The organism is Ruoffia sp. FAM 20857 (assembly GCF_045528645.1).
In the GTDB taxonomy this organism is placed as follows: Bacteria; Bacillota; Bacilli; order Lactobacillales; family Aerococcaceae; genus Ruoffia; species Ruoffia halotolerans.
Window position 1 is genome coordinate 1 of record NZ_JBGQRB010000021.1, and the last position, 41,229, is coordinate 41,229.

The window sequence follows — 41,229 nt, forward strand, 5'->3', positions numbered from 1 at the left end:
ATGAGACTAAAAAGTTTTTCTTTAGCTTAGAAAATCGATTAAAATATTTTAATTTCGATAAAGTGATCCAAAATTGAAAAATAACGACTAGAATAACTCAATATTTAAAAGTATGAATTATTCAGGATAAAAAAACATTATAACAAACAAATTGGAATCATCTCATTTGATTATAATAAATGTTACAGGCGAATTTTGTACTACAACAGAATTTCCTTATTGAAACACATTTTCAATGAAAATATAACAACAAATAAAATTTTAAATTTCAATCGACATATTGTGAAGATTTTCTCAACAAGCTTAAAATCAGGTTTTGTAATCGTTTTATAATTTTTATAATACTTGCAATTATTTAATGAGCGTGATAAATTAGAAATAACTGAATAGTACAGTTTATTGTGCTTTGTATTATTCTATATTATTTTAAGAGAGGAATGTGTAATAGCATGGCAAATAAAAAAGTTCCTGCAAAAATGGAAGATCTGCTAAGAGCAGACAACTTTGATTTTAGCACAGTTCAAATATTAGATAATGACGGAAAGGTAGTTAATGAGGAATTAATGCCTGAACTTTCAGACGAAGAATTAGTAACATTTATGGAAGATATGGTTTTCTACCGCGAGTGGTATAACCGTACTCAAGCATTAAGTCGTCAAGGACGTTTAGGATTCGTAGCTCCAACAACTGGACAAGAAGCTTCTCAATTAGGAACAATTGCGGCAACAACTGAAGATGACATTATCTTCCCAGGATACCGCGATATACCTCAATTAATGCAACATGGATTACCTAGTTACAAAGCATACTTATGGTCTAAAGGACATGTAGAAGGAAGTACTTACCCTGAAGATTTCCGAGCTTATCCACCACAAATTATTATTGGTGCTCAGTATGTTCAAACTGCTGGTGCAGCTTTGGGTATCAAGAAAAATGGTCGTAAAGCCGTAGCAATGACTTGGACGGGTGACGGTGGTTCATCTCAAGGTGATGTGTATGAAGGAATGAACTTTGCCGGAGCTTATAAAGCACCAGCAATCTTCGTAATTCAAAACAACGGTTGGGCTATCTCAACTCCACGTGAATTCCAAACTGCAGCACCAACATTAGCTCAAAAAGCTGTAGCAGCTGGTATCCCAGGTGTTCAAGTTGATGGTATGGATATTTTAGCGGTTTATGCTGTAACGAAAGCTGCGCGTGAATATGCGATTGCAGGAAACGGACCAGTATTAATCGAAACATTATGTTACCGTTTCGGACCTCACTCACTATCAGGTGATGATCCAAAACGTTACCAACCAGAAGGTGCTCAAGACGAATGGCGTCAACGTGACCCATTAAACCGTTACCGTAAATTCTTAACTGAAAAAGGATTATGGACAGAAGAAAAAGAAAACGAAGTAGTTGAAAACACTAAAGAAGCTGCTAAAGAAGCAATTAAACAAGCAGAATCTACTCCTAAACAAAAAGTTTCGGACTTCTTGAAAAATATGTTTGAAACTCCTGACTATGTAACACAAGAACAAATTGAATACTACGAAGCAAAGGAGAATAAATAATCATGGCTCAAATGACATTGATTCAAGCGATCACAAACGCTTTAGAAATTGAATTAGGCAACGATGACCGTACTTTAGTCTTCGGTGAAGACGTAGGAGCTAACGGTGGGGTATTCCGTGCCACAGAAGGTTTACAAGAAAAATTCGGAGAGGACCGTGTATTTAATACACCTTTAGCAGAATCTGGTATCGGTGGTTTAGCCGTTGGTTTAACATTTGAAAACTTCCGTCCAATTATGGAAATCCAATTCTTCGGATTTGTTTTCGAAGTTATGGACTCAATTGTAGGACAAGCAGCGCGTACTCGTTACCGTACAGGTGGATCACGCACTATGCCAATTACAATCCGTTCACCATTTGGTGGGGGAGTTGCGACACCAGAAATGCACGCGGACTCATTAGAAGGTCTAATTGCACAATCTCCTGGTATTAAAGTAGTTATCCCATCTAACCCATATGATGCAAAAGGATTATTAATCTCTGCAATTCGTGATAATGACCCTGTTGTTTACTTAGAACATATGAAACTTTACCGTTCATTCCGTGAGGAAGTTCCAGAAGAAGAATATACAGTTCCTTTAGGAAAAGCAAACGTTGTTAAAGAAGGTACTGACGTATCTATCATTACTTATGGTGCAATGGTTCGTGAAGCTATCTCAGCAGCGGAAGCGCTTGAAAAAGACGGCGTTTCAGCTGAAATCGTTGACTTACGTACTGTTCATCCTTTAGATATCGAAACAATTGTTGCTTCAGCTGAAAAGACTGGACGTGTTGTCGTTGTTCAAGAAGCACAACGTCAAGCAGGTGTTGGTGAGAAAGTAATTTCTGAAATTTCACAACGCGCCATTCTTTCATTAAAAGCTCCAATTGGATTTGTAGCAGCTCCTAATACTGTCTTCTCATTCGGTATGGCAGAAAAAGACTGGTTACCAAATGCTGATGATATCGTAGCAAAAGTAAAAGAAGCTACTGATTTCTAATTATAAATACTTAGGGTAGTTCTGCTACCCTTTGGTTATTTGTTAAACATATCTGAAAACGAGAAAGGATGTAAACACCCAATGGCATTTAAATTTAAATTACCTGAATTAGGCGAAGGTATCGTTGAAGGTGAAGTTGTATCTTGGTTAGTTGCTGAAGGCGACCAAGTTCAAGAAGACGATATTTTAGTAGAAATTCAAAATGATAAAGCAGTAGAAGAATTACCTTCTCCAGTAAGTGGAACAGTTTCAAAAATCGTTGCACAAGAAGGTGAAGTAACAACAGTTGGTCAAGTACTACTAGAAATTGACGCACCTGGTTACGAAGATGAAGCTGAAGAAGTGGCTCCAGCGGCTCCAGCTCAAGAAGCACCAGCGGCTAAACCAGCAGCAGGTGGATCTAACTTCATGTTCCGTTTACCTGAATTAGGTGAAGGAATTATTGAAGGTGAAGTTGTATCTTGGTTAGTAGCTGAAGGCGATACAATTGAAGAAGATCAAATTCTAGTAGAAATCCAAAACGATAAAGCAGTAGAAGAACTACCTTCACCATATGCTGGTAAAGTGGTTAAAATCCATGCATCAGAAGGAACAGTTGCAGTCGTTGATGATATCTTAGTTGAAATTGATGCACCGGACTACGAAGGTTCAGGTGATGATACTCAATCAACACCCGCATCACCTACTGCTGAAGCAGGCGAAGATCCAGCACAACAACCTGCTGATTCTAACGCTCAACCAGCAGCATCTACAGGTACTGCAGGCGTAAACAGCGCAACAGGACGCGTTCTAGCAATGCCTTCTGTACGTAAATTAGCACGTGACAAAGGAATTGATATCACATCAGTAACACCATCTGGTAAAGGTGGACGTGTTACAGCTGATGACGTGAATAACTTTGATCCAAATCAAACAACAGCTCAAGCTCCAGTGGCAGTAGCAGCACAAACTGAAACAGCTTCTGAAGTGAAAGCAGCTCCAGCTAAAGAAGCACCAGCTAAAGCAGCAGAACCAGCTTCTGTACCAGTTTCAGAACGTCAAACTCGCGAACCTATGTCAGGTATGCGTAAAGCAATTGCTCGTGCAATGGTTAACTCTAAACATACAGCACCTCATGTTACATTACATGACGAAATTGAAGTTTCTAAATTATGGGATCACCGTAAGAAATTCAAAAATGTTGCTGCAGAACGCGATACTAAATTAACATTTTTACCATATGTTGTTAAAGCTTTAGTAGCAGCTGTTAAGAAATACCCAGTATTAAACGCATCGATTGATGACTCAACTAACGAAATAGTTTACAAAAACTACTTCAATATCGGAATTGCAACAGATACAGATCGTGGATTATACGTACCAAATATTAAAGATGCTAACGCATTAAGCATGTTTGATATTGCTGACGCAATCACTGATTTATCAGGTAAAGCTCACGAAGGTAAATTATCTGCTTCTGAAATGGGAGATGGAACTGTTACAATCTCAAATATCGGTTCTGCAGGTGGTAAATGGTTCACACCAGTTATCAATTATCCAGAAGTAGCTATCTTAGGTTTCGGTTCAATTGTACAACAACCTGTTGTTAATGACGAAGGTGAATTAGCAGTTGGACGTGTTGTTAAATTGTCATTAAGTTTTGACCACCGTATCGTTGACGGTGCTACAGCACAACACGCTATGAACGAAATCAAACGTTACTTAGCAGATCCAGAATTATTGTTAATGGAAGGATAAGGTGAATAAATAAATGGTAGTTGGAGATTTCGCAGTTGAATTAGATACAGTTGTTATCGGTTCAGGCCCTGGTGGATATGTTGCAGCGATTCGTGCAGCACAACTAGGCCAAAAAGTTGCCATCATTGAACGTGAACATATTGGTGGAGTTTGTTTAAACGTAGGATGTATTCCTTCTAAAGCACTTATTAGTGCTGGACATGCATACCACAATGCACAAAACAGTGAAGTATTTGGTGTAACAACTAACGAAGTTAAATTAGACTTCAAACGCACACAAGAATGGAAAGACAATGAAGTTGTTTCAAAATTAACTGGTGGCGTTGGAATGTTACTTAAAAAGAATAAAGTTGAAATCATTAAGGGAGAAGCTTTCTTCCAAGATGATCATCATTTACGTGTTATTCATGAAGATGGAGCAGAAAGTTATTCATACAAAAATGCAATCATCGCAACAGGTTCTCGCCCAATTGAAATCCCAGGATTCAAATTTGGTGGACGTGTTATCGATTCAACTGGTGCTTTAAACTTAACTGAAGTACCTAAAAAATTAGTTGTTATCGGTGGTGGAGTGATTGGTTCAGAATTAGGTATGGCTTATGCTAACTTAGGTTCTGAAGTAACTATCCTTGAAGGTTCACCTCAATTATTACCATCGTTTGAAAAAGACATGGTAAGAGTTGTTGAGAAAGAAATGAAAAACCGTAATATGACTGTTCATACAGGCGCAATGGCTAAAGAAGCAGTTGATAACGGAGATTCAGTTACTGTTAAATTTGAAGTTAACGGTAAAGAAGAAGAAGTAAATGCTGATTACGTATTAGTATCAGTAGGACGTCGTCCAAACACTGACGAAATGGGCTTAGATTTAGCAGGCGTTAAGATGACTGATCGTGGTTTAATCGAAGTTGATAACCAAGGTCGTACTAACTTACCTAACATCTATGCAATTGGTGATATCGTTGCTGGTGCGGCATTAGCACATAAAGCTTCATACGAAGGTAAAGTTGCAGCAGCTGCAATCAGCGGTGAAGCTGACACTGTAGACTACGTTGCAATGCCAGCAGTAGCATTTACAGATCCAGAATTAGCTTCTGTAGGTCATACTGCAAAAACAGCTAAAGATGCTGGATTATCAGTTAAAGCATCTAAATTCCCATTCGGTGGTAACGGTCGTGCAATTTCATTAGACCAAACTGAAGGATTCGTTCGTTTAGTTACAACAACAGAAGATAATATTCTAGTCGGTGCTCAAGTAGTAGGTCCGAACGCATCCGAGGTATTAACTGAATTAATCCTTGCTGTAGAAGGTGGCTTAAATGCAGAAGATTTAGCATTAACTATTCACTCTCACCCATCATTAGGTGAAGTTGTAATGGATACTGCCGAACTAGTATTAGGTCAACCAATCCACATTTAATTTAATTTTTGAGAGAGTAAGTAAAAACTTACTCTCTTTTTTTTGCATATTTTATAAACTATAACAACATGTGGGTGTATATAAAGTACAAAGGAACACTAAAAAAAACTTGAAATATTAAAAATAAATTGTTTTTATTATTTTTGTAAACATTTGATTTAATCAAGGTGGTAGCGTAATCATTATGAAATATATAAAAATAATAGCCCGGAAAAATTAAAATAAAAAATAAAATATTTTTTGTTAGTAAACTTAATACAAAAAAATAAATACTATAATGTAAAATATATTCAAGGTCAATATAGTACTACACAAAAAAACGCTGTGGTTACTGACTAGTAAGTGTTTGTGTTAATGTAATTTCCATGGTAAAATAAAAAATGTTGAATAAATATTTAATAGCTTTTTATTTGACGTGATATAAACTATAAAAAGTTTGTGCACAATATTTTTAAAGAAAGAGGGGTCGCTTTTGAGTGAGACAAAATTAGTTAATCTATTCGGTATTAATGTCGGGTTTAATACATTAGTTGCAATGATTGCTACTTTGATTATTGTATTTCTTCTATCTTTATTTTTCACACGTAAACTGAAGGTTGAGAATCCTGGAAAGACACAAACTGTCTTTGAGTATTTAATATCATTTATTAATGGGATAGTTGAGGAATCATTTGGTAGTCAAAGTCAACCTGTCTACGTCATGTTAGCTTTGACGCTATTTTTATTCGTTTTTGTATCAAATGTGCTTGGTTTACCATTTTTAGTAGAAGCTCATGAGATTTCGTATTGGAAAAGTCCGACAGCGGATCCAATCGTCTGTATTGCATTAGCTCTTACTATGAATTTCATTTCGCATATTCTAGGGATCAAAAAATTTGGTTTTGGTGGATATTTCAAAAAGAATTATGCTACACCTAATGTAGCCGTACTCCCGATTAAAGCTGCAGATGAAATTATTTCAATTGCTACTTTGTCATTACGTTTATTTGGGAATATCTTTGCAGGTGAGATACTACTCGCATTAATCGCTCAATTAGGTAACAGTTTCGGTTTAGTTACTTGGTTAGCTGGGATACCATTACAAATGGTATGGCAAGGATTTTCATTATTCATTGGGGCATTACAAGCATATATCTTTGTAACGTTATCCATGGTTTATTTATCACATAAAGTTGTTACTGAACATTAAAATTTTAAAATATAAAGGAGACATATAATTATGAACGGAATTGGTGCTGCAATAGCGATTGCTTTCGCTGCTTTAGGGTCTGCGATCGGGAACGGTTTGGTTATTTCAAAAGCAATTGAGTCGATGGCTCGACAACCAGAAATGGAAAGTAAAATTAGAGGGACAATGTTTATCGGTGTAGGTATGATTGAGGCTATCCCAATTATGGCTGCCGTTATTGCTTTTATGTTACTATTCATGTAAGAATTAACTACGGAAAATGGAGGGAATTAAATGCTTGAATCAATACTTCAAACAGGAGTAGGTCATTTCTTAATGACAATTATATCCTTCGCTATTCTTTTATTTATCGTTTCTAAATTTGCTTGGGATCCCATATCAAAGATTCTACAAGAACGTGAAGAAATAATTGATAGTAATATTAACGATGCTAAAGTAGCGAAAAAAAATGCTGAAGCAACGGAAGATGAAGCAAGAGAAATGCTAACTAACGCGAGAACTGAAGCCAATAAATTAGTACAAGATACAAAATGGCAAGTTTCAAAGATGAAAGCTGATCAAATTGAACGAGCAAAAGAAGAGATAGAAGAAATGCGCACACAAGCAGAACTATCTATTCAACGGGAACGTAGACAAATGCTGGAATCAATGGAAGATCAAATTGGTAAATTATCTATCGAAATTGCTGAACAAGTATTAAGACGTGAAGTAAATTCGGAAGACCACCAACAATTGATATCAGAATTAGTATTAGAAATGGATGCGAGTATAAATGAAAGTAGATAATATAAATAATTCACTTAATGAAGAACAATTACTACAACAACTTGCTTCATTTTCTATCAATAAAAAACGAATCAGAGAAGCAAGTGAGCAAGATGATTATCGTTCGAATGAAAAAGTGAGAATAACAAGTGCACAACAATTAACTGATGAAGAAAGAAAAAAAGTTATTGATGCGGTGAATCATGTCATTCCTTTCGACAATGATAAAGTCGATTTTCGTGTAGATCCATCCATGATAGCTGGAATCAGAGTACAAAGTACAACTTACTTTTACGATAACAGTTTAAAACGTAAATTAAATGATTTAAATGGTTATCTACACAAACAAATCAATATGAAATAGAGGTGAAATAATTGGAAACTGAAAAATTAACTACGCGGTTACGTCAACAGATCCAACAATTTGATGCATCGCATCACCTTGAAGAAATCGGAATCATTTCTTTCATTGGGGATGGTATTGCCCGAGTAAATGGTTTAGATAATGCCATGAACGGTGAGATGATTGAATTCGCTAATGGTACTATTGGCATGGTGCAAAACTTAGAAAAAGATGATATCGGTGTGATTATCCTTGGAGAATATGTTGATATTGACGAAGGAGATTTAGTTCGTCGGACGAATCGAGTGATGCAGGTTCCAGTAGGAGAAGCCCTATTAGGAAGAGTTGTCAATCCACTTGGAGAACCATTAGATGGGAATGGACAAATTATCAATAAGAAAAATCGTCCGATTGAAGCAGAAGCACCAGCAATTATGGATAGAGAAAGTGTTGCTGAGCCAATGCAAACAGGGATTAAATCCATTGATACATTAGTTCCAATTGGACGAGGACAACGTGAATTAATTATCGGAGACAGAAAGACTGGTAAGACAACTTTAGCCGTAGATACGATCATTAATCAAAAAGATGAAGATGTTATTTGTATTTATGTAGCAATTGGTCAAAAAGAATCTACTGTTAAAAACTTAGTGACAACATTGGAACATCACGGAGCAATGGATCATACGATTGTTGTTTCTGCGAGTGCATCATCAATGTCGAGTCTATTATATTTAGCTCCATATGCGGCTACAGCTATGGGTGAAGAATTTATGTATAACGGACGCCACGTATTAATTATTTATGATGATTTATCAAAACAAGCAGCAGCTTATCGTGAGATGAGTTTATTACTTAAAAGACCTCCTGGACGAGAAGCATATCCCGGTGACGTATTCTACTTACATTCACGCTTATTAGAACGTTCAGCTAAATTGAATAAAGAAATGGGTGGCGGTTCAATGACAGCTTTACCGATTGTAGAAACACTTGCTGGAGATATATCTGCATATATTCCGACAAACGTTATTTCGATTACAGATGGACAGATCTTCTTGGATCAAAATCTATTCTTCTCTGGAGTAAGACCTGCCATTGATGCTGGGTTATCAGTATCTCGTGTCGGGGGATCAGCACAATTGAAGGCAATGAAGAAAGTTGCCGGGACACTTCGCTTAAACTTAGCAAGTTACCGAGAACTCGAGGCATTCTCTCAATTCGGAGCAGACTTAGATGAGTCCACTCAAAGAAGATTAGATCAAGGTAAATTAACGGTTGAAGTATTAAAACAATCGTCTCATTCACCAATACCCGTAACGAATCAAGTAATTATGTTATTTGCTTTAACTCACGGGTATTTAGAAAATATCCCTGTTGATCAAGTGAAATACTATGAAGAGCAATTATACGATTATATCGAGACAACTCATTCAGATGTCTTGAAAGAAATTGTAGATACGGGTGATTTGCCGGATCAAGAAAGCTTAGACAATTTATTAAGTAACTTTGGAGAAATGTTCCGAACAATGCAAACAGTAGATTAATCGAGGTGAAATATATTGGCATTAGAAGAAATTAGAAGACAAATTGATTCAATCAATAAGACATCTCAAATTACTAAAGCAATGAGTTTAGTTTCTACGACAAAGTATAACCGAATTGTTAATATATCAAGTAATTATGAAATATATGCAACGAAAATTAAACAAACGGTTGCAAACTTAATGCGTCAAGTTGGTGATATAAGTAATGCTGGTTATGTAACGAATAGTGACTTAACGAGTATCGTCGATTTTCATGATTTACTAATTAATCGACCCGTTAAGAAATCAGGTTACTTAGTGATTACATCAGATAAAGGATTGGCTGGTGGTTACAACTCAACAATATTGAAAGAATTTAAAGCATTATTGGACGAAAGAAATCAAGGTGCAGAAGATATCGTTGTGATGGCCGTCGGTGAACCTATTATGAAATTATGTCGAAAAGAAAATTTTAATGTTGCACACGAGTTGCATCATTTATCTGACTTTCCGACATTTACACAAGTTCAAAGTTTAATCCAAAAATGTGTTGAGTTATTTAAAAACGAGACTTTCGATGAATTATATCTAGTTTATAATCATTCAATAAATGCTTTGCAAAATGAATTTCGTTGTGAGCAATTATTACCTCTGACAAATCTTCCAACTGAAGAAAAAACAGATGTTGATTATGCCATAGAACCTGATGTTCCAGATGTGTTAGATATACTGCTTTCTCAATATGCAGAAAGTATGATTTATGGAACAATCTTAGATGCAAAAACCGCAGAACAAGCAAGTCGCATGCAAGCAATGACTCAAGCAACTGATAATGCAACTGATTTAATTAAGAATTTACAATATGTCTATAATCAACAAAGACAAAAACGCGTAACGAATGAAATCATCGAGATTACGAGTGGTGCGAATGCACAAAATTAAAGGAAAGAAGGCAAGATAACATGAGAATTGGAAAAGTAGAACAAGTTATCGGCCCAGTCGTCGATGTTCGGTTTCCTAAAGACGATGGCGTCCCTCATATTCAGAATGCTTTAGTGATCATTCCAAATGAAACGGAAGAGACAGTTACTGAAGAGGATTTAAATCGTGATGATGTAACAGTCGTCGAAGTATCATTGGACTTAGGTGAAGGGACTGTTAGAACTATTGCTATGAATGCGACTGAAGGTTTAAGTCGTGATATGGTAGTGGTTGATACAGGTTCAACTATCCAAGTTCCTGTTGGAAAAGAAGTTTTAGGACGAGTATTTAATGTGCTCGGTCAGACAATCGATCGCCGTGGTCCATTAGAAACTGGCTATGAATTGAAAAGTATCTATAATGATGCTCCAAAGTATGAAGACTTAGAAAGTAACTTTGAAGTATTGGAAACTGGAATTAAAGTTATTGACCTATTGGCACCTTATTTAAGAGGTGGGAAAGTCGGGCTCTTCGGTGGTGCTGGAGTTGGTAAGACAGTACTCATTCAAGAATTAATCCACAATATCGCACAAGAACGGGATGGGATTTCCGTCTTTGCTGGTGTTGGAGAACGTTCTCGTGAAGGGAATGACTTAATTCAGGAGATGGCTGAGAGTGGTGTTGATAAGAATACTGCCTTGGTGTTTGGTCAAATGAACGAGCCACCTGGAGCGAGAATGAGAACTGTATTAACTGGTTTAACTATGGCAGAATATTTCAGAGATACAATGAAACAAGACGTACTACTATTCGTTGATAATATCTATCGTTTCACTCAAGCAGGATCTGAGGTATCAGCACTATTAGGACGTATGCCGTCTGCTGTTGGTTACCAACCGACATTAGCAAGTGAAATGGGCGCCATGCAAGAACGTATCGCTTCTACGGTTGATGGTGCGATTACTTCGATTCAAGCTGTATATGTTCCAGCAGATGACTATACTGACCCGGCGCCAGCGACAACGTTTGCCCATCTGGATTCAACAACAAACTTAGACCGTAAGTTAACGTCACAAGGTATTTATCCAGCAGTGAACCCGCTAGAATCAACATCGATTGCTTTATCTGAAGATATTGTTGGGAATAGACATTATCATATCGCCACACAAGTTCAACAAACATTGCAAAGATATAATGAATTGCAAGATATTATCGCAATTCTTGGTATTGAAGAATTAAGTGATGAAGAGAAAGTGACAGTGACACGTGCACGTCGTATTCAATTATTCTTATCACAAAACTTCCATGTAGCTGAACAGTTTACTGGCGTTCCAGGTTCGTTTGTAACCGTTGAAGAAACATTAGATGGCTTTGAAGGTATCTTAGAAGGTAAATACGACACTCTACCTGAAGAAGCGTTTAGAAACGTGGGTGCGATTGATCAAGTGATTGACAAAGCTGAAGAATTAGGTATTGATGTTTCCCAATATAAATAAATAATTCGATTCAGGAAGTGAGGTAAGTAACATTGGCTAAAAAACATGAACTATTACAAGTGAATATTTATGCTCCTGAAGGATTAATTTATACTCACTACTCACGAGGTGTTGTAGTGAAGACAACAGACGGAGAGATGACGATACTTCCCAATCATATTCCAGTGATCACCTCGTTAACGGTTGGTTCAATTAAAGTGAGCCGACGTGAGAAATCGATGGCGGATAACTATATTGCGATAAATGGTGGTATTCTCGAAATGCATGATAATGTTGTAGAAATTACTGCGACGTATGCGATTCGTTCAAGAGATATTGACGAAGGGAAAGCACTTATTGAGAAACAACAGGCTGAGGCAGAATTAGAAACCGCCTTATCAAATAATGATACGGTTGCTCACCGTCGTGCTCGTATTGCTTTGAATCGAGCAATTAATAAGATTAACGTTAGGGCAAAAAATATTTAAAAATATCCAGAACCTACTTACTAAAGTCAGGTCTGGATATTTTTTTATATTTATTTAATTAATTTGTAAAGAGGTTTATAAATCTGATTAAGTGTTTGATATAAATCAGAATCTTCTGTTTCCTTCGAAAGAATCCGTGAAAGATTTTGAATTGTCGTGATGTATTTTGAGGCTAAAGTAGAAATTGATGCTTTATCAGTGCCTTTAAGCTGTTGAGCTTCTTATATAATAACATTCTTTAAAAGCGATAAATTACGACGTGTTTCTGCTCTTTTCTTATCATCAAGTAAAGTCATGCCATCATCAGCTAAACGACTTAAATCGCGAATATGTTGCGTTAAATCCGTATCATTAGAGTCTTGGAGTAAAGCTTCTCTTGTCATTTCATTCATATCCATTGTATCTTGCTCCTTTTCTTCATTGATACATTCATTGTAACAAGATATACTAAAAAGAATGATGATTCTAACTTGAAAAGGAGTAAATTATGCAGAAAAAACAAACTTGGATTGATTATTATAATATGGAAGCCCATCCTGAGGGTGGCTATTTTCATCAAGTTTTAAAGTCAGACGAAACGTTTGAAAGAGAAAATCAATCTCCAACGGCACTTTATACGAGTATATACTTTCTGTTAACTGATTCAAATCCGTCCAGATTTCATCGTTTAACTTCTGATGAGATTTGGTACTATCATTATGGGAATCCATTAACAGTTCATATGATTACTCCTGAAGGGGAGTATCAAAAAGTTTATTTAGGGACGGACATCGAAAAAGGCCAAGTGCTTCAAGCGGTCGTACCTAAAAATACGATTTTTGGATCGACGGTTGAAGAGAAAGACGGTTATTCGCTTGTAGGTTGTATGGTGAGTCCTGGCTTTAAATTTGAAGACTTTGAATTATTTGAACGACAAGTACTGCTGGAACAATATCCCGAACATACAGAAATTATTACTCGCTTAACTACAGAAAAAAAATAATTAAAAAAATAAGCCACACTAGATTTAATTTTCTAGTGTGGCCTTTATCATGTGATTATTTTAAATCTTTTAAGCGAGCATTTTTAACGTCAGTGATTGTTTGTGTTCCTGCAAGTTGCATGACACGTTTTAAATCGTTTTCGAAGTATTCGAATACGCTCTTAACGCCTTTCCATCCACCTAAAGCTAAACTGAATAATACTGGACGACCGACAGCAACGATGTCAGCACCACTTGCTAGCGCTTTGAAGATGTGCTCTCCACGACGGATTCCACTGTCGAATACGATTGGCACACGACCAGCAACTACTTCAGCAATTTCTTCTAATACTTCGAATGAAGCAGGAGCGCCATCTAGTTGACGTCCACCATGGTTTGAAACCCAAATTCCGTCAACACCAACAGCAATGGCTGCCATAGCATCTTCAGGAGTTTGAACACCCTTTAAGAATACTGGAAGGCCAGAGTAATGTTTAATGAATTGAATATCTTTTAAATCAATTTTTTGTTTAGATTGTCCGTAAATATTGTTTAGAGACATGTTTTCCCCTGAACCAGTCAAATAACGTGAAACAATTGGCATACCGAATGGGTATACAAATTTATTTCGTGTATCACGGTCACGGTTACCACTTACTGTGGCATCAGCAGTTAGGATGATTGCTGATGCACCGTCTGCTTTTGCTTCGTCTAAGATGTTTTTGTTTAATTCATCATCTTTACTCATGTAAATTTGGAACCAACGTGGGTTACCTGCTAGACCTTCTTCAATCTCTTCGAATGAAGCACCTGAATAAGCACTAATTGACATAATTGTTCCGCCAAATTCGCTAATTCCTTTCGCTGTTCCGGCTTCTTTAGACTCGTGGGCTAAACCGTGAGCAGCGATTGGAGCCATAATGAATGGTACTTTTAAATCATGCCCAAAGATTTTTGTTTGTGTATCAGGGAATTCAACGTCAGCTGCCATACGAGGTAAGATTCCTTTTTGGTTAAATGCTGAAACGTTACGACGCAATGTAAACTCATCACCAGATCCACCAGCCATGTAATCAAACCCGCCATGAGGAACGATTTCTTTAGCAAAGTCCTCTAATTCGATCGTATTAATAATATTTAAATCTTTTACCTCTTGAGGTGCATTATATTTGTTTTCCTCAGTCATATTAATCTTCTCCTTTTTTAATTAAAATAATAATTGTAATATTTGAGCACCGATAGGTGCGAACACAACAATAACAATACCAGTGACAACAATCGCTAAACCAGACATTGCTCCTTGAACTTCTCCAACTTCAATCGCTTTTGAAGTTCCCATAGCATGAGCACTTGAACCAAAAGCAATTCCTTGAGCTACCGGATTAGTAATATTAGCTACTCTGAATAGAGTAGGTCCAATTAAAGCCCCCACAACACCAGTGAATACCACGACGGCAACAGTTAAAGGTACTAAGCCGCCAACAGATTCAGATATACCAATTGCAATCGCAGTCGTTACCGATTTAGGTAAGAATGTCGCTGCTAATGGGTAGTCGAATCTAAACAACAGGCTAAACAGAATGATCAATACAGTATGGAATGCCACACCGGATACAATCCCTATTAATATTGCTGGGTAATTCTCTTTTAAGTACTTGAAGTTTTTCTCTAGCTTGATTGCTAAGGCAACCGTAGCTGGAGTAACCCAGATACTTTTATATCTTCCTCCCTCATTATAGGTTTCATATGACACATTCGTTAGAAGTAACATAATTATGATACATATGATAGCGAATACTAAAGGATTAAAAAGTGGAAATTTAATCCGCTTATAAAGAATACTTCCAAGTAAATAAAAGCCAATAGAAACCATAAAACCAAAAAAAGGTGTTTCGACTAAATTGCTTATCATTTTTTAGCCCCCTTGTTCTGTCGGTTCTCGATCAGTTTTTGAACAACTGTACCTACACACCACATCATTAATGCAGTTGTTACAAATAAAATTATAAGTAGCTGCCACCAAACGTTCCCACCCAGTACTTCGAACTGAGTCATTAATCCCACCCCAGCTGGGATAAATAAGAAAGCCATGTTATCAGTCAGCCAAGTTCCTACGTCCTCTACTTTTTCAATCGGTAAAATATTGAAATGTAGAGCTAAGAACAATACGACCATTCCGATAACACTACCAGGAATTGCAACAAACGGCGAAATGACTAGCGACGATATTTCTCCAATATAAGAGAATAAGAGTAGCCAAAATAACTGTTTTAACTTATCCATGTATGTCATCCTTTTCAATTATGATATAATCAATATGGAGCAAAATCCATAAGATATGAAAGCGTTTCATAGGAATATAATACCATATTGATATAAAAAGAAATAATACAAATTTATTATTAACTATAAATATAATTTATGAAGTGAGGAATAATATATGAATATTAGAGATTTAAAATACTTTATTCATTTAGCAGAAAGTTTGAGCTTTACTAAGACTGCCGAAGCATTCTATGTATCGCAACCATCTATCTCTATAGCGTTAAAGAGATTGGAGGAGAATTTTGAAACAACACTCATCCAACGTAACCGCGCCGTTCAAAATGTTCAATTAACTGAATCCGGAGAAATCTTATACAGATCTGCCCATGAGATATTACAAACACTAGACCGCACGAAGCAAGAAATAATTAATTCGCAAGCAGAGACAGTATCGTTTGGCTTCCTACCGACGATCGGTGGTTATTATTTACCAAAGATTCTTCCAGATTTAGCTGAGTATAGTATGTTATTGAATTTTATTGAGGAAGAAAGTTCTGAAGTGATGTTTGAAATGATTCGAAACAATCAAGTTTCATCAGCTATTATTTCAAGTGAAAGACCTATTTTTGAGGAAAAATGGTTAACTCAAGTTCCTATGGAAGAACATGAGTTTGCGATTTATGTAAATAAAAATCATAAAATAGCAGACCGTAAGAATCTTTCAGTAGAGGAACTTGAAGAGTTAGACTTCATTACGTTAGGTAATGGGTATACGCATAATACAATTATGAATCATTGGGTAAATGATAATAGTCTAAAGCTAAAGAAAGTTCGTTATTCGAATGAAATTCAAACAATTAATTCAATGATTGATTCAGGAATTTATGCTGGTTTCATGACAGATATTATTATCAGAAATCAAGACCACTTAATTAGGATTCCTATCGAAGATGCACCAAAAGTGTATACTAGCTTAATTATCAATAACGAAACCCCTGTGACAGCAATTCAAAAGAAATTTAATGATGAAGTGTTAGAGATTGTAACAGAACTATATTCAGATAATTAAAGCCGATTTTATAGCAATTTAATAAAGTAAGGAGATTCTATTTGAAAAACTATCAATATCCGATCGACCCAGATTGGTCGAATGAAGACATCATACAGGTCATCACTTTTCTTAATGCAGTTGAATCAACGTATGAACAAGGTATCCACTATGAGAAATTCCAAAAAGCTTATAAGCAATTTAAAGAAGTGGTTCCAAGTAAGAGTCAAGAGAAACAAATGGGAAAAAAATTCGAAGAGTTAAGTGGATATTCAATATACAGAGCGGTTCAACTGATGGGAACTAAAGTAAAAGAAGTGAATTTAAATAAAAAAGCACAAATTATGAATTTAACTACTGAACAAAGGAGAAAATAAGTGGACTATCAATTACATCATCGTATTTTAGTTTGGATGGAGCAAGCTGCAGAAACGTTAAAATATTCTTTGGAACGTGAATTACAAGTAAAAGAGAAGAAAAGTCCGAGTGATTTAGTCACTGAGATGGATAAAGCAACGGAACGATTTTTTATTAATAAAATCCGTGAATATTATCCAACACACCAAATTATTGGTGAAGAAGGACAAGGGGATATTGTTGATGATACGAAAGGCACTGTTTGGGTTATTGATCCCATTGACGGTACTTTAAATTTTGTTAAAGCTAAAAATCATTTTGGAATTATGATTGGTATTTTTGAAGATGGTTTACCAGTTGCTGGTTATATTTATGATGTAATGAATAGTGATTTATACTATGGTATCGTGGGTGAAGACGTTTACTTAAATAATCATCCGCTCGAACCAATAAAAATATCTCAATTAAATGAATCTTTAGTGCTCGGAAATGTAGAATCTTTCTCCAACAACGTGTATAATATGAAAGCCTTACTAAATGTTTCACTCGGCGCAAGATCCTATGGATCAGCTGCGATAGAAATCATTGGCTTAATTAGAGGAGAGGCAGCACTGTATTTCTCAGCAGGTTTACGACCATGGGATTTTGCTGCTGGCTATGCTATATGCGAGTCAATGGGATATAAAGTAACGACAATAGATGGAAGTCGACCGGATATATTAACTCGGTCACCAATATTATTTGCACATCCGAATGTGCATCAAGAGGCATTAGAATTGCTAAGTCATAAATAGATAAGGATTGAATAAAATAATGGAATTACGTAATGATATAAGAAACATCGCAATAATCGCTCACGTTGACCACGGTAAAACATCGTTGGTTAATGAATTGTTAATACAATCGGACACTTTAGATGGACATACACAACTTGACGATCGTGCGATGGACAACAATGATATTGAAAGAGAACGTGGAATTACAATCTTAGCTAAAAATACGGCAGTGGATTATAAAGGGACTCGCATAAATATCATGGATACACCAGGACACGCGGACTTCGGTGGTGAAGTAGAGCGTATTATGAAAATGGTCGACGGTGTAGTATTAGTTGTCGATGCCTATGAAGGAACAATGCCACAAACTCGTTTTGTATTAAAACGTGCTTTGGATGAAGGGTTAGTTCCAGTTGTCGTTGTGAACAAAATAGATAAACCATCTGCACGACCTGAAGAAGTTGTAGATGAAGTCTTAGAATTATTCATCGAACTTGGTGCCGATGACGATCAAATTGAATTCCCAGTTGTATATGCGTCAGCATTAAACGGAACTTCAAGTACGTCAAGTGATCCAGCAGATCAAGAAGATAATATGGATGCCATCTTTGATGAAGTATTGGAACATGTACCTGCGCCTGTGGACAACCGTGACGAACCCCTACAATTCCAAGTATCTATGTTAGATTATAGTGATTACGTTGGACGTATCGGTATTGGGCGCGTGTTCCAAGGAACAATCAAAGTTGGAGATAGCGTGACATTAATGAAGACAGATGGAAGCACTAAAAACTTCCGTGTATCAAAAATGTTCGGTTTCTTCGGTTTAAACAGAGTTGAAATTAACGAAGCCATTGGTGGAGACTTAATTGCTCTATCAGGTATGGATGATATCTTTGTTGGGGAAACAGTATCAAGTAGTACTGACCCAATTGCACTGCCATTACTACACGTGGATGAGCCGACATTACAAATGAAGTTCTTAACGAATAACTCGCCGTTTGCAGGTAGAGAAGGTAAATACGTTACAGCTCGTAATCTTGAAGATAGATTAGCACGTGAATTACAAACTGACGTTTCTTTAAACGTAGAACCGACAGATTCACCTGATGCCTTTACTGTATCAGGACGTGGGGAATTACACTTATCAATCTTAATTGAGAACATGAGACGTGAAGGATACGAATTCCAAGTATCAAGACCAGAAGTAATCATTCGTGAGATTGACGGTGTCGCAAGTGAACCGTTTGAAAGATTACAAATTGATACTCCAGAAGAATATATGGGATCAATCATTGAAGCTTTAGGTACAAGAAAAGCTGAAATGGCTGATATGATTAACCCAGGTAACGGACAAGTGCGTCTAATCTTCTTAGTTCCAGCGCGTGGATTAATAGGCTTCGCAACAGAATTTATGTCATTAACACGTGGTTACGGAATTATGAACCATACTTTTGATGAGTATAGACCAGCTGTAGGCGGATCAATCGGCCGTCGTCGTAACGGTGCTCTAGTTTCACTAGACTCTGGTCAAGCGACAACTTATAGTATTATGAACATCGAAGAACGTGGACAAATTTATATCACGCCCGGTACTGAAGTTTATGGTGGTATGATTATTGGGGAACATAACCGTGAAAATGATTTAACAGTAAATATCACAAAAGCTAAACAACAAACTAACGTACGTTCAGCGAATAAAGACCAAACTAATGTGATTAAACAACCTAAGATTTTAACATTAGAAGAATCATTACAATTCATGGACGAAGATGAGTACTGTGAAGTAACACCAGAAAGTATTCGTTTACGTAAACAAATCTTAGATAAAAGTGCTCGTGAAAAAGCATCTAAAAAAGAGAAGAAATAATATTTTGTAAAACGCTCACATTTAGTGAGCGTTTTATTTTGTGATTACATTCTTAGATGGTAATATGAATATATTATGTGAAATATATAGGAGGAATTTAATTATGGCTTTTACTTTACCAAATTCACCATATGCAAGTGATGCTTTAGAACCAGTTATCGATAAGGAAACAATGGAAATTCATCATGGCAAACACCACAGCGGATATGTAACAAAATTAAATGATGCATTAGAAGGAACAGAGTTTGCTGATAAAGCAATCGAAGATGTTGTTGCAAACTTAAACGATATTCCAGAAGAAAAACGTACAGCTGTACGTAACAATGGTGGGGGACACTTAAACCATTCATTATTCTGGGAATCTTTACAAGCACCTTCAGATAATAATGAAGTTCCTGCTGAATTAGCTGAAAAATTAGAAGATGCATTCGGATCAGTAGATTCATTTAAAGAGAAATTTGAAGCAGCAGGTGCAGGTCAGTTTGGATCTGGTTGGGCATGGCTTGTTGATAACAACGGAACATTAGAAGTTGTTGGAACTCCAAACCAAGATAACCCACTTACAGATGGTAAAAAACCACTATTAGGTGTAGACGTATGGGAACATGCTTACTACTTAAACTACCAAAACCGTCGTCCAGAATACTTATCAGCTTTCTGGAAAGTTGTTAACTGGTCGAAAGTTGTAGAACGTTTAAACGCGTAAACTAAAGTTTGAATTGATAGTGTCATTGAGAGAAATCTCAGTGGCACTATTTTTTTGCTTGTAAATTTGATTATTGTAGTTAGTGCATTTGAGGATTCAATAAATTGTCATTTTTAATTAAGCGATACATGTTATAATAGCTTATATGAAAAATCATACACTTTTCAATACACTTTTTGAAGTGGTATACTGAGTGTAATTATCTATCCATGAGGAGGCGTTTGATGGCAAACAATGAGGAACATCATGATGCTTCAAAAAGTATGAGGCTTAAAAAGTTATTCAAAGAATCATTCTCAAAAAAAGAGATCGCAAAGAATTTCAGGTTGATTGACAAATCCATCGTTTTAATTACAACTTTATTGGTGGTCATTGGGTTGATTTCAGTCTTTAGTGCGACAATGTATGATAACCCAATGAGGGCGATCACGACACAAGGTCTTTCAGTTGTTATTGGTGTCATCATCATCGGTATAATGGTTGTTGTACCTTTTGAATTATTTAAAAATATCAGGCTCATTCTATTTATGATGGTCATATTAATTGTCTTACTGATATATACTTTGACCACTCAAGAAAGCGTCTGGGGGGCAACCAGTTGGTTTGTCGTATTTGGAGTTAGTTTTCAACCAAGTGAGTTCGTTAAAGTCATTGGAATTCTAGTGATTAGTTGGTTAATCAAGTATTATGATAGGGAGGTCATTCTGACTAATCAGAAACTTCCTTCCTGGTTTAATGTGAATAATGTAGCTATTGCAACATTAGTAGTTTCTTGTGGGCTAATTTTCCTACAACCCGATCTAGGAATGTTGATTATTTTATCAGCGACTCTGGGACTTATTTATCTGTTGACGAAAGGGTCTTTAAAGTGGAACATTATAGCCTATAGTGTTTTATTTGTTGGTTATTTATTATTAACAATCATTGGTCGGCAATTTGGAGATTGGCTAGTTTCAAAAGATTTCCATATGTTTGAACGGATTGCATCATTCATTGATCCATTCAGATATTCATCCGATTCAGGTTACCAAATCATCCAAGGCTTAATGGCATTTAGTCGGGGTGGTTGGTTTGGAATGGGATTAGGCGAAGGTGTATCGAAGCAAGGAGCTTTACCGGTCATTGAATCCGATTATATATTGGCAAATATCGCTGAAGAACTTGGCTTAATTGGTGTGTTAGTTGTGGTAGGTTTATTATTTAGCCTCATCGTAATTATTTACCAACGTGCGGCAGCAAGTACAGAGTTATACCGTAAATCAGTTCTAATAGGTGTTGCTTCTTTACTACTCGTTCAATCCGTGATTAATATCGGAGGTGTCGTGAGTATTCTGCCATTAACTGGGGTCACTTTACCATTTATTAGTTATGGAGGAACAAGTATGATGGCAATGCTAAGTGCGATTGGACTGGCTTTAAGAATGATAATTGAAGAAGGTAAAGAACCAAACATTAACTTAGTTTATTCTAAGCAGAAAGGGGAGTAATATGGAATTTAATATGATTGAAAGACAAGCGCTGGTTATTTGGCTATATTCAACAAAGCAGATTAAAGAATTAAGAAAGCATGGCTATATTCATTACTATAGTCGTAAGATGAAGTACGCGATCATGTACGTGAATAAAAAAGATGCAAAAAAAGTTGAGAAAGTAGTGAATGACTATTATTTTGTCAGAGAAGTCGAGTATTCATACCGAGATGACATTGACATGACGTTTGCAAATGCGATTGAACCTTCAACAGACAATTCTTTATCGGGTCCTTTTTCTGTAGAGGATGAAGAAGAGTCATTAATCGAGTCAATTGCAGAAACACTTCGCAACAAAAAAATGAATAATGGATAATTGGTGGTAATATATGCGAGTAATATCAGGAAATTATGGAAGTAGACGTCTAAAAGCCGTCCCAGGTCAAAATACACGGCCGACAACAGATAAAATTAAAGAAAGTATGTTTAATTTAATTGGTGGGTACTTTGATGGTGGTATTTGTTTAGATTTATATGCTGGAAGCGGTGCTTTAGCCATTGAGGCTGTTTCTAGAGGGATGGATTCTGCCGTTCTGTGTGAGAAACACAGACCGGCCATCGAGACAATCAACGAAAACTTAAAGATGACTAAAGAGGAAGAGCGCTTCACTTTATTAAAAGGTGATAATCATAAGAGTTTACGAAACTATGTAACTAGTCAATTGGCTGAGCCATTTAAACTACTCTTTCTAGATCCGCCATATCACAAACAACAAATTGAAAAAGATATACAATGGCTTTGGGATTTAAAAGTCATTAATAACCAAACGACCATTGTCTGTGAAACAGATTCAGATGTAACCCTTCCAGATAGGATTGAAGGTCATGGGTTAATTAAAGTAAAAGATTATGGTGCAACCCGCATCCATATCTTTGAAGGTGAGGAAAATAGTGTTGAGTAATAAACCAAAGATTGGTATTTTTGCTGGAACGTTTGATCCCTTAACTAAAGGGCATTTAAATTTAATTGAACGAAGTAGTAAACTGTTTGATGAAGTCATTGTCGTAATCGCAATCAATACAAATAAGAAAACATTGTTTACGGTTGATGAGCGAATTAAATTAGTTGTTGACAGCGTGAAACATATTGGTAACGTAACAGTGGATACTTTAAAGGATGGGCTGATTGCTCATTATTACGAAGAAAAACAAGCGACTGCGCTTATCAGAGGCTTACGTAATACAACGGATGTAGATTACGAGTACGCCATCGCTTCTGCGAATGCTCGACAAGTAGATGGGTTAGAGACGATGATATTATATGCTGCCGATCAGTATCGCTACTTAAGTTCGACGATTATTAAAGAAATTGCCTTTTTCGATGGGGATATCAGTGATATGGTACCACCAAATGTTGAAGAAGCCATGCACGAAAAAATTAATTCTAAGTAAATATTCAAATAAATTAAGTCATAAAAAAATAATTTGGTCGATTTTCATTTTAAAAAATGAAAATCGGCTTTTTTTTTGTATATATATATAGACAAATATTTAGGAGGAATAATATGAATTTTCAAAATGTGACCTTTAAGACAATCGTGACTCACATTCAACAGAATATTTTTAAGTTATTAGTATTGACGGTGTTGGTTATCGTCTTATTATCGGCTATCTTACCTAGCCAACAATCGTCAACCGATTATGTCAAACTGTTCGAAAGTAACTCAACTCATTCGGCGGAATCAACCCAAGAAACCGAAGTTAATACGGATTTAGCAGCAATATCCGGGCTAAAGCAACAGACGGAAGAGCGAACAGAAGATAATGAACAGCAAGTGTTTTATGTCGATATTAAAGGAGCAGTTGCCAAACCAGATATGTATGCTTTGCCTATCGGAAGTAGAGTTTATGATGCGATAGAAATGGCAGGGGGACTAACTGAAGAAGCCGCCACAGAAACATTAAACCAGGCGAAAATACTTGAAGATCAGATGTTGTTATACATTTATAGCTATTCAGAATTGGAACAAGCAGAGACGATACCGGAAACAAGGTCAGTTGAAACGGCTTATATTGAAGGATCAAATTCAATTAATGACATTATACCTGGCCTAGTAAATATAAATTCCGCCACCGTAGATGAGTTGATGACTCTCCCGAATATTGGACCCAAAAAGGCAGCCGCAATTATTCAATTTAGAGAAGAGAATGGAAGCTTTGCTGCCATTGAAGATATTATGGCTGTTTCTGGGATAGGTGAGAAGACATTCGAGAACCTAACTGACCTTATTACGGTTTCGCCATGATAAAATATTTACAACACATACGATATGAATGGCCCTTTATTTTTCTGCTTATGTATGTCTTGTTACAGGCCTTTTATAACTTTAGTTTTTGGCTAATGTTACCTATTATCTTTATAGCCTTAAGAATAATTAGTTTGGGTAATCTGAAGACAATCATAACCGTTACTGTCATATCTATTTTAGTTCTTGGGTATGCATTCTTTCAAACATTTCAGTTTCAAAAACTCGAGGAATTACCCATTGCCTCGCAAGAAATGCGAGCAATTTTATATACGAATCCTTTTGATGTACAAAGTGATGAGGACTCAGTCCGTGGTGACGGGAAAGTTCAAATCGTTCATCAATCTGAGAAAATCGATTTAAGAGTAAATTTTGTTCAGTGGTTAGAAGGTGACGAACCTGAAATTCAAAGCATACTTGAAGAATCAACTGTTTGGTTCGTTGAAGGTAAGTTTGAAAAGCCGGATGAGGCTAGAAATTTTGATGTATTTGATTATAAAGCTTACTTAGCTACCCAAAATATCGCCTGGGAATTTGAAATTACTAACATATATCAGCTTAAATCGGACCCATCATTGGTTGGTAAATTAGATACATTCAGATATAAGATATTGGAGACCTTTATTAAACTAAACCATCATGAGTGGATTGCGATTTATAATAAGCTGCTTTTCAATATTGACTCCGACACTTATAGGCACTACAAAGAAAACTTTACTGCTTTAGGAGTTGCACACTTCTTTGCAATCTCTGGTTTTCATATTTATTTTATTAGACGCTTGTTAAATAATGTACTGCTCAGATTAGGCATACCAATTGAATATGCGAAGATTTTAATGACAGTTTTGCTATGGCTTTACACGTGGTTAGTCGGTTGGCCCATTGGGGTCATTCGTGTCTTATCTACAAGTGCCTTAAATTCTTTAAAAACAAAGTATCGTTTACCCATCGCTTCTTTAGATAGCCTTGCCATCGTGGGGATTTTATTCATTTGTTTTAACCCTTTAAATGTCTTATCGTTAGGATATACATTAAGTTTTATGATGACTTTTGTTGTGATGAGTTATAACCAAGCCACCCCAAATAAACATTCTGCCATTCAAAGTATTGAAATGACTTTTGCCTGCTTGTTATTGTCCTGGCCAATTATAATGCAGACGTCATTTGAATGGAATGTAATTCAAATAGTGATAGTTATTTTGTTTACAGTCGTTTTTAATTATCTGATTATGCCGCTCGTCTTTTTTACGACTTTATGGATTGTATTTTCTCTCCCAGGTTTAGAAACAGTGAGTGCATTGTTTGATAGAGGTGTTGTCTTCCTTAATGAACTGTTAAGCCAATCTGACGCCTTTCATTCCTTTAATCTGATAGTCGGGAAGCAGACGACAGTAATTTTTTATTTACTTATACTTGTCGCTGTGTTTTTTATTGCGTTCATCCATGTTCGCTCATTTTTAAGTTATGGTGTATTCTTGCTGATGTATTTAATTATTTTGTTTGGGGTACCCTATTTGGATCCGACGGTTAAATTAACGATAATTGATGTGGGGCAGGGAGATGCGATGTTGTTTCAATTAGGTCATCAACAGGGGAATTGGTTGATTGATACCGGCGGTAAGCGACTTTGGGAACCAGTGGAAGGATCGAATATCGACCATAGTTTTGCTGAGAGGAATTTAATCCCCGCTTTAAAAGCCCTAGGTGTGAATCAATTAGATGGTGTCATTATTACCCATCCCGATATTGATCACATTGGGAATTTACAAGCTTTGTCTCACGCGATCAAAATTCAGGAGTTATGGGTCAGTGATTATACTTTGAAGAGTAATATTTGGGAAGAGATTTCAGCTAAAGTTAAAGTTAATACCGTTGTGAGTCTAGACATGGGTGAAAGCTATAAACATCCAACTATTCCGCTGACATTGTATAGCCCAGCACTCTCTGATATTAAATATTCGCAAAGTGAATCCAATGATTCGTCATTGATTACTCAAATCGATATAGAAGGGCTCGCGGTATTATCTTTAGGCGACGTGACTAAGCGAATTGAAACAAAAATCTTAGCGACCTATCCAGAAATCCGAGCGGATATTCTAAAAGTAGCTCATCACGGGAGTGATACGAGTACTTCTGAAGAATTACTGACGCATACTCAACCGTTCTTCGCCTTCATTTCAGCTGGTGTTAATAATCAGTACGGTCATCCCCATGCCGAAGTGTTAGATTTATTAAACCAACACAGTGTTCCTTATTTAAGTACTGAAATGGTCGGCGCTGTTCAACTCACATATCACCCATTAAAGGGGTATAGAATACGGACAGTTATTGAGAAATAAGGTGGAATGTTAATGCGAATAAAGACCGTTATATCAACGTTTTGTAAGAGCTTGAAACTTTACATAAACTTTACAATAAAAGTGACAAAAAGTGATTGCTTATTTCAAATAATTAGCTATAATTATTTTGTTTTAAAAAAGTATACAAGGAGGTTTATATGAAATTTCAGTCACAACAATTAATGATTCGTCCCGCACAGGTTGAGAATGCGAAGCAAATACAACAAATTTATACACCCTATATATTAAATACTGTCTTTAACTTGGAGGAAACAGTAGGGACCCTTTCGTATTATGAACAATTGATTATCGAAGCTCAAAGTCATTTGCCTTTTTTAGTAGCAGAATACGAAGGAGTCATCGTTGGTTTTGTTTATGTGAGTGAAATTTCATTTATGTTGAATCTAGTTAATACGTGTGCTTTGAGTATTTATGTAGCTGAAGATACACCTGTACGAGGTGTCGGCCAATCACTATTCACAGCTTTAGAAAGAACATTAACTGCTTTAGGTATGACACAAATAATTGCGAACATTGTAGCAACGAACGAAAGAAGCATTCGCTTCCATGAAAAGAATGGCTTTCAATTGCTCAGCACATTCCCTCAGGCAGGCTACAAATTCGGCCAATGGCACGATGTTAAATGGTTTGGTAAAAAACTAGTCGCAGAGCCGGAGCAATCTGAAGTATTGCCAACAGAGAGTTTATCTTTCTCTATTTATTAAAATTACCTGGATTGTTTATAATATCTGCTTTTAAACTTATTAAAGTTATTGTAAAATTGGATTATATGACATAAATATCGTTGATATTACGTTTATAAAATAACTATACAATTAACAGGAGGAAGTAAGTCGATGCAGAAGATCTTTTTGAAGGTACTTTTAGGTACAGTATTGCTTGGTAATATGCCAATTCATTCTTGGGTACAGGCTGAAGAGATACCCGAAGATATACCACAAATCCAGATTACAGAAGAAGCGGTGGCAACGGAGAATAATATTGTCAAAACTGATAATGTCCGTGCAGCTTGGACTGATTATGGAAACTACGCTCAACCGAATGAAGAAGGATATGCCTACTACATGCATGCAGATCCAGATATTTCTTCAGAAATCATCCCGTTAGATGAAAATTCTTCTGAAGATGTCTTATTATTTACTTTTGATGATGCGCCACAAGAACCAGATAGCTATGCGCTCGAGATGGCTCAAGTTATGAAAGAAAAAGATGTTAATGCTATTTTCCTAGTTAACGGTATGTATCTAGAGTCGGAGTGGGGCAGAGAGATTACCAAACAAGTGCATGATATGGGCTTTGAAATTGGGAACCATACACATACTCACCCGAATTTACGTGAATTGACATATGAAGAACAATACAATGAGATTGTCGCAACGAATCAAGTAGTCGAAGAGATTACTGGCGCACCCGTACGTTGGTTTAGACCTCCTTTCGGATTGTTTAATATGGATACTATCTTAATTTGTAATGAGTTAGGCTTACAATTAATGACATGGTCATTTGGTTATGACTGGATGGATGAGTATTTATCTGGTCCTGAATTAGCAGCCGTATCATTGGATAATACATATATTCGACCTGGAGCAAACATCTTAATGCATGACCGTTCGTGGACGTTGGATGCTTTACCAACAATGATTGATGGCTACCGCGAGTTGGGCTACCATATCGTTGACCCTTATTTGATCCAACACCAACAGAATAGTACAGAACCTTTATAATTGGTATTAAAAGATTTAAGTTAGACATTAATCTAGTTTAAATCTTTTTTGTTTTACTTATAATTCTGATATTATAGGTATTAGTTGAATGATAGGAGAGATTCATGACAAATAAATTTCCAAAGAGTTTTTACTTTAAATTAAGTTTTATTATACTATTTGTGTTATTTGGATATTATCAGAACCAAAATTTTATACAAGCGACTTTAAATGATGAGTCATTAAATGTGAACGAATCTTTTAATCTCATTATGAGAGAGGTAATGAAATTACCAAACAACGTTGAAAATGACGAAGTTATTTCCGAATATATTTCAGGATACGCCCAACCAGGAAATCAAGTTCCCTATCAAATCCACGAAAAAATATTGTCGGATGATAATTATGCGATAGCAAAACAATCCGCCAATCAATTTAATGCGGCGTTAGATAATCGTGCATTGAATGATGCATTTTTAAGACAAATGAATCACATGCGAGGAACGAAAGGTTGGGAGCAAATTCAATTTGGCGAGCATCTTGAAGAAGGTGTCTGGAGGCGAGTGGAAGAGATGGGGGAGTACCATTATTTAAGCTCTATAACGGCTGATGGAGCTGGTTTTAGAGCCCAATTTCCAAGTGTTTCGGATGCAGAGTATCGCTTAGGTGAGAATTTATATGAACTCTACATCTCCGCAGGGGATGTTCATCTGACAACTTGGGAGAATGAAAAGATTTTAGCCGATTATTTATTTGATGTATATGCTGATGCCGTATCATTATCCAATTATGATATTTATCAAAGCCAATATATTTCGATCTACGCAGCACCGACAGATTATAGTGTCGATGAAGTACCATATGTGAGATTAGTTGTGTCATTAGTTTTGGATACTGAAGGGGGAATTTAGTTGAAGAAAAGTTTAACGTCTAAATTATTAAAAGGTCTAGTTAAAGGTACCTTAGGCTTACTTGCCTATGATTTTGCTTATCGACTAAAACATCCGCGCAAACAAAGTTACCAAGCAGAGGTCAATTTAAATGAATTAGACATGTCATTGCAAGCGAACTTAGCTTGGATTGAAGAAGAGCATTATGACCGAGAGATGAACATTATCGCTCGACCATATATTGAGCAATTTGAACATTCTGGTGAAATTCCGGTGGGTGATGTTGCTTTATCATATTTATTTTATTTAAAAGATAGCAATCGTCCAACTGTCTTTATTGTTCATGGCTTTAATGAGTATAAAGAGATGTATTTTGAAGTTGTATATTATTTATTACAACTCAATTATAATGTGCTTATTTATGATGCGAGAGGTCATGGGTCTTCAAGAGTTGAAACGCGAAATTCTTTAATTGATATTCAACATTTTGATTACTATATTGAAGATTTAAAAGAAGTGATTGAAAGTGTTAAAGAGACCTATGAATTGAACGAGCACTTTTTCTTATTCGCTCATTCAATGGGTGGGGCAGTAAGTACAGGATTAATTAAGAAATATCCAAAGCTAATTAAAGCAGCAATCTTATCTTCACCAATGTTTAGTGTCAATACATATCCATATCCTAGATCTTTAGCTCATGCAGTAGCAAGTGGTGCCGGTTTACTGAACTTAGGTCATAAGCCCATTCCCGCTCAAGGAAGTAATGAATTCATAGAAGCATCAACGAATGCATCTGAATATATTCCGAATCCAGATTTAACACATAGTCAGCAAAGAGAGAAATATGCATTTAATTTGCAGTTGGAATCAGTTGCACATCCAACTTCTGGGGGAACATATAATTGGTTGGCGACATCATTCGATGAAGTGAATAAGATACTGGATGAATCAGCCTTGAAGTATATCGAAACCCCATTATTAGTATTTCGATCTGTCGAAGACAAAGTAGTACGCGGGGATGGAATTTTTACAGCCGCTACCTACGTACCTCAAGTTGAACTTATAGCGGTAGACAATGCTGGGCATTGTATTTACCAAGAACATGATGAGATTACAAAACCATACTTCAGTTTAATCAGTTATTTTCTGAAGCAATATAGTTAAAATAAAAAACAGCAACAATTAAAAATTGTTGCTGTTTTTTAAAATATTAATTTGTTTCGAAACCAACGATCATACCATTATGCTCTGCATAATAGCTACATAGTGCACTCGTTACACGTGTCGTAATCTTAGCGTTCGGATATTCTTTTAGAATTTCTTCTTTAAAGGCATTGGCAATATCTGGGTTAAGAACGTGAGATACTTCAATTTCTCCACCGTTATAACCTTTAGATTTTAATTCGTTAATTAAAGTTTTTAACGCTCTCTTTTGACCTTTTGATTTATGAGCCAATTGAATTGTACCTTCTGGAGTTCGGTTACCAATTAAGCGAATACCTAATAATCCAATCATTTGACCTAAAATCTTAGATACACGTCCATTATTAACTAAGTTATCTACAGATTCTAATAAGAAGGCGATATCTAGATTATCATGGTAAGCATTCAATTCTTTTACGACGGTATCGAAATCAGCCTCCGTTTCAGCTAATTCAAATGCTTTTTTAGCCAATAAGTCCATCTCTGAACCAGCTGATCGACTGTCAAAGATATGAATATTAGCGTCAGGATTTTTCTCCAAAGCAATGTCTTTTCCTAAAGAAGCACTATTGTAACTACCTGAAAGTTGGGAAGAGATAGTAAAGCAGATGACATTCTCTGCACCTTCAAATCGATGTGCATAGACTTCTGGGGAAGGACATGCACTTGATGTTTTTTGTTTTGTATCTTTTATTTCTGATAAGAAGTTCTCAATATCTAGGTCTGCACTATCTACAAAAACATCATTACCAATATTTATCATCAATGGAACGATTTCCAAAACGACGTTTTGATTTGTTGTTTCTATTTCACGAATTGACGACCCTGAGTCGACAACAATTTTCCATTTTTTCACATTAATCACCTCATGTATGCAATATAATAATTATATAGTAACTATCTTGTCATTTCAATTCTAAGCGATGAAGACAAGCATTATTGACGAATAATCCATCTATCAATTGTAAATGAGATAATAAATAGGTATAATAATAACGATTACATATAGTATGAAAGGGTGTGTCAAATGTTCTTAGGTAAAATTAATCAATCCAATGCACTCACATTGTTTAGTTTGTTCTTTGGAGCGGTCGGTGTTGGGTTTTCAATGATTGGAGAATCTCAATATACAATTATATCCTTAATTATCGCTTCAGTCGGTTATATCTTTAGTTACCGTTTCACAGCGATGTTTGAGCGAGAAGATGCTCAGATTTCATTTGATTTGGAATTTGATGTCTTAAGTAAAACCGTTGTCTATGCTTTGCTACCAGCGTCATTATTAATTTCTTTATCTTTAGGATCGGTATTATCGGTCATCGTCGCGGCATTGTATATTTTATCTGTTATCATTCGACTTGCGTATTTTAACCAAGCGATTGAATTTCAAGGTGAACAGTTAGAAGGAAAGACACAAGGTCTTCCTTTAGAAGCAAGTGCGATTATCATACCAATTATTTCACTGTTAGGTTATGTAATACCAATGAATATATTCCAATATGTTCTAGCAGTTGCTTATATTATTCTTGGTGCAAGTTTTGTAGTTAAGTATCCTATTCCAAAACTTCCGGAAAAATGGTTAGTTTATGTTTTAATATTGGCTCTTGTTCTTGTTGTGGCCTTTATTTTCTTAGGAACTTTGACACCGGTCTTAGCTTAGTTTAGGATATTTCCGAACTTCCATTCCCTAGGGATTGAAGTTCGGTCTTTTTTTGTATTATAATCTATAAGAAATGTATAATGAAAGAGGTGTACACATTGCGTCTAAAAATACTACATACCAATGACATACACGGACATTTAGATCATTGGCCTTTAATATCGAAGTTTATAGAAGAGAACCAGGCCCTTGCATCAGTTAAAGGTGAGGCGCTTCTTACCATTGATGTAGGTGATGCTATGGACTCTGTACACCCTTTGGTTGAAGCAACATATGGGAAGGTCATCGTTGATTTGTTCAATGAAGCGAATTATGATGTCGTGACACTTGGGAATAATGAAGGTTTAAACTTTTCTAAAGAACGTCTAAGCGACTTATATAGTCGAGCAGATTATTCAGTAACTATTGCGAATTTATTTGATAAAGATACGCAAGAAGTTCCTTCCTATGCTGAAAATATCGTATACAAAGAGATTGACGATATGAAAGTGGCCTTTATCGGCTTAACTGCACCTTATGAAACTTATCACTTAAATGGATATACCATTGAAAATCCTATTGATAGCTTGCAAGACACTCTTCAACTTATAGATAAAGAAGACACGGACTTAATTATTTTGTTGTCGCATCTAGGTTTAGAAACAGACCGCTATATTTCGAATCTATTTCCTGAAATACAATTAATCATCGGAGCACATACTCATCATGTTCTTATTGAAGGAGAATGGGAGAATCAAAGCTTTCTTTGCGCAGCAGGAAAATACGGTAATTTTGTTGGTTCAATCGATTTGTATTTTGATCAAGCAACGGATACTTGGCAGATGTCTGCAGAAGTTCTTTCCATTCATCAATTGAGTCAAAGATATAATCTGCCAAAAGAATCAGATTATTATAAACATGAAGGAACAAAGCTACTTGAGGAACGCAGGGTTGCTCATATTCCTGAAACTTTTCAAGCACTTCAAACAACGGGATCCAATTCATTCATACAAATGGCACTCAATGCGATTATAGAAGCAACTAGGGTTGAAAATGCAATATTAAGCTCTGGTTTATTTTTAAGTGATTTGCCTAGAGGGCTCATTACTGAATATCACTTACATGAAGCACTACCTCATCCGATGCATTTAGCTGTAGTGGAGATGAATGGGTTGCATTTAAAAGAAATGCTAGCTGAAATGAACCAACAAGCAGATGATTTAAGATACAAATTAATCAATGGACTTGGTTTTCGTGGTAAGATATTTGGAGAACTAATTTTTAAGGGCATTGCTTTTAATGAGCTAAAACATCAGTGGGAAGTAAATGGAGAAGTGATCATTGACGACAAATACTATCAGTTTGTGACGGTGGATCATATTTGGTTCTTACCTTTTTTCCCAACGATTGATGATTATGGGAATCCAAAGTTAATTTTCCCAGATTTTTTAAGACACGTAGTTCGAAATTATTTAGAAAAAACATATCCAATAGAAGGAGGCAAGTGATTTGAGTAATAAAAAAACCATGACAAATCAACTTGAATCTATTTTAGATGACATTATTCAAGGTGAAGAAGTCGAAGATAAACAAATCTATATTATCGACGAAGAAACAATTCAAATTAGCAAACAAGAATACCGTTTGATAAAGAATTACCGAGAAGGGTTTGAACAAGAAGCTTTTACGAATCGGTATCAACCATTCTTTGAAAAGTTTGATTTTATTGTTGGAGACTGGGGGCATGATCTGTTACGTCTAAGAGGATTTTATCAGTTAGGAAGACGCAAAGTGCCACGCGATCAACAAATTGATTTCTTAGATGACTATATTAAAGAGTATTGTAATTTTGGGGCGGCTTACTTTGTCTTAGGTAAGGTGGAAGCCGTAGAGAAGTACCATCAATTAGAGAAGCGCGAAACTATACAAAAGAATGTTTCAAGGCAACCGAAAAACCAAAGACCAAAAACACCTCATGTGACAACTACGACAGACAAAGAAAAAGCAGAAGATACTAACTTTAAACCCAAAAATATTCGTCGTAAAAAAGCCTTTAAAAAGAATCAAACTAAAGGTGAAGTAAACAAACCAAAAAAAGTCACTGAGAAAGTCAGTGAAAAAGTGGCTAATGATAAAAAATTCGTAATTAAGAAGGTGACAACTAAGGAATGACAAAGTATGAAGGTTATTTAGTAGATCTCGATGGAACGACGTATCGTGGAAAAGAGCGAATTCCAGAAGCTGAGGTATTTATCCGTCAATTACTTGATGATGGTTTCCCTTTTAAATTAGTGACAAATAATGCAACAAAGGCGGTTGAGGAAATCGTTCATAATTTAAATTCATATTATGATATTCCAATTGATTCTTCTCATGTTTATACTTCAATTATTGCTTTAGGAGATTATATTGAAGTACATCATCCAGGAGCGAATGTTTATGTACTAGGAGAAGCAGCTTTAAAAGAGCAATTGCTTGATAGAAATTTTACGGTTGATCCGAGTAAACCGATTGATGTTGTTGTCCAAGGTTTAAAACGTGATGTTACTTACGACCAGTTAACTGTCGCTGTACAAGCAATCCTTGCTGGAGCTGAATATGTGGTGACGAATACAGACCGATTAATACCAACTGAAACTGGAATGAATCCAAGTTCGGGTGCTATTACTGCCTTTATACAATTTGCGACAAGAAAAGAACCGATTATTATCGGTAAGCCCAATAAACCAATCATGGAAGGGGCACTTAAGCAACTTGGGATTGAGAAAAGCAAGGTTTTAATGATTGGAGATAACTACGATACAGATATTATGGCGGGAATGAATATGGATATGGATACGCTGTTAGTTTTAACAGGTGTCACAGTGAGAGAAGACTTAGAAATGATTCAAAAGCAACCAACTTATACCATCGAATCACTTTCAGAATGGAAGCATGAATAATGGATATATTAAAACGAATAGTGAGCAGTTTTATTATCCTTTTATTTGCAATGTGCTTATCAATTACAACTGTCATCTTTATATCACCATTTTTATACCGATTATGTATTGCTTGGTTTAATTTAACAGATATCTCAGGTTTAACCCAAGCACAATTGCTTGGAAATTATGATACTATGTTAAGTTACTTAGTGAATCCAACAGTCCATGATTTAAATATGCCTTACTTTAGTATGTCAGAAGGTGGGGCACAGCACTTTGAAGAAGTGAAGGTATTATTCTTTATTAATTTTGTCATCTTAACAATTTTATTCTTATTAACGATCTGGGCCATTTCATACATTAAGAAACGGAATTGGCAATTAGTTATGGCACCACATTTTACGTTTAAATTAGCCTTTCCATTGATTTTATTATTTTTCATTGTTGTCGCATTCGATCAAGTGTTTATTCTTTTCCATCAATTGCTATTTAATAATGATTTATGGTTGTTTAATCCTTTGGAAGATCCGGTTATAACTGTACTCCCACAGGAATTTTTCATGATGTTATTCATCATTGCCTTATTAGTTTATGAATTAATTATCTTAGCTATTCGAAAAGTTGTATATTGGAATAAATAAAAAAAGTGATGAGTCTGCGGGCTCATCACTTTTTCTTAATTTTCATGTGAATCTTCATAAGACTCTTTAGGTGTACTATTAACATTCACCTCATCTGTTTGAGGTTGAGAATGGGCGATTCGACTTGCAGCTGCTGCAGCAAGTGCGCCAACGATATCATCAATGAACGTATTACAATGTTCATCTTTGCTATCGTTTAACTCACCAATAATACCAGGTTTTAATTTATCAACATAACCAAAGTTGGTTAGACCAATTGAGCCATAAACATTAACGATGGATAAGACTAATATTTCGTCAATGCCATATAATCCTTCATCTCGCATCAGTAAATCATTTAAGACAGGTGAGAACTGTTGTCTCTCCGCTGCGATATCAATTTCAATACCTGTGATAACTGCATTTTGAACTTCACGTTTCTTCATCACCGCAATAATATTTTCTAAACAATAGTCTAAAGTTAAATCATCAATGTAGTCTTTTTGTAGATCATAGACAATTTCTGCTATTGACTCTAATTTAACGCCACGCTCTTTTAATAAGTAGTGAGCTTGATCTTCTAGACGACTTTGTTTTATGAATTGTTCATTTTTTGTCATAGTATCTCTCCTTAGAATAAATCTGAGCTGTGAATTGGAGGGTTAACGTTTGTTGGATCTATTTTTAATAAGGCATCATTCACTGCTTGGGGAGCTTCACCAAAGCCTGTCGCAATAATTCTTACTTTGCCTTCATAGTTGGCAATATCTCCAACAGCATAGATGCCAGTTATATTCGTTTCGTATTGAGCATTGACTTCAATTGTATTTCGATTGAGGTTGAATCCCCAATTTCTAATTTCGCCAATACTTGATGTAAAACCGTAACTGACAATAAAGTTATCCACATCCAAAGTAATTATCTCATCTGATTTAGCTTTCTTCAAATTAATCGATTGAATACGACTATCGTCACCGTTGACGGATTCCGGAATAAAAGGAGTCAATAACTCGACTGTGGAATTTTCTAATTGTTTCACACTGCTTTCAACTGCTCTAAATTTGTCACGACGATGGATTAAATGCACTTTATTCGCTAGCGGTTCTAAGGCTAATGCCCAATCAACCGCAGAATCACCACCACCACAGATTGCTACTGTTCTTCCAGTGAATTGTTCGATGTTATTAACATAGTAATGTAGATTACTTTCTTCATATTTCTCAATTTCTGGTAATTTTAATTTTCTAGGAGAAAAGGCACCATTTCCGATTGCTAAAATAATGGTACGTGAATAATGAATTTGTTCACTGGTAATAATTTCAAAATATTCGATGCCATCCTCAGTCATCTTTTTATTTACATTTAAAACTTCTTCTCCCAATTGAATCGAAATATCAAAGCGAGAAATTTGTTGAATAAGATTTCGTTCTAATTCATCGCCTCTAATAGCAGGGAATCCAGGTATGTCATAAATGTTCTTCTCAGCATAAAGATGGGCAGGTTGTCCACCTAAAGATTCTAGACTTTCTATAATCTTTGTTCTCGCATTTCGTAAGCCTGCGTAAAAGGCTGTATATAAACCGACAGGCCCTCCGCCAACAATTGTTATATCAAACAAGGACTCTTCAAAACTCAAAGTATCACACTTTCTATAATATTATAATAAAACTAAACGTAGAAAAATGGCAACAAAACCACCAGTTAGAGTACCAACAATAACTTCACTCGGTTTATGCCCTAGATAACGGTTAATTATCATTCTTTCATAATTATCAATATCATAACTTAAAATCAGAGGGTTATCCTCGACTTCATCATAGCTTATATCATCAGATATATAATTGATCTCAGCTAAATGTTTACGGGCTAATATATCCAAGACAATACCTTGTTCACCACTTTGACGACGGACCCCCATCGAATCGAACATGATAATGACTGCAAATACAGTAGATATGGCTACGTATGGTGAATTAAAACCATATTCTAAAATCAAAGCCGTCGTTAAACTACTCACTGCAGCCGAGTGAGAACTGGGCATACCACCTGTAGAAGTGATTAAATTTAATTTTGCACTTTTTCGATTGGTTAAATAAGCTATAGGATATTTAATCAGCTGTGCAAATAAAATTGAACTCAATGACGCAATTAAAGGGAAATTCATAATTAAACCAACCTTCTTATTTTTTTATTTAAATTAAACTAAATGCCTAAGTATCTTTTGAATTAAAAACTTTTTTAACTCTCCTTCAATAATATCAAAAAAAATTTGATATAACTATTAAAACATTTGTTAAACATAACAAAGTGAATTAGTATATAATGTATATAGAAAATATAAGGAGGAGTGAATTATTTTGACAAAATTTCCACAATTAAACACAGAAGAACTAAATGTTGATATTACATTACATACGAACAAGGGTGATATTGATTTAGCCCTATTCTCGGAGTTAGCTCCAAAGACAGTAGAAAACTTCAAAGAATTATCTAAAAAAGGGTATTACGACGGAATTATCTTCCACCGTATTATTAAAGACTTCATGATTCAAGGTGGAGACCCAACAGGAACTGGTATGGGTGGAGAGAGTATCTATGGTGATGCTTTCGAAGATGAATTCTCAGCGGAAGTATTTAACTTATATGGCGCGTTATCAATGGCTAATGCTGGACCTAACACAAATGGAAGTCAATTCTTCATCGTAACAGCTCCAACTGTACCCGCGCAAATGCTAGGACAATTAAAAGATGCTGGATTTCCTGAAGAAATTATTGAAGCTTATGAAGCAAAAGGTGGAACACCTTGGTTAGACCACCGTCATACAGTATTTGGTCACGTTGTTAATGGTATGGATGTAGTCCTAGATATTCAAGCTCAAGAAACTGGTGCCCAAGACAAGCCCGTAGAAGATATTGTTATTACGAGCGTTACTGTTAATGAGTAGCCTACTATAAAGTAAAGGGTGGATATACATTGACAAAAGAATTTAGAATTGGGGATGTAATCCAAGGAGAAGTAACCGGTATTCAGAATTACGGTGTCTTTGTTAAATTATCGGATACAGAACAAGGATTAGTGCATATATCAGAATGCAAACACGGTTATGTGTCCGAGTTAGATAATTTTATTAATATCGGCGACAAAGTTAAAGTCAAAATTATTGATATTGATGAATATACTCGAAAAATTAGCTTGTCTTTTAGAGCGTTGCAACATCTAAACACACCACCTTTTCCCTCAAAATTAAAAAAGTATCCTAAAAGATATTTACCTAAGATTGGATTCAAGACATTAGGACGCAATATGCCTAAAATTATTGAAGATGGTTTAAGACAAATCGAAGAAGATCAAACTAATATTCTAGAAAAAAATGAGGAGAGATATTAATGACAAATTTAAATTTTGATTATACAAAAGCTTTATCATTCTTTAAAGAACATGAATTAACTCAGATTAAACCATATATTGAATTGGCACATAATCAACTTCATGATAAAACGGGTGCAGGAAATGACTTCTTGGACTGGGTTGATTGGCCAGAAACATACGATAAAGATGAGTATGCACGCATCAAAGCAGCATCCGAAAAAATTAAAGCAGATTCAGATATTCTTATTGTAATTGGTATTGGAGGATCATACTTAGGAGCGAAAGCAGCAATCGAATTCCTAAACGATTCATTTTACAATATTAAAGCAGGGCAAAAAGGAACACCTCAAGTTATCTTTGCGGGTAATAGTATTAGTTCTACTTATTTACACGATCTAGTTGATTTAGTCGGGGACCGTGACTTTTCGGTTAATATTATTTCTAAATCAGGTACAACAACTGAACCTTCTATTGCATTCCGTGTATTCAAAGAATTATTAGATAAGAAATACGGTCACGAAGAAGCGGTTAAACGTATTTATGCAACAACTGATAAAGAGAGAGGCGCTCTAAAATCAGAAGCAAATACTGAAGGATATGAAACATTTGTTATTCCTGATGGTATTGGTGGACGCTTTACTGTATTAACTGCGGTGGGTCTATTACCAATTGCTGTCGCAGGTGGAGACATTGATGCTTTAATGGAAGGTGCACGCGAAGCAATGGAAGAATACAGTAATCCAGATGTTATGGAGAACAGTGCTTACCAATACGCAGCAATCCGTAACTTCTTCTATAAAAAAGGGAAAGATATCGAAATTCTGGCTAACTATGAACCAGGTATGCAATACTTCTCTGAATGGTGGAAACAATTATTTGGTGAATCTGAAGGGAAAGATCAAAAAGGGATTTACCCAGCGAGTGCAAACTTCTCAACAGATTTACACTCTATTGGACAAACAATCCAAGATGGACAAAGAAATATCTTTGAAACAGTCTTAAAAGTTGAAACACCAAGACATGATATTGATATTCCAAAAGCTGAGGAAGATCTAGATGGTTTAAGTTATTTAGAAGGAAAAACAATTGATTTTGTTAACACTAAAGCTTACGAAGGAACATTATTAGCTCACACAGACGGTAATGTACCGAACCTATTAATAAAAATTCCAGCTATGGATGAAAAATCTTTAGGACACTTAATCTACTTCTTTGAAAAAGCAGTAGGAATCTCAGGATACTTAAATGGCGTAAACCCATTTGATCAACCAGGAGTAGAAGACTACAAACGTAATATGTTTGCCTTATTAGGTAAACCAGGATTCGAAGATCTAGCTAAAGAGTTAAACGAACGGTTATAAGCTTAGAACAAATAAATAAGAGTTAAAAAGATTGAAGGCTACTTTTAGTTGTCTTCAATCTTTTTGTATAAAGTGACATTATATAGTAGGAAACGGATCGTCTAATAGTGACTACACCTTCTATATAATGAAGGAAACCTAAAAAGAAGCGATTTTAAGTAAAAAAATAAAAAACATAATAAATCACAAAATATATTGACTCCCCCTATTACTTAGTGGTATATTATCATTTGTCGTCACGAGACGTTGTAACAATGTTTGGCGATAACTATGTAAGGTTACATAAAATTTACATAAACTTTACAAAAAAGCGAAAAAAGTATTGACGAAATGATTCGTCGATGATAATATAACATAAGTTGCTACTACAACATGTGTAGCGCTTACAACCTTTGAAACGAATCATATATTTGTTTCAAAAAACGCTTTACAGATTATGCGAAGCATGATAGAGTATAAAAGTTGTCATTTGAAATCACGTCACTTAAAAAAAGAAATAATAAAAGTGAAAAAAGTGATTGACGCTAACATAGCAAACATGTTAATATTTAAAAGCTGTCATTTTAGGTAGCGATTAAACGAGGCGACACTGATAAAAAAGTGAAAAATATTGTTGACACAATATAGCCTGCATGATAAGATATGTAAATCGTCAAACAGCGACAGCATCACAACGAAGTGTTAAATAGTTTTGTAAATTATTTAAAAAAACTTCAAAGAAGTTGTTGACTTCGAGTCACAACCGTGATATTCTATAAAAGTTGTTAAAACAAACGACATCACTTCGAAACGAAGTTGAAAATACTTTTAAAAAAGTGTTGACAACCACAACGCGAACGTGATAGACTATAAAAGTTGTTGTTCAACAAAACGACAACGAAAGCTCATTGAAAACTGAACAAAGATAAACACACCAAATGTGTAAGGGGATCTGTTCTACGGAACAGACAACCAAACAATTTCGCTGGACGACCACCAGTTTAAAAAAGGTCAACAAAGCT

Annotated in this window: 44 protein-coding genes; 36 read left to right on the forward strand and 8 right to left on the reverse strand. The window is 35.6% G+C overall.

Going from position 1 to position 41,229, the window contains the following annotated elements:
* Positions 1-449 precede the first annotated feature (449 nt).
* The 12 genes from pdhA to atpC all read left to right on the forward strand — a co-directional run bounded on the left by pdhA (position 450) and on the right by atpC (position 12,400).
* On the forward strand, positions 450-1,559 hold the full coding sequence (pdhA, locus tag ACEN4N_RS06265) for a pyruvate dehydrogenase (acetyl-transferring) E1 component subunit alpha (RefSeq protein WP_407089185.1): 1,110 nt from the start codon (positions 450-452) through the stop codon (positions 1,557-1,559).
* A 2-nt stretch (positions 1,560-1,561) separates the two neighbouring features.
* Positions 1,562-2,539, forward strand: a complete 978-nt coding sequence (locus ACEN4N_RS06270) for an alpha-ketoacid dehydrogenase subunit beta (protein ID WP_197104787.1) — start codon at positions 1,562-1,564, stop codon at positions 2,537-2,539.
* 81 nt (positions 2,540-2,620) lie between these two features.
* Positions 2,621-4,276 carry a 2-oxo acid dehydrogenase subunit E2 gene (locus ACEN4N_RS06275; RefSeq protein ID WP_407089184.1) on the forward strand — a complete coding sequence of 552 codons (1,656 nt, stop codon included), beginning with the start codon at positions 2,621-2,623 and terminating at the stop codon, positions 4,274-4,276.
* A 13-nt stretch (positions 4,277-4,289) separates the two neighbouring features.
* Positions 4,290-5,696 carry a dihydrolipoyl dehydrogenase gene (gene lpdA, locus ACEN4N_RS06280; protein ID WP_407089183.1) on the forward strand — a complete coding sequence of 469 codons (1,407 nt, stop codon included), beginning with the start codon at positions 4,290-4,292 and terminating at the stop codon, positions 5,694-5,696.
* A gap of 472 nt (positions 5,697-6,168) precedes the next feature.
* Positions 6,169-6,885 carry a F0F1 ATP synthase subunit A gene (gene atpB, locus ACEN4N_RS06285; protein ID WP_407089182.1) on the forward strand — a complete coding sequence of 239 codons (717 nt, stop codon included), beginning with the start codon at positions 6,169-6,171 and terminating at the stop codon, positions 6,883-6,885.
* A gap of 30 nt (positions 6,886-6,915) precedes the next feature.
* Positions 6,916-7,128, forward strand: a complete 213-nt coding sequence (gene atpE, locus ACEN4N_RS06290) for a F0F1 ATP synthase subunit C (RefSeq protein WP_407089180.1) — start codon at positions 6,916-6,918, stop codon at positions 7,126-7,128.
* A 30-nt stretch (positions 7,129-7,158) separates the two neighbouring features.
* Complete coding sequence (atpF, locus tag ACEN4N_RS06295) at positions 7,159-7,671, forward strand: F0F1 ATP synthase subunit B (RefSeq protein WP_407089179.1); 513 nt, start codon at positions 7,159-7,161, stop codon at positions 7,669-7,671.
* Positions 7,658-8,014 (forward strand): F0F1 ATP synthase subunit delta, encoded by a 357-nt coding sequence (locus ACEN4N_RS06300; protein WP_407089178.1) that lies wholly within the window; start codon positions 7,658-7,660, stop codon positions 8,012-8,014. The genes atpF and ACEN4N_RS06300 overlap by 14 nt, the downstream gene beginning before the upstream one ends.
* Positions 8,015-8,025: 11 nt before the next feature.
* Positions 8,026-9,537, forward strand: coding sequence for a F0F1 ATP synthase subunit alpha (gene atpA, locus ACEN4N_RS06305; protein ID WP_407089177.1), 1,512 nt, complete (start codon positions 8,026-8,028; stop codon positions 9,535-9,537).
* Positions 9,538-9,552: 15 nt separating this feature from the next.
* Positions 9,553-10,458, forward strand: coding sequence for an ATP synthase F1 subunit gamma (gene atpG / locus ACEN4N_RS06310; RefSeq protein WP_407089176.1), 906 nt, complete (start codon positions 9,553-9,555; stop codon positions 10,456-10,458).
* 20 nt (positions 10,459-10,478) lie between these two features.
* Positions 10,479-11,933 carry a F0F1 ATP synthase subunit beta gene (gene atpD / locus ACEN4N_RS06315; protein ID WP_407093897.1) on the forward strand — a complete coding sequence of 485 codons (1,455 nt, stop codon included), beginning with the start codon at positions 10,479-10,481 and terminating at the stop codon, positions 11,931-11,933.
* A 32-nt stretch (positions 11,934-11,965) separates the two neighbouring features.
* Complete coding sequence (gene atpC / locus ACEN4N_RS06320) at positions 11,966-12,400, forward strand: ATP synthase F1 subunit epsilon (protein WP_407089174.1); 435 nt, start codon at positions 11,966-11,968, stop codon at positions 12,398-12,400.
* 221 nt (positions 12,401-12,621) lie between these two features.
* Here atpC and ACEN4N_RS06325 read toward each other — a convergent pair whose 3' ends face one another.
* Positions 12,622-12,798, reverse strand: a complete 177-nt coding sequence (locus tag ACEN4N_RS06325) for a hypothetical protein (RefSeq protein ID WP_407089173.1) — start codon at positions 12,796-12,798, stop codon at positions 12,622-12,624.
* A gap of 89 nt (positions 12,799-12,887) precedes the next feature.
* Between ACEN4N_RS06325 and ACEN4N_RS06330 the strand changes: the two genes are divergently transcribed.
* Positions 12,888-13,382, forward strand: coding sequence for a cupin domain-containing protein (locus ACEN4N_RS06330; RefSeq protein ID WP_407089172.1), 495 nt, complete (start codon positions 12,888-12,890; stop codon positions 13,380-13,382).
* A gap of 55 nt (positions 13,383-13,437) precedes the next feature.
* Here ACEN4N_RS06330 and ACEN4N_RS06335 read toward each other — a convergent pair whose 3' ends face one another.
* Genes ACEN4N_RS06335 through ACEN4N_RS06345 form a run of 3 tightly spaced genes read right to left on the reverse strand, consistent with a single transcriptional unit; the run spans position 13,438 to position 15,644 of the window.
* Complete coding sequence (locus tag ACEN4N_RS06335; protein ID WP_407089171.1) at positions 13,438-14,547, reverse strand: alpha-hydroxy-acid oxidizing protein; 1,110 nt, start codon at positions 14,545-14,547, stop codon at positions 13,438-13,440.
* 21 nt (positions 14,548-14,568) lie between these two features.
* A complete protein-coding gene (locus ACEN4N_RS06340) occupies positions 14,569-15,273 on the reverse strand; it encodes an LrgB family protein (RefSeq protein WP_407089170.1) in 705 nt (234 codons plus the stop codon).
* Positions 15,270-15,644, reverse strand: coding sequence for a CidA/LrgA family protein (locus tag ACEN4N_RS06345; protein WP_407089169.1), 375 nt, complete (start codon positions 15,642-15,644; stop codon positions 15,270-15,272). Before ACEN4N_RS06345 ends, ACEN4N_RS06340 begins: the two co-directional genes overlap by 4 nt.
* 157 nt (positions 15,645-15,801) lie before the next feature.
* On the opposite strand from ACEN4N_RS06345, the gene ACEN4N_RS06350 reads away from it, so the two are divergent.
* The 15 genes from ACEN4N_RS06350 to ACEN4N_RS06420 all read left to right on the forward strand — a co-directional run bounded on the left by ACEN4N_RS06350 (position 15,802) and on the right by ACEN4N_RS06420 (position 30,275).
* Positions 15,802-16,695 carry a LysR family transcriptional regulator gene (locus ACEN4N_RS06350; RefSeq protein ID WP_407089168.1) on the forward strand — a complete coding sequence of 298 codons (894 nt, stop codon included), beginning with the start codon at positions 15,802-15,804 and terminating at the stop codon, positions 16,693-16,695.
* Positions 16,696-16,736: 41 nt separating this feature from the next.
* Positions 16,737-17,051, forward strand: coding sequence for a UPF0223 family protein (locus ACEN4N_RS06355; protein ID WP_407089167.1), 315 nt, complete (start codon positions 16,737-16,739; stop codon positions 17,049-17,051).
* Entirely contained in the window at positions 17,052-17,825 is a 774-nt protein-coding gene (locus tag ACEN4N_RS06360) for an inositol monophosphatase family protein (RefSeq protein ID WP_407089166.1), read from the forward strand.
* A gap of 19 nt (positions 17,826-17,844) precedes the next feature.
* Positions 17,845-19,677: a translational GTPase TypA gene (gene typA / locus ACEN4N_RS06365; protein ID WP_407089266.1), complete on the forward strand. Its 1,833-nt coding sequence runs from the start codon at positions 17,845-17,847 to the stop codon at positions 19,675-19,677.
* Between the two features lie 103 nt (positions 19,678-19,780).
* Positions 19,781-20,383 carry a superoxide dismutase gene (locus ACEN4N_RS06370; RefSeq protein ID WP_407089165.1) on the forward strand — a complete coding sequence of 201 codons (603 nt, stop codon included), beginning with the start codon at positions 19,781-19,783 and terminating at the stop codon, positions 20,381-20,383.
* A gap of 224 nt (positions 20,384-20,607) precedes the next feature.
* A complete protein-coding gene (locus ACEN4N_RS06375) occupies positions 20,608-21,870 on the forward strand; it encodes an FtsW/RodA/SpoVE family cell cycle protein (RefSeq protein WP_407089164.1) in 1,263 nt (420 codons plus the stop codon).
* Position 21,871: 1 nt separating this feature from the next.
* Positions 21,872-22,228, forward strand: coding sequence for a YlbG family protein (locus tag ACEN4N_RS06380; protein ID WP_407093898.1), 357 nt, complete (start codon positions 21,872-21,874; stop codon positions 22,226-22,228).
* Positions 22,229-22,241: 13 nt separating this feature from the next.
* The gene (gene rsmD / locus ACEN4N_RS06385; RefSeq protein WP_407089162.1) at positions 22,242-22,814 is read left to right on the forward strand and encodes a 16S rRNA (guanine(966)-N(2))-methyltransferase RsmD; all 573 of its coding nucleotides are present in this window, start codon (positions 22,242-22,244) and stop codon (positions 22,812-22,814) included.
* Positions 22,807-23,304 (forward strand): pantetheine-phosphate adenylyltransferase, encoded by a 498-nt coding sequence (gene coaD, locus ACEN4N_RS06390; protein ID WP_407089161.1) that lies wholly within the window; start codon positions 22,807-22,809, stop codon positions 23,302-23,304. The genes rsmD and coaD overlap by 8 nt, the downstream gene beginning before the upstream one ends.
* A gap of 113 nt (positions 23,305-23,417) precedes the next feature.
* Positions 23,418-24,158, forward strand: a complete 741-nt coding sequence (locus ACEN4N_RS06395) for a helix-hairpin-helix domain-containing protein (RefSeq protein ID WP_407089160.1) — start codon at positions 23,418-23,420, stop codon at positions 24,156-24,158.
* 50 nt (positions 24,159-24,208) lie between these two features.
* Positions 24,209-26,497 (forward strand): DNA internalization-related competence protein ComEC/Rec2, encoded by a 2,289-nt coding sequence (locus tag ACEN4N_RS06400; protein ID WP_407093903.1) that lies wholly within the window; start codon positions 24,209-24,211, stop codon positions 26,495-26,497.
* A gap of 158 nt (positions 26,498-26,655) precedes the next feature.
* Complete coding sequence (locus tag ACEN4N_RS06405) at positions 26,656-27,222, forward strand: GNAT family N-acetyltransferase (RefSeq protein WP_407089158.1); 567 nt, start codon at positions 26,656-26,658, stop codon at positions 27,220-27,222.
* Between the two features lie 132 nt (positions 27,223-27,354).
* Positions 27,355-28,242: a polysaccharide deacetylase family protein gene (locus ACEN4N_RS06410; RefSeq protein WP_407093899.1), complete on the forward strand. Its 888-nt coding sequence runs from the start codon at positions 27,355-27,357 to the stop codon at positions 28,240-28,242.
* Positions 28,243-28,346: 104 nt separating this feature from the next.
* The gene (locus ACEN4N_RS06415; protein WP_407090796.1) at positions 28,347-29,132 is read left to right on the forward strand and encodes a hypothetical protein; all 786 of its coding nucleotides are present in this window, start codon (positions 28,347-28,349) and stop codon (positions 29,130-29,132) included.
* A complete protein-coding gene (locus ACEN4N_RS06420) occupies positions 29,133-30,275 on the forward strand; it encodes an alpha/beta fold hydrolase (protein ID WP_407090795.1) in 1,143 nt (380 codons plus the stop codon). It abuts the gene before it with no gap.
* 46 nt (positions 30,276-30,321) lie between these two features.
* On the opposite strand, the gene ACEN4N_RS06425 is transcribed toward ACEN4N_RS06420, so the two are convergent.
* Positions 30,322-31,170, reverse strand: a complete 849-nt coding sequence (locus ACEN4N_RS06425; protein ID WP_407090794.1) for a DegV family protein — start codon at positions 31,168-31,170, stop codon at positions 30,322-30,324.
* Between the two features lie 171 nt (positions 31,171-31,341).
* Here ACEN4N_RS06425 and ACEN4N_RS06430 point away from each other — a divergent pair, with 171 nt between their 5' ends.
* The 5 genes from ACEN4N_RS06430 (at position 31,342) to ACEN4N_RS06450 (ending at position 35,518) form a co-directional block, all read left to right on the forward strand.
* The gene (locus tag ACEN4N_RS06430; protein WP_407090793.1) at positions 31,342-31,974 is read left to right on the forward strand and encodes a hypothetical protein; all 633 of its coding nucleotides are present in this window, start codon (positions 31,342-31,344) and stop codon (positions 31,972-31,974) included.
* Between the two features lie 98 nt (positions 31,975-32,072).
* The gene (locus ACEN4N_RS06435; RefSeq protein WP_407090792.1) at positions 32,073-33,461 is read left to right on the forward strand and encodes a bifunctional metallophosphatase/5'-nucleotidase; all 1,389 of its coding nucleotides are present in this window, start codon (positions 32,073-32,075) and stop codon (positions 33,459-33,461) included.
* A 1-nt stretch (position 33,462) separates the two neighbouring features.
* Entirely contained in the window at positions 33,463-34,125 is a 663-nt protein-coding gene (locus ACEN4N_RS06440; protein WP_407093900.1) for a YutD family protein, read from the forward strand.
* The gene (locus tag ACEN4N_RS06445) at positions 34,122-34,895 is read left to right on the forward strand and encodes a TIGR01457 family HAD-type hydrolase (protein WP_407090790.1); all 774 of its coding nucleotides are present in this window, start codon (positions 34,122-34,124) and stop codon (positions 34,893-34,895) included. The genes ACEN4N_RS06440 and ACEN4N_RS06445 overlap by 4 nt, the downstream gene beginning before the upstream one ends.
* A complete protein-coding gene (locus ACEN4N_RS06450) occupies positions 34,895-35,518 on the forward strand; it encodes a TIGR01906 family membrane protein (RefSeq protein ID WP_407093901.1) in 624 nt (207 codons plus the stop codon). The genes ACEN4N_RS06445 and ACEN4N_RS06450 overlap by 1 nt, the downstream gene beginning before the upstream one ends.
* Before the next feature lie 35 nt (positions 35,519-35,553).
* On the opposite strand, the gene ACEN4N_RS06455 is transcribed toward ACEN4N_RS06450, so the two are convergent.
* The 3 genes from ACEN4N_RS06455 to ACEN4N_RS06465 are packed head-to-tail and all read right to left on the reverse strand — an operon-like array spanning position 35,554 to position 37,661.
* Entirely contained in the window at positions 35,554-36,117 is a 564-nt protein-coding gene (locus tag ACEN4N_RS06455) for a phosphatidylglycerophosphatase A (RefSeq protein ID WP_407093902.1), read from the reverse strand.
* 11 nt (positions 36,118-36,128) lie between these two features.
* Complete coding sequence (locus ACEN4N_RS06460) at positions 36,129-37,133, reverse strand: NAD(P)/FAD-dependent oxidoreductase (RefSeq protein ID WP_407090787.1); 1,005 nt, start codon at positions 37,131-37,133, stop codon at positions 36,129-36,131.
* A 21-nt stretch (positions 37,134-37,154) separates the two neighbouring features.
* Positions 37,155-37,661: a divergent PAP2 family protein gene (locus ACEN4N_RS06465; protein WP_407090786.1), complete on the reverse strand. Its 507-nt coding sequence runs from the start codon at positions 37,659-37,661 to the stop codon at positions 37,155-37,157.
* A gap of 193 nt (positions 37,662-37,854) precedes the next feature.
* Between ACEN4N_RS06465 and ACEN4N_RS06470 the strand changes: the two genes are divergently transcribed.
* Genes ACEN4N_RS06470 through ACEN4N_RS06480 form a run of 3 tightly spaced genes read left to right on the forward strand, consistent with a single transcriptional unit; the run spans position 37,855 to position 40,228 of the window.
* Positions 37,855-38,442: a peptidylprolyl isomerase gene (locus tag ACEN4N_RS06470; protein WP_407090785.1), complete on the forward strand. Its 588-nt coding sequence runs from the start codon at positions 37,855-37,857 to the stop codon at positions 38,440-38,442.
* A 29-nt stretch (positions 38,443-38,471) separates the two neighbouring features.
* Positions 38,472-38,885 (forward strand): CvfD/Ygs/GSP13 family RNA-binding post-transcriptional regulator, encoded by a 414-nt coding sequence (locus tag ACEN4N_RS06475; RefSeq protein ID WP_407090784.1) that lies wholly within the window; start codon positions 38,472-38,474, stop codon positions 38,883-38,885.
* The gene (locus ACEN4N_RS06480; protein WP_407090783.1) at positions 38,885-40,228 is read left to right on the forward strand and encodes a glucose-6-phosphate isomerase; all 1,344 of its coding nucleotides are present in this window, start codon (positions 38,885-38,887) and stop codon (positions 40,226-40,228) included. The genes ACEN4N_RS06475 and ACEN4N_RS06480 overlap by 1 nt, the downstream gene beginning before the upstream one ends.
* Positions 40,229-41,229: the final 1,001 nt, after the last annotated feature.

Excerpts from the sequence above, each read along its gene's own strand:
- lpdA (WP_407089183.1), top strand. The coding sequence starts at position 4,290 with ATGGTAGTTGGAGATTTCGCAGTTGAATTAGATACAGTTGTTATCGGT.
- ACEN4N_RS06465 (WP_407090786.1), bottom strand. The coding sequence starts at position 37,661 with ATGAATTTCCCTTTAATTGCGTCATTGAGTTCAATTTTATTTGCACAG.
- ACEN4N_RS06430 (WP_407090793.1), top strand. The coding sequence starts at position 31,342 with ATGTTCTTAGGTAAAATTAATCAATCCAATGCACTCACATTGTTTAGT.
- pdhA (WP_407089185.1), top strand. The coding sequence starts at position 450 with ATGGCAAATAAAAAAGTTCCTGCAAAAATGGAAGATCTGCTAAGAGCA.
- ACEN4N_RS06380 (WP_407093898.1), top strand. The coding sequence starts at position 21,872 with ATGGAATTTAATATGATTGAAAGACAAGCGCTGGTTATTTGGCTATAT.
- ACEN4N_RS06350 (WP_407089168.1), top strand. The coding sequence starts at position 15,802 with ATGAATATTAGAGATTTAAAATACTTTATTCATTTAGCAGAAAGTTTG.
- ACEN4N_RS06410 (WP_407093899.1), top strand. The coding sequence starts at position 27,355 with ATGCAGAAGATCTTTTTGAAGGTACTTTTAGGTACAGTATTGCTTGGT.
- ACEN4N_RS06345 (WP_407089169.1), bottom strand. The coding sequence starts at position 15,644 with ATGGATAAGTTAAAACAGTTATTTTGGCTACTCTTATTCTCTTATATT.
- ACEN4N_RS06405 (WP_407089158.1), top strand. The coding sequence starts at position 26,656 with ATGAAATTTCAGTCACAACAATTAATGATTCGTCCCGCACAGGTTGAG.
- ACEN4N_RS06445 (WP_407090790.1), top strand. The coding sequence starts at position 34,122 with ATGACAAAGTATGAAGGTTATTTAGTAGATCTCGATGGAACGACGTAT.
- ACEN4N_RS06395 (WP_407089160.1), top strand. The coding sequence starts at position 23,418 with ATGAATTTTCAAAATGTGACCTTTAAGACAATCGTGACTCACATTCAA.
- ACEN4N_RS06455 (WP_407093902.1), bottom strand. The coding sequence starts at position 36,117 with ATGACAAAAAATGAACAATTCATAAAACAAAGTCGTCTAGAAGATCAA.
- atpE (WP_407089180.1), top strand. The coding sequence starts at position 6,916 with ATGAACGGAATTGGTGCTGCAATAGCGATTGCTTTCGCTGCTTTAGGG.
- ACEN4N_RS06370 (WP_407089165.1), top strand. The coding sequence starts at position 19,781 with ATGGCTTTTACTTTACCAAATTCACCATATGCAAGTGATGCTTTAGAA.
- ACEN4N_RS06330 (WP_407089172.1), top strand. The coding sequence starts at position 12,888 with ATGCAGAAAAAACAAACTTGGATTGATTATTATAATATGGAAGCCCAT.
- ACEN4N_RS06270 (WP_197104787.1), top strand. The coding sequence starts at position 1,562 with ATGGCTCAAATGACATTGATTCAAGCGATCACAAACGCTTTAGAAATT.
- ACEN4N_RS06340 (WP_407089170.1), bottom strand. The coding sequence starts at position 15,273 with ATGATAAGCAATTTAGTCGAAACACCTTTTTTTGGTTTTATGGTTTCT.
- ACEN4N_RS06480 (WP_407090783.1), top strand. The coding sequence starts at position 38,885 with ATGACAAATTTAAATTTTGATTATACAAAAGCTTTATCATTCTTTAAA.
- typA (WP_407089266.1), top strand. The coding sequence starts at position 17,845 with ATGGAATTACGTAATGATATAAGAAACATCGCAATAATCGCTCACGTT.
- ACEN4N_RS06275 (WP_407089184.1), top strand. The coding sequence starts at position 2,621 with ATGGCATTTAAATTTAAATTACCTGAATTAGGCGAAGGTATCGTTGAA.
- ACEN4N_RS06415 (WP_407090796.1), top strand. The coding sequence starts at position 28,347 with ATGACAAATAAATTTCCAAAGAGTTTTTACTTTAAATTAAGTTTTATT.
- ACEN4N_RS06400 (WP_407093903.1), top strand. The coding sequence starts at position 24,209 with ATGTATGTCTTGTTACAGGCCTTTTATAACTTTAGTTTTTGGCTAATG.
- ACEN4N_RS06375 (WP_407089164.1), top strand. The coding sequence starts at position 20,608 with ATGGCAAACAATGAGGAACATCATGATGCTTCAAAAAGTATGAGGCTT.
- atpF (WP_407089179.1), top strand. The coding sequence starts at position 7,159 with ATGCTTGAATCAATACTTCAAACAGGAGTAGGTCATTTCTTAATGACA.
- rsmD (WP_407089162.1), top strand. The coding sequence starts at position 22,242 with ATGCGAGTAATATCAGGAAATTATGGAAGTAGACGTCTAAAAGCCGTC.
- ACEN4N_RS06450 (WP_407093901.1), top strand. The coding sequence starts at position 34,895 with ATGGATATATTAAAACGAATAGTGAGCAGTTTTATTATCCTTTTATTT.
- ACEN4N_RS06300 (WP_407089178.1), top strand. The coding sequence starts at position 7,658 with ATGAAAGTAGATAATATAAATAATTCACTTAATGAAGAACAATTACTA.
- ACEN4N_RS06335 (WP_407089171.1), bottom strand. The coding sequence starts at position 14,547 with ATGACTGAGGAAAACAAATATAATGCACCTCAAGAGGTAAAAGATTTA.
- ACEN4N_RS06325 (WP_407089173.1), bottom strand. The coding sequence starts at position 12,798 with ATGGATATGAATGAAATGACAAGAGAAGCTTTACTCCAAGACTCTAAT.
- atpD (WP_407093897.1), top strand. The coding sequence starts at position 10,479 with ATGAGAATTGGAAAAGTAGAACAAGTTATCGGCCCAGTCGTCGATGTT.